The 55,741-nt window shown below is 71.5% G+C and carries 56 protein-coding genes, 1 pseudogene and 1 riboswitch (1 of these 58 cut by a window edge); of the genes and pseudogenes, 35 read left to right on the forward strand and 22 right to left on the reverse strand.

Annotated elements, in window-relative coordinates; translation table 11 throughout:
- Positions 1–244: 244 nt before the first annotated feature.
- The 10 genes from O5O46_RS21370 to O5O46_RS21415 all read left to right on the forward strand — a co-directional run bounded on the left by O5O46_RS21370 (position 245) and on the right by O5O46_RS21415 (position 10,531).
- Positions 245–853: a CDP-alcohol phosphatidyltransferase family protein gene (locus O5O46_RS21370; protein WP_269857129.1), complete on the forward strand. Its 609-nt coding sequence runs from the start codon at positions 245–247 to the stop codon at positions 851–853.
- Positions 854–1,003: 150 nt separating this feature from the next.
- The gene (locus tag O5O46_RS21375; protein WP_269857130.1) at positions 1,004–3,499 is read left to right on the forward strand and encodes a mannose-1-phosphate guanyltransferase; all 2,496 of its coding nucleotides are present in this window, start codon (positions 1,004–1,006) and stop codon (positions 3,497–3,499) included.
- Between the two features lie 156 nt (positions 3,500–3,655).
- Positions 3,656–4,588, forward strand: a complete 933-nt coding sequence (locus tag O5O46_RS21380) for a DUF881 domain-containing protein (protein ID WP_269857347.1) — start codon at positions 3,656–3,658, stop codon at positions 4,586–4,588.
- Entirely contained in the window at positions 4,585–4,917 is a 333-nt protein-coding gene (locus tag O5O46_RS21385; protein WP_255932469.1) for a small basic family protein, read from the forward strand. The genes O5O46_RS21380 and O5O46_RS21385 overlap by 4 nt, the downstream gene beginning before the upstream one ends.
- A gap of 7 nt (positions 4,918–4,924) precedes the next feature.
- A complete protein-coding gene (locus O5O46_RS21390; protein WP_269857131.1) occupies positions 4,925–5,803 on the forward strand; it encodes a DUF881 domain-containing protein in 879 nt (292 codons plus the stop codon).
- A gap of 82 nt (positions 5,804–5,885) precedes the next feature.
- Entirely contained in the window at positions 5,886–6,842 is a 957-nt protein-coding gene (locus O5O46_RS21395; RefSeq protein WP_443072596.1) for an FHA domain-containing protein, read from the forward strand.
- Between the two features lie 26 nt (positions 6,843–6,868).
- The gene (gene ftsR, locus O5O46_RS21400) at positions 6,869–7,606 is read left to right on the forward strand and encodes a transcriptional regulator FtsR (RefSeq protein ID WP_269857133.1); all 738 of its coding nucleotides are present in this window, start codon (positions 6,869–6,871) and stop codon (positions 7,604–7,606) included.
- A gap of 148 nt (positions 7,607–7,754) precedes the next feature.
- On the forward strand, positions 7,755–8,228 hold the full coding sequence (locus O5O46_RS21405) for a bifunctional nuclease family protein (protein WP_255924243.1): 474 nt from the start codon (positions 7,755–7,757) through the stop codon (positions 8,226–8,228).
- Between the two features lie 296 nt (positions 8,229–8,524).
- Positions 8,525–9,076, forward strand: coding sequence for a MerR family transcriptional regulator (locus tag O5O46_RS21410; RefSeq protein WP_443072597.1), 552 nt, complete (start codon positions 8,525–8,527; stop codon positions 9,074–9,076).
- Positions 9,077–9,151: 75 nt separating this feature from the next.
- On the forward strand, positions 9,152–10,531 hold the full coding sequence (locus O5O46_RS21415; RefSeq protein ID WP_269857135.1) for a DNA polymerase IV: 1,380 nt from the start codon (positions 9,152–9,154) through the stop codon (positions 10,529–10,531).
- Between the two features lie 4 nt (positions 10,532–10,535).
- Here the strand turns inward: O5O46_RS21415 and O5O46_RS21420 are convergent, their stop codons facing one another.
- A complete protein-coding gene (locus tag O5O46_RS21420; protein ID WP_269857136.1) occupies positions 10,536–10,922 on the reverse strand; it encodes a PRC-barrel domain-containing protein in 387 nt (128 codons plus the stop codon).
- A gap of 217 nt (positions 10,923–11,139) precedes the next feature.
- Positions 11,140–11,243: riboswitch (glycine riboswitch) on the forward strand.
- Between the two features lie 198 nt (positions 11,244–11,441).
- Here O5O46_RS21420 and gcvP point away from each other — a divergent pair.
- Positions 11,442–14,330, forward strand: coding sequence for an aminomethyl-transferring glycine dehydrogenase (gcvP, locus tag O5O46_RS21425; protein WP_269857137.1), 2,889 nt, complete (start codon positions 11,442–11,444; stop codon positions 14,328–14,330).
- Positions 14,331–14,390: 60 nt separating this feature from the next.
- Here gcvP and O5O46_RS21430 read toward each other — a convergent pair whose 3' ends face one another.
- The gene (locus O5O46_RS21430; protein WP_269857138.1) at positions 14,391–14,597 is read right to left on the reverse strand and encodes a DUF5999 family protein; all 207 of its coding nucleotides are present in this window, start codon (positions 14,595–14,597) and stop codon (positions 14,391–14,393) included.
- A 333-nt stretch (positions 14,598–14,930) separates the two neighbouring features.
- Entirely contained in the window at positions 14,931–15,515 is a 585-nt protein-coding gene (locus O5O46_RS21435; RefSeq protein ID WP_269857139.1) for a hypothetical protein, read from the reverse strand.
- 567 nt (positions 15,516–16,082) lie between these two features.
- On the opposite strand from O5O46_RS21435, the gene O5O46_RS21440 reads away from it, so the two are divergent.
- On the forward strand, positions 16,083–17,585 hold the full coding sequence (locus O5O46_RS21440; protein WP_269857140.1) for a glutamate--cysteine ligase: 1,503 nt from the start codon (positions 16,083–16,085) through the stop codon (positions 17,583–17,585).
- A gap of 122 nt (positions 17,586–17,707) precedes the next feature.
- Positions 17,708–18,499 (forward strand): CPBP family intramembrane glutamic endopeptidase, encoded by a 792-nt coding sequence (locus O5O46_RS21445; protein WP_269857141.1) that lies wholly within the window; start codon positions 17,708–17,710, stop codon positions 18,497–18,499.
- Between the two features lie 34 nt (positions 18,500–18,533).
- Here O5O46_RS21445 and O5O46_RS21450 read toward each other — a convergent pair whose 3' ends face one another.
- Positions 18,534–19,349, reverse strand: a complete 816-nt coding sequence (locus O5O46_RS21450; RefSeq protein ID WP_269857142.1) for a PhzF family phenazine biosynthesis protein — start codon at positions 19,347–19,349, stop codon at positions 18,534–18,536.
- Between the two features lie 189 nt (positions 19,350–19,538).
- Between O5O46_RS21450 and O5O46_RS21455 the strand changes: the two genes are divergently transcribed.
- Complete coding sequence (locus O5O46_RS21455) at positions 19,539–20,165, forward strand: PadR family transcriptional regulator (RefSeq protein WP_269857143.1); 627 nt, start codon at positions 19,539–19,541, stop codon at positions 20,163–20,165.
- A gap of 73 nt (positions 20,166–20,238) precedes the next feature.
- Here O5O46_RS21455 and O5O46_RS21460 read toward each other — a convergent pair whose 3' ends face one another.
- Entirely contained in the window at positions 20,239–20,667 is a 429-nt protein-coding gene (locus O5O46_RS21460; protein WP_269857144.1) for a type II toxin-antitoxin system Rv0910 family toxin, read from the reverse strand.
- 163 nt (positions 20,668–20,830) lie between these two features.
- On the opposite strand from O5O46_RS21460, the gene O5O46_RS21465 reads away from it, so the two are divergent.
- The 4 genes from O5O46_RS21465 to O5O46_RS21480 all read left to right on the forward strand — a co-directional run bounded on the left by O5O46_RS21465 (position 20,831) and on the right by O5O46_RS21480 (position 24,428).
- A complete protein-coding gene (locus O5O46_RS21465; RefSeq protein ID WP_269857145.1) occupies positions 20,831–21,517 on the forward strand; it encodes a pyridoxine/pyridoxamine 5'-phosphate oxidase in 687 nt (228 codons plus the stop codon).
- A gap of 164 nt (positions 21,518–21,681) precedes the next feature.
- Positions 21,682–22,248 carry a Clp protease N-terminal domain-containing protein gene (locus tag O5O46_RS21470; RefSeq protein WP_269857146.1) on the forward strand — a complete coding sequence of 189 codons (567 nt, stop codon included), beginning with the start codon at positions 21,682–21,684 and terminating at the stop codon, positions 22,246–22,248.
- A gap of 12 nt (positions 22,249–22,260) precedes the next feature.
- Entirely contained in the window at positions 22,261–23,256 is a 996-nt protein-coding gene (locus tag O5O46_RS21475; RefSeq protein WP_269857147.1) for an EamA family transporter, read from the forward strand.
- Between the two features lie 170 nt (positions 23,257–23,426).
- Entirely contained in the window at positions 23,427–24,428 is a 1,002-nt protein-coding gene (locus tag O5O46_RS21480; protein ID WP_269857348.1) for a DMT family transporter, read from the forward strand.
- Here the strand turns inward: O5O46_RS21480 and O5O46_RS21485 are convergent.
- Together O5O46_RS21485 and O5O46_RS21490 are read right to left on the reverse strand one after the other, a co-directional pair.
- Positions 24,418–25,068, reverse strand: coding sequence for an FMN-binding negative transcriptional regulator (locus O5O46_RS21485; protein ID WP_269857148.1), 651 nt, complete (start codon positions 25,066–25,068; stop codon positions 24,418–24,420). The two genes, O5O46_RS21480 and O5O46_RS21485, sit on opposite strands and share 11 nt — an antisense overlap.
- The gene (locus tag O5O46_RS21490) at positions 25,062–25,736 is read right to left on the reverse strand and encodes a pyridoxamine 5'-phosphate oxidase family protein (RefSeq protein ID WP_269857149.1); all 675 of its coding nucleotides are present in this window, start codon (positions 25,734–25,736) and stop codon (positions 25,062–25,064) included. Before O5O46_RS21490 ends, O5O46_RS21485 begins: the two co-directional genes overlap by 7 nt.
- A gap of 35 nt (positions 25,737–25,771) precedes the next feature.
- Here O5O46_RS21490 and O5O46_RS21495 point away from each other — a divergent pair, with 35 nt between their 5' ends.
- Entirely contained in the window at positions 25,772–27,103 is a 1,332-nt protein-coding gene (locus O5O46_RS21495; protein ID WP_269857150.1) for an aminotransferase class I/II-fold pyridoxal phosphate-dependent enzyme, read from the forward strand.
- Between the two features lie 11 nt (positions 27,104–27,114).
- Here O5O46_RS21495 and O5O46_RS21500 read toward each other — a convergent pair whose 3' ends face one another.
- Positions 27,115–28,083: a DMT family transporter gene (locus O5O46_RS21500; protein ID WP_269857151.1), complete on the reverse strand. Its 969-nt coding sequence runs from the start codon at positions 28,081–28,083 to the stop codon at positions 27,115–27,117.
- 75 nt (positions 28,084–28,158) lie between these two features.
- Here O5O46_RS21500 and O5O46_RS21505 point away from each other — a divergent pair, with 75 nt between their 5' ends.
- Positions 28,159–29,058: a LysR family transcriptional regulator gene (locus tag O5O46_RS21505; RefSeq protein ID WP_269857152.1), complete on the forward strand. Its 900-nt coding sequence runs from the start codon at positions 28,159–28,161 to the stop codon at positions 29,056–29,058.
- A 198-nt stretch (positions 29,059–29,256) separates the two neighbouring features.
- Here O5O46_RS21505 and O5O46_RS21510 read toward each other — a convergent pair whose 3' ends face one another.
- Complete coding sequence (locus O5O46_RS21510) at positions 29,257–29,715, reverse strand: pyridoxamine 5'-phosphate oxidase family protein (RefSeq protein WP_269857153.1); 459 nt, start codon at positions 29,713–29,715, stop codon at positions 29,257–29,259.
- 71 nt (positions 29,716–29,786) lie between these two features.
- Between O5O46_RS21510 and O5O46_RS21515 the strand changes: the two genes are divergently transcribed.
- Positions 29,787–30,431, forward strand: a complete 645-nt coding sequence (locus tag O5O46_RS21515; protein ID WP_269857154.1) for an isochorismatase family protein — start codon at positions 29,787–29,789, stop codon at positions 30,429–30,431.
- Here the strand turns inward: O5O46_RS21515 and O5O46_RS21520 are convergent.
- Together O5O46_RS21520 and O5O46_RS21525 are read right to left on the reverse strand one after the other, a co-directional pair.
- Positions 30,414–30,914 carry a Rieske (2Fe-2S) protein gene (locus O5O46_RS21520; RefSeq protein WP_269857155.1) on the reverse strand — a complete coding sequence of 167 codons (501 nt, stop codon included), beginning with the start codon at positions 30,912–30,914 and terminating at the stop codon, positions 30,414–30,416. The two genes, O5O46_RS21515 and O5O46_RS21520, sit on opposite strands and share 18 nt — an antisense overlap.
- 92 nt (positions 30,915–31,006) lie before the next feature.
- Entirely contained in the window at positions 31,007–33,100 is a 2,094-nt protein-coding gene (locus O5O46_RS21525) for a prolyl oligopeptidase family serine peptidase (protein WP_269857156.1), read from the reverse strand.
- Positions 33,101–33,183: 83 nt separating this feature from the next.
- Here O5O46_RS21525 and O5O46_RS21530 point away from each other — a divergent pair, with 83 nt between their 5' ends.
- From O5O46_RS21530 to O5O46_RS21550, 5 genes are all read left to right on the forward strand, one after another.
- The gene (locus tag O5O46_RS21530) at positions 33,184–34,032 is read left to right on the forward strand and encodes a HipA family kinase (protein ID WP_269857157.1); all 849 of its coding nucleotides are present in this window, start codon (positions 33,184–33,186) and stop codon (positions 34,030–34,032) included.
- Positions 34,029–34,412: a DUF3037 domain-containing protein gene (locus O5O46_RS21535; RefSeq protein WP_269857158.1), complete on the forward strand. Its 384-nt coding sequence runs from the start codon at positions 34,029–34,031 to the stop codon at positions 34,410–34,412. Before O5O46_RS21530 ends, O5O46_RS21535 begins: the two co-directional genes overlap by 4 nt.
- Before the next feature lie 145 nt (positions 34,413–34,557).
- Positions 34,558–35,337: a 3-oxoacyl-ACP reductase FabG gene (gene fabG, locus O5O46_RS21540; RefSeq protein WP_269857159.1), complete on the forward strand. Its 780-nt coding sequence runs from the start codon at positions 34,558–34,560 to the stop codon at positions 35,335–35,337.
- A gap of 45 nt (positions 35,338–35,382) precedes the next feature.
- On the forward strand, positions 35,383–36,141 hold the full coding sequence (locus tag O5O46_RS21545; RefSeq protein WP_269857160.1) for an SDR family oxidoreductase: 759 nt from the start codon (positions 35,383–35,385) through the stop codon (positions 36,139–36,141).
- Positions 36,142–36,288: 147 nt separating this feature from the next.
- Positions 36,289–36,969, forward strand: coding sequence for a uracil-DNA glycosylase (locus tag O5O46_RS21550; protein ID WP_269857349.1), 681 nt, complete (start codon positions 36,289–36,291; stop codon positions 36,967–36,969).
- 41 nt (positions 36,970–37,010) lie between these two features.
- Here the strand turns inward: O5O46_RS21550 and O5O46_RS21555 are convergent, their stop codons facing one another.
- Complete coding sequence (locus O5O46_RS21555; protein WP_269857161.1) at positions 37,011–37,412, reverse strand: DUF3224 domain-containing protein; 402 nt, start codon at positions 37,410–37,412, stop codon at positions 37,011–37,013.
- A 173-nt stretch (positions 37,413–37,585) separates the two neighbouring features.
- Between O5O46_RS21555 and O5O46_RS21560 the strand changes: the two genes are divergently transcribed.
- On the forward strand, positions 37,586–38,059 hold the full coding sequence (locus O5O46_RS21560) for a hypothetical protein (protein WP_269857162.1): 474 nt from the start codon (positions 37,586–37,588) through the stop codon (positions 38,057–38,059).
- Positions 38,060–38,066: 7 nt separating this feature from the next.
- Here the strand turns inward: O5O46_RS21560 and O5O46_RS21565 are convergent, their stop codons facing one another.
- Entirely contained in the window at positions 38,067–38,642 is a 576-nt protein-coding gene (locus tag O5O46_RS21565; RefSeq protein WP_269857163.1) for a hypothetical protein, read from the reverse strand.
- 117 nt (positions 38,643–38,759) lie between these two features.
- A complete protein-coding gene (locus tag O5O46_RS21570; RefSeq protein ID WP_269857164.1) occupies positions 38,760–39,266 on the reverse strand; it encodes a DinB family protein in 507 nt (168 codons plus the stop codon).
- Between the two features lie 160 nt (positions 39,267–39,426).
- On the opposite strand from O5O46_RS21570, the gene O5O46_RS21575 reads away from it, so the two are divergent.
- Entirely contained in the window at positions 39,427–40,353 is a 927-nt protein-coding gene (locus tag O5O46_RS21575; RefSeq protein ID WP_269857165.1) for a Gfo/Idh/MocA family protein, read from the forward strand.
- Here the strand turns inward: O5O46_RS21575 and lnt are convergent.
- A complete protein-coding gene (gene lnt, locus O5O46_RS21580) occupies positions 40,325–41,845 on the reverse strand; it encodes an apolipoprotein N-acyltransferase (protein ID WP_269857350.1) in 1,521 nt (506 codons plus the stop codon). The genes O5O46_RS21575 and lnt overlap by 29 nt on opposite strands.
- Before the next feature lie 161 nt (positions 41,846–42,006).
- Positions 42,007–43,281, reverse strand: coding sequence for a cation:proton antiporter (locus O5O46_RS21585; protein ID WP_333482416.1), 1,275 nt, complete (start codon positions 43,279–43,281; stop codon positions 42,007–42,009).
- A gap of 248 nt (positions 43,282–43,529) precedes the next feature.
- Here O5O46_RS21585 and O5O46_RS21590 point away from each other — a divergent pair, with 248 nt between their 5' ends.
- The 3 genes from O5O46_RS21590 to O5O46_RS21600 are packed head-to-tail and all read left to right on the forward strand — an operon-like array spanning position 43,530 to position 47,150.
- On the forward strand, positions 43,530–46,037 hold the full coding sequence (locus tag O5O46_RS21590; RefSeq protein WP_443072598.1) for an ATP-binding protein: 2,508 nt from the start codon (positions 43,530–43,532) through the stop codon (positions 46,035–46,037).
- On the forward strand, positions 46,034–46,720 hold the full coding sequence (locus O5O46_RS21595) for a response regulator (protein WP_269857167.1): 687 nt from the start codon (positions 46,034–46,036) through the stop codon (positions 46,718–46,720). The genes O5O46_RS21590 and O5O46_RS21595 overlap by 4 nt, the downstream gene beginning before the upstream one ends.
- 22 nt (positions 46,721–46,742) lie before the next feature.
- Positions 46,743–47,150 carry a DUF3592 domain-containing protein gene (locus tag O5O46_RS21600; RefSeq protein ID WP_269857168.1) on the forward strand — a complete coding sequence of 136 codons (408 nt, stop codon included), beginning with the start codon at positions 46,743–46,745 and terminating at the stop codon, positions 47,148–47,150.
- Between the two features lie 57 nt (positions 47,151–47,207).
- On the opposite strand, the gene O5O46_RS21605 is transcribed toward O5O46_RS21600, so the two are convergent.
- The 5 genes from O5O46_RS21605 to O5O46_RS21625 are packed head-to-tail and all read right to left on the reverse strand — an operon-like array spanning position 47,208 to position 51,766.
- Positions 47,208–47,864 (reverse strand): HAD family hydrolase, encoded by a 657-nt coding sequence (locus O5O46_RS21605; RefSeq protein WP_269857169.1) that lies wholly within the window; start codon positions 47,862–47,864, stop codon positions 47,208–47,210.
- Complete coding sequence (locus O5O46_RS21610; RefSeq protein WP_269857170.1) at positions 47,861–48,898, reverse strand: ABC transporter ATP-binding protein; 1,038 nt, start codon at positions 48,896–48,898, stop codon at positions 47,861–47,863. Before O5O46_RS21610 ends, O5O46_RS21605 begins: the two co-directional genes overlap by 4 nt.
- Positions 48,895–49,773: an ABC transporter permease gene (locus tag O5O46_RS21615; RefSeq protein ID WP_269857171.1), complete on the reverse strand. Its 879-nt coding sequence runs from the start codon at positions 49,771–49,773 to the stop codon at positions 48,895–48,897. The genes O5O46_RS21610 and O5O46_RS21615 overlap by 4 nt, the downstream gene beginning before the upstream one ends.
- Positions 49,761–50,618: an ABC transporter permease gene (locus O5O46_RS21620; RefSeq protein WP_269857172.1), complete on the reverse strand. Its 858-nt coding sequence runs from the start codon at positions 50,616–50,618 to the stop codon at positions 49,761–49,763. The genes O5O46_RS21615 and O5O46_RS21620 overlap by 13 nt, the downstream gene beginning before the upstream one ends.
- Positions 50,618–51,766, reverse strand: a complete 1,149-nt coding sequence (locus tag O5O46_RS21625) for an ABC transporter substrate-binding protein (RefSeq protein ID WP_269857173.1) — start codon at positions 51,764–51,766, stop codon at positions 50,618–50,620. The genes O5O46_RS21620 and O5O46_RS21625 overlap by 1 nt, the downstream gene beginning before the upstream one ends.
- 212 nt (positions 51,767–51,978) lie before the next feature.
- Here O5O46_RS21625 and O5O46_RS21630 point away from each other — a divergent pair, with 212 nt between their 5' ends.
- Entirely contained in the window at positions 51,979–52,734 is a 756-nt protein-coding gene (locus O5O46_RS21630; RefSeq protein WP_269857174.1) for a GntR family transcriptional regulator, read from the forward strand.
- A 7-nt stretch (positions 52,735–52,741) separates the two neighbouring features.
- On the opposite strand, the gene O5O46_RS21635 is transcribed toward O5O46_RS21630, so the two are convergent.
- Positions 52,742–53,563, reverse strand: a complete 822-nt coding sequence (locus tag O5O46_RS21635) for a hypothetical protein (protein WP_269857175.1) — start codon at positions 53,561–53,563, stop codon at positions 52,742–52,744.
- Positions 53,564–53,747: 184 nt separating this feature from the next.
- Between O5O46_RS21635 and O5O46_RS21640 the strand changes: the two genes are divergently transcribed.
- The 3 genes and pseudogenes from O5O46_RS21640 to pcaG form a co-directional block, all read left to right on the forward strand.
- Complete coding sequence (locus O5O46_RS21640; RefSeq protein ID WP_269857176.1) at positions 53,748–54,944, forward strand: thiolase family protein; 1,197 nt, start codon at positions 53,748–53,750, stop codon at positions 54,942–54,944.
- Between the two features lie 25 nt (positions 54,945–54,969).
- Positions 54,970–55,623 (forward strand): protocatechuate 3,4-dioxygenase subunit beta, encoded by a 654-nt coding sequence (pcaH, locus tag O5O46_RS21645; protein WP_269857177.1) that lies wholly within the window; start codon positions 54,970–54,972, stop codon positions 55,621–55,623.
- Positions 55,620–55,741 (forward strand): annotated as a pseudogene (gene pcaG, locus O5O46_RS21650) (protocatechuate 3,4-dioxygenase subunit alpha) (it continues 438 nt past the right edge of the window). Before pcaH ends, pcaG begins: the two are co-directional and overlap by 4 nt.

Consider the following 55,741-nt stretch of genomic DNA (forward strand, 5'->3'; position numbering starts at 1 on the left):
CATTGCAAAAAGGGGCCTCTTCCCGGACCGTTTGGTCGGGGAAGAGGCCCCTTTCGCGTTCCCGGAGCCGCGCGGAGTGCCGCCGACGTGCCCCCTATGCGCTGGGCACGCTCGTGCCCCGGTAAGGTCAAGACACATCGTCGTTACGTTCGTTCACACGGCCTGCGTCACCCGCATGGTCCAGACGGCGAGCGCCACTTACCGCTACTGACCGGTACCGGACTTACAACAGGAGGCACTGCGGGTGGAGGTCCAGGAGACACGGGTGCAGACTGACCGGGTCCTCACCATCCCCAACATCCTCAGCATGGCGCGTCTCGTCGGTGTGCCGGTTTTCCTGTGGCTGATTCTCTGGCCGACGTTCGGCGGACCGAACTGTGATGGTTGGGCCCTGCTGGTACTGGCACTGAGCGGAGTCAGCGACTACCTGGACGGCAAACTCGCCCGGCGGTGGAACCAGATCAGCAGTCTCGGCCGCATCCTCGACCCTGCGGCCGACCGGCTCTATGTTCTGTCCACCCTTGTCGGCCTCACCTGGCGGGAGATCCTGCCCTGGTGGCTGACCGGTGCCCTGGTCGCCCGCGAGCTGATGCTGGGTGTGGCGGTACTGGTGCTGCGCAGGCACGGATACGGTCCGCCGCAGGTGAACTTTCTGGGGAAAGCGGCAACTTTCAACCTCATGTACGCCTTTCCGCTACTGCTGCTGAGCGAGGGCAACGGGTGGTTGCACACGCTCGCTGCTATTTTCGGATGGGCGTTCGCCGGATGGGGTACAACGCTGTACTGGTGGGCAGGAATCCTCTACGTGGTTCAGGTCCGCCGACTCGTCAGGGCGGACGCCACGGCCGACTGAGCCCGCGCACCCGGCGCACACGAGGCCGGGTGCGCGAGCGCCGGGCCAGTGCTCGAGCGCCGGGTCAACGCTGGAAAGCGCTGGATCCACGGGGATCTGGACGGGTGAAGTCGGCGAGATTGCCGTCTCTTCGAGGAGGACGCTTCCGACATGAAGGCCGTCGTGATGGCCGGTGGCGAGGGTACCCGCCTTCGCCCGATGACCTCCAGCATGCCCAAGCCACTCCTGCCGGTGGTGAACCGGCCGATCATGGAGCATGTGCTGCGGCTGCTCAAGCGGCACGGTCTGAACGAGACCGTGGTTACGGTGCAATTCCTGGCGTCGCTGGTCAAGAACTACTTCGGTGACGGCGAGGAACTGGGCATGGACCTCACCTATGCCCATGAGGAGAAGCCGCTCGGCACCGCAGGGAGTGTCAAGAACGCGGAGGAAGCACTCAAGGACGACGCGTTCCTGGTCATCTCGGGGGACGCCCTGACCGATTTCGACCTGACCGAACTCATCAACTTTCATCGGGAAAAGGGCGCGCTTGTCACCGTGTGCCTCACCCGGGTGCCGAACCCACTGGAATTCGGCATCACGATTGTGGACGAGGAGGGCAAGGTCGAGCGCTTCCTGGAGAAGCCGACCTGGGGACAGGTCTTCTCCGACACCGTGAACACCGGCATCTACGTGATGGAGCCGGAGGTGTTCGACTACGTCGAGCCGGACGTTCCGGTCGACTGGTCGGGGGATGTCTTCCCGCAGTTGATGAAGGAAGGCAAACCCATTTACGGCTATATCGCCGAGGGCTACTGGGAGGACGTCGGCACCCACGAGAGCTACGTCAAGGCCCAGGCGGACGTCCTGGAAGGCCGGGTGGACGTCGAGATCGAAGGGTTCGAGATCTCCCCTGGAGTATGGGCCGCCGAAGGCGCCGAGGTGCATCCCGACTCCGTACTGCGCGGCCCGCTCTACATCGGCGACTACGCGAAGGTGGAAGCGGGCGCGGAAATCCGCGAGCACACGGTGATCGGGTCGAACGTCGTGGTGAAGACCGGTGCCTTCCTGCACAAGGCGGTGGTGCACGACAACGTGTACATCGGCCCGCAGACGAATTTGCGCGGCTGTGTCATCGGCAAGAACACCGATGTGATGCGTGCTGCGCGCATCGATGACGGGGCGGTGATCGGTGACGAGTGCCTGATCGGCGAGGAGTCGATCATCGCGGGCAATGTCCGGGTGTACCCCTTCAAGACCATCGAGGCGGGCGCGTTCGTCAACACGTCGGTCATCTGGGAGTCCCGCGGTCAGGCGCACCTGTTCGGGGCGCGCGGCGTCTCCGGGATCCTGAACGTGGAGATCACCCCGGAGTTGGCGGTACGGCTGGCGGGCGCCTACGCCACCACCCTCAAGAAGGGCTCCACGGTCACCACAGCCCGTGACCACTCCCGTGGCGCGCGGGCGCTGAAACGTGCCGTCATCTCCGCGTTGCAGGCCAGCGCCATCGACGTACGCGACCTGGAGAACGTGCCGATGCCGGTGGCCCGGCAGCAGACCGCGCGCGGTAGCGCGGGCGGGGTGATGATCCGTACCACCCCCGGGGTGCCGGACTCGGTCGACATCATGTTCTTCGACGAGCGGGGCGCCGACCTCTCCCAGGCCGGGCAGCGCAAGCTCGACCGGGTGTTCGCGCGCCAGGAGTACCGTCGGGCGTTCCCCGGTGAGATCGGCGATCTGACCTTCCCGTCCAGCGTCTTCGACTCGTACACCGGTGCGCTGCTGAGGGCGGTGGACACCACCGGCGTGCGCGAGGCCGGGCTGAAGGTCGTGGTGGACGCCGCGAACGGCAGCGCCGGGATCGTGCTGCCCAACCTGCTCGGCCGGCTCGGTGTCGACGCACTGACCATCAACCCGGGCCTGGACGAGGCCCGGCCGACCGAGACCGCGGACGAGCGCAGGTCGGGGCTGATCCGCCTGGGCGAGATCGTCGCCTCGGCCAGGGCCGCGTTCGGAGTGCGCTTCGACCCGGTCGGCGAGCGGATCTCCCTGGTGGACGAGCGCGGCAGGATCGTGGAGGACGACCGCGCTCTGCTGGTCATGCTGGACCTCGTCGCGGCGGAGCGGCGCAGCGGGCGGGTGGCGCTGCCGGTGACCACCACTCGGATCGCGGAGCAGGTCGCCGCCTACCACGGCACGCAGGTGGAGTGGACCACCACCTCGCCTGACGACCTGACCCGGGTCTGCCGGATGGAGTCCACGATCTTCGGCGGTGATGGGCGCGGGGGTCTGATCATCCCGGAGTTCAGCAGTGTCTTCGACGGCGCCGCCGCCTTCGTACGGCTGGTCGGCCTGGTCGCCCGCACCCAGCTCACGCTCAGCCAGATCGACGCGCGGATTCCGCGGGCGCATGTGCTCAAGCGGGACCTGGCCACGCCTTGGGCGGTCAAGGGAATGGTCATGCGGCGGGTCGTGGAGGAGGCGGGCGATCGCTTTGTCGACACGACCGACGGTGTGCGGGTGGTGGAGCCGGACGGCCGCTGGGTACTGGTGCTGCCCGACCCGGCGGAGGCGGTGACCCGGCTGTGGGCGGAGGGACCGGATGACGCCTCCGCCCAGGCGCTGCTGGACGAGTGGTCCGCCGTCGTGGAGAGCGCCGGTCACTGATTTCCGGACGTATGCGCGTCGCCGTTCCCTCGGGGCGGCGACGCGTGCCGTACGTGCGGGTCTCATCGCCGCGCGTGTGCGCCACGGGAGCTGACGCGGAGTTGAACGGCGCGTCGTACGGGGGCCGTTCGAGAAGTGTCGGTGCGACGTGCGACGATGTGCGGCATGCCGCAGCAGCCCCCCGTTCGGAGCACCTCGACGCCGCCACCGCGCCGTGACGCCTCCATGTCGCTGCTGACCAACATCATGGAGCACAGCCTGGACGACGGCTACGCGGAGGCCGCCGCCCGCCGTGGCGAGACCGGGCGCTCCCGGCTGCCGAGCACCACCCGCGCCCGGGCCGTTTTCGCCGGCGGGCTGGTGGTCGTCGCCCTGGTGATCACGCTCGGCGCCGCCCAGGCGCAGTACTCCGCGCCCACGCTGGCCAGGGAGCGCCAGGAGCTGATCGACCGGATCAGCGCCGAGACCCGTAGCACCGACCGGTTGCAGAAGGACGTGAACACCCTGCGCGGCCAGGTCGAGTCACAGCAGCGGCACGCGCTGCCCCGGCACGGCAGGGACGACGCGGACCTGATGAGTCTGCTCTCCGGTGCGACGGCGGTCAGCGGACCCGGTGTCCAACTGGTAGTGGACGACGCCAAGGAAGCCTCCGGAGGCACCGGTTCCGGGCCGCGGGAGACCAGCGGTTTCTCCGACACCGGCCGGGTGCGCGACCGTGACCTCCAGCGCGTGGTCAACGGACTGTGGCAGTCCGGTGCCGAGGCGGTCTCCATCAACGGGCAGCGGCTGACCGCGTTGTCCGCGATCCGGGCCGCGGGTGAGGCGATACTGGTCGACAACAAGCCGCTGGTGCCCCCGTACACCGTGCTCGCGATCGGTGACGGACCGCGACTGAGCACATCCTTCCAGGGCAGTGCGGACGGCCAGTACCTGCGTGTGTTGCAGCAGAACTATGGCATCCGTACCAGCATTTCGGTGAAGGACGAGGTGCGGCTGCCCGCCGCCCCGAGCGTGGCGGTGCGCATCGCCACGCCGGTCGCGGGTAGTGGCGGCTCGGGTACCGCGCAGACAGGGAAGGTCAAGAAGTGATCGCCGTATTGGGGCTCGTCGTCGGAGTCGTGGTCGGGCTGGTGCTGCGGCCCGTTGTGCCATCGGCGGTGGAGCCCTATCTGCCGATCGCCGTGGTCGCGGCGCTGGACGCGGTGTTCGGCGGGGTGCGCGCGATGCTCGACGGGATCTTCGACGACAAGGTCTTCGTGGTGTCGTTTCTGTCGAACGTCGTGGTCGCCGCGCTGATCGTCTTCCTCGGCGACAAGCTCGGCGTCGGCGCCCAGTTGTCGACCGGCGTGGTCGTGGTGCTCGGCATCCGCATCTTCTCCAACGCGGCGGCCATCCGCCGCCATGTGTTCCGGGCGTGAGGCGGCGATGAGCGACAACGAGCGGCCGGAGGAGCAGCCGGAGCGCCAGCCGCTGCCCCCGGAGTCGGCGTCCGAGGGCAAGCCGACGCCCGGTCCGGAAGCGGAACCGGAACCTGAGGTCAGGTCAGAGCCGGACCCGGAGAGGGAGACCGGGACCACCGGACGACCCACTGGTATGCAACGGCTGGTCAACGGGCTGTGGCCGCCGCGCTTCACCCGGGCCCAACTCATCTTCGCCCTGCTGCTGTTCGCGCTGGGCCTGGGGTTCGCCATCCAGGTCCGCACCGCCAGTGACAACGGTGTGCTGCGCGGCGCCCGTCAGGAGGACCTGGTGCGGATCCTGTCCGAACTGGACGCCAGGACCCAGCGGCTGGAGGACGAGAAGCGCGGTCTGGACAACCAGCGCACCGAGTTGCAGAGCAGTTCGAACCAGGCCGCCGAGGCACAGAAGCAGACCCAGCAGAAGGCGCAGCAACTCGGCGTGCTGGCGGGCACGGTGGCCGCCCAGGGCCCCGGGATCACGCTGACGATCCGCCCGTCCGGTGGTGCCGTCTCGGCGGACGAACTGCTGGACACGTTGCAGGAACTGCGGGCCGCGGGTGCGGAGGCGGTGCAGATCAACGACGTACGGGCGGTGGCGGGCACGTACTTCACGGACGTCGGGGGCGGCGTGTCGGTCGACGGGCACCAGCTGTCGCCACCGTACGTGTTCAAGGTCATCGGCAACCCGCCTGACCTGCAACCGGCGTTGAACATCCCCGGCGGCGTGGTCCAGACCTTGCAGAAGGAGCAGGCTACGGTATCCGTTGTACCGTCGCAGAAGATCGTCGTGGACGCCTTGCGATCGGTGAAACAGCCTGACTACGCTCGGTCGTCAGGCCAGTGAGGCGGGGGGACATGGAGCGTAGCTGGGGAGGGGTTGACGGCGCGAGGGGGCGGCGTACCGAAGGGGCGGTACGTGGTGGAAACTGTGGAGTGACCTGGTTCGTTGTCCGGATGACCGGAGCGGCCGGTCGGTGTTGCGAGGGTTCGTCCTGCCCCACGGGCGGGTCTGTTTCTTTCAAGGGGAATCGCCCGTGAAGTTGTTTGAGAAGTTGTTCGGCAGGCGCGCACGTCAGGCGGGTGACCCGGCTACGGCGCGTCACCGGGCACCACGGCAGGCGCAGGGTGAGGGGACGGGCCAGGAGCGTCCGCTTTTCCGGGATGAGTCGGTTGCTCCGGGTGGCGACATTTCGGGTGGCCATGGGCCGGTATCTGTTGACCCTGCCGCGTCGGGCCGCATAGGTTTCCAGGAACCATCGACCTCAGGTACGGGTGGAGGGTTTTCCTCCGACCCGTATGCGTCGAACGTTCCCGCGGGCCAGCCGCGGCAGGAGGCTCAGCCCATGGCGTCCTTGCCGGTGTGTGTGAGGTGCGGACACCAGAACGCGGAAGCGAGCCGCTTCTGCTCCAACTGCGGTGCGCCGCTGCGCGGTGGTGCCGCCGCGGAGCGCTCCTCCGAGACCACCTCCACCATCTCGATCTCCGGCCTGGAGGCCTACGAGGCCGAGGTGACCGGTCAGACGGCGCTGCCGTGGCTGACCCCGGAGGCGCAGGCCGCGGTGGAGGCGCTGCCGCTCGGTTCGGCGCTGCTGGTGGTCAAGCGCGGCCCGAACTCCGGCAGCCGGTTCCTGCTGGACAGCGAGGTCACCACGGCCGGACGGCACCCGCAGAGCGACATCTTCCTGGACGACGTGACGGTGTCTCGGCGGCACGTCGAGTTCCGCAGGGGTGCCGACGGCGGGTTCAGCGTGGCCGACGTCGGCAGCCTCAACGGGACGTACGTGAACCGTGAGCCGATCGACTCCGTTGCACTCAACAACGGAGACGAAGTGCAGATCGGCAAGTACCGGCTGGTCTTCTACACGAGCCAGCGGAGCTACTGACCCGCACACCCGCAAGGGGAAGGTTCATGCTGCGTACACCGCCGGGCGGTGCCGGAAACGGCACCGCCGCCACGGACGGGCGGCTGATGAGCATCGGAGCGGTGCTCGCGCTGCTGCGTGACGAGTTTCCCGAGGTCACCATCTCGAAGATCCGCTTCCTGGAAGCGGAGGGCCTGGTGGAGCCGCAGCGCACCCCTTCCGGGTACCGGAAGTTCGGGGTGCGCGATGTGGAACGGCTGGCTCAGGTGCTGCGGCTGCAGCGGGACCACTACCTGCCGCTGAAAGTGATCAGGGAGTACCTCGACGCGCTGGACGCGGGCGAGCAGGTCGCCCTGCCGGGCCCGGCCGAGCCGGTGGACCTGCTGGACGCGGGTACGGAGCCGCACAGCGGCGGTGGGTCCCGGATCGCCCGGGAGGAGCTGCTGGCCGCCTCCGGCGTCGGCGAGGAGGAGCTGAACGGCTGGGAGTCGTACGGCCTGATCGAGCCGGACGCGGACGGCGTGTACGACGCCGAGGCGGCAGCTATCGCCAAGCTCATCCGCGACCTCGGTGACTTCGGGTTGGAGCCGCGTCATCTGCGGGCGGTCAAGGCCGCCGCGGACCGCCAGGTCAGCCTGGTGGAGCAGGTGGTCGCGCCGTTGCGTCGGCACCGGAACCCGCAGACCAGGGCGCATGCCGAGGCGACGGCGCGGGAGCTGGCCGCCCTGTCGGTACGGCTGCACGCCGCACTCGTCCAGTCGGCGCTGCGGGTGCGGCAGATCTGAACGGGATCTGGCAGCCGCGGTTGACTCGGCGGTAACCATGTATGACCTGGTCACTGGCGAAATGTTTCGGCCAGCGGGTGGGCCGGGGGTCCCGAGGGGCGGGACGCCCGACTACCCAAAGTCTTCGGTAACGGCCTAGGGTTGCTGTGTGAATGAGCTCGACGTCGTGGGTGTCCGGGTGGAAATGCCCTCCAACCAACCGATCGTGCTGCTGCGCGAAGTGGGCGGCGACCGGTACCTGCCCATCTGGATCGGACCGGGGGAGGCGACCGCGATCGCCTTCGCCCAGCAGGGCATGACGCCCGCGCGCCCGCTGACCCACGACCTCTTCAAGGACGTTCTCGACGCGGTGGGCCAGCAGCTCACCGAGGTACGGATCACGGACCTGAGGGAGGGCGTGTTCTACGCGGAGCTGGTGTTCGCCAGCGGGGTCGAGGTGAGCGCACGGCCGTCGGACGCCATAGCGCTCGCGCTGCGCACCGGAACGCCGATCTTCGGCAGTGACGGTGTCCTGGACGACGCGGGGATCGCCATCCCCGACGAGCAGGAGGACGAGGTCGAGAAGTTCCGGGAGTTCCTCGACCAGATCTCTCCGGAGGACTTCGGCACCAGCAATCAGTGACCCGGCCGAGGCCGTTCAGCGCATTCGGCTAGCCTTTCCCGCCGAGAGGGCACGCGAAACCACTCTTGGGGTGGAAACCACTCGGCGTGCCGAGTGTGGCGATCGTTGACGCACTCCGAGTGACTCCCTACCGTCGAGTGGGAAAGTCCTGGAGGGTGCAATGCCGTGTCCCCCGCGGATCCGTGGCGGGCAGGGTCGCGTACCTGTGTGCTCCGGGATGTGAAGGGACGGAGGTCGGCGTGAGAAGCACCGGCGACGGGGCGGCCGCGGGCGGTGCGTTTCCGGTCCACGGGGCCGTGTCCCGTACCCCGCACCGCATGGCGGACGAGGGTGTCACGGGGGCGGAGCGCGAGGCCGAGAGCGTCGGCTACCGAGGCCCGACGGCCTGCGCGGCGGCCGGGATCACCTACCGGCAGTTGGACTACTGGGCCCGCACCGGCCTGGTCGAGCCCAGTATCCGGCCCGCGTACGGGTCCGGAACCCAGCGACTTTACAGCTTCCGCGACGTCGTCGTCCTCAAAATCGTCAAGCGGCTGTTGGACACCGGCGTCGCTCTGCAGAACATCCGTACCGCGGTGCGCTATCTGAGCACCTGGGCCGAGGCGGACGCGGTGCGCACCACGCTGATGTGCGACGGGGCCACGGTCTACGAGTGCACCTCGCCGGACGAGGTGGTGAGCCTGCTTCAGGGCGGCCAGGGCGTCTTCGGTATCGCGGTGGGCGTGGTCTGGCGGGACGTGGAGAGCAGCCTCGCCCAGCTGCACGGCGAGCGGGTGGACACCGGAGAGACGCTGGTCGGGCACAACCCCGGGGACGAACTGGCCCGCCGCCGCAACCGCGCGGGCTGACCGCCGAAGCGGCCATTCCCGCCTGCCGTACACATGTACGGCGGTTGTCGGTGTCATGCGGCAGCATCAGTGGCTGTGAGGAACACACCGACGATCCTGCATCTCGACATGGATGCCTTCTTCGCCGCGGTGGAGCAGGCAGCCAAGCCGAGCCTGCGTGGAAAGCCGGTGGTGGTCGGCGGCCTTGGGCCGCGCGGTGTGGTCTCCACGGCCTCGTACGAGGCGCGGGTCTACGGTGTGCACTCCGCGATGGCCATGGCGCAGGCCAGGCGGCTGTGCCCGAACGCGGCCTATCTGACACCCAGATTCGGGCTGTACCGCCAGGTGAGTGACACGGTCATGGCCCTGCTGCACGAGCTGTCGCCGCTGGTGGAGCCGCTGAGCCTGGACGAGGCGTTCGTCGACCTGGCCGCCGGTGAGTGCGGCGAGCGGCTGCGCGCGCTGCCGGAGTCCGAGCTGCCGACCAGGGTGCGCCAGGTCGCCGAGCGGCTGCGGGCGGACATCACGGCGGCCACCCGGCTGACCGCCTCGGTCGGGCTGGCCAGCTCCAAGCTGCTGGCCAAGATCGGTTCCGACGCCGCCAAGCCCAACGGCCTGGTGGTCATCGAACCGGGCACGGAGCAGGACTTCCTCGGCCCGAAGACGGTTCGCACCCTGTGGGGCGTCGGCCCGGCCACCGCCGAGCACCTGCGGAGGGCGGGGATCACCACGGTCGCCGATGTCGCCGAGGCGGGCGAGGCCGAGTTGGTCCGGCTGCTCGGCAAGGCGCACGGCGCCTCGCTGTACGCCATGGCCACCGGGCAGGACGACCGGCCGGTGGTGGCCGACCGGGACGTGAAGTCGATCTCGGTGGAGGACACCTTCGACGTGGACCTCACCGACCGGGCCCGGGTGCGGGCCGAGGTGGGCAGGCTGGCGGACCGCTGTGTCCAACGGCTGCGCTCCGCGGGCCGATCCGGCCGTACCGTCGTCCTCAAGGTGCGCCGCTACGACTTCACCACGCTCACCCGCTCCGAGACCCTGCGCGCGCCCACCGACGATCCGCTGGTGGTCAGGGAGACCGCCGGACGGCTGATCGAGGCGGTGGACACCACCGGAGGGGTCCGGCTGCTCGGCGTCGGAGTTGCGGGCCTCGCGGACTTCACCCAGGAGGACCTCTTCGCCCAGGTCCAGGAGGACGGCCGGGCCGAGCCGGAGTCCGCCGACACCGCCCCGGCACGTCCGGAGCCGGTCCCCGGGCCGGTCGCGCGCCACTGGAGACCGGGCCAGGACGTGACACACGCCGAGCACGGCCCCGGGTGGGTGCAGGGCAGCGGGGTGGGCCGGGTCACCGTCCGCTTCGAGGTGCCGGGCGGTGAGCCGGGCCGGGTGCGCACCTTCGCGGTGGACGATCCGCTGCTGGCGCCCGCCGAGCCGCTGCCGCTGGTGCCCGCGCCCGCGGCGGATCCGCCGTAAGCGGTCAGTCCTGGGCGTCCTCGCCCGCGATGCGGCCGAAGTCGGTGTCGGCGGGCGGCTTCGCCTCGGGCCCCGGAGGCGGCACCTCCAGGCCGTAGTGGTGGTAGAGCTGGAGTTCCTGCTCGGGGGAGAGATGGCGTCCGACGCCGAAGTCCGGGGCGTCCTTGACCAGGGCCTTGTCGAACGGCACCAGCAGCGAATCGCCCTCCAGTTCGCTGGGCTCCAACGGCACGAACGCGTCGCGCCCGAACAGCCCGGTGCGCACCGCGGCCCACTCCGGCTCGCCCGTCGCGTCGTCGAGATACACCTCGTCCACCGTGCCGATCTTCACGCCGTTTCGGTCGAACGCCTTGCGGCCGATCAGGCTCCGCGGATCGATATCGGTCTGCACGATCCCTCCATGTGGTCGAAGGGGCCCCTCCCACGCCCGCGAGGCGATGGGCGGGGATACCACCCACGCCCTCAAGGCGGTGGGGGAAGTCCACCACCTTCACGAAAAGCCACATTCCGGGGCGTGTCGAATCGAGAGGGCGGTCAAGTCCGATCGAAGGACCATTCGAGGACCATCGGTTTGCGACGACTGCGCTGGTAGGGTTGCAAGTGGCCGCTGACCCTGTGCGGGAGAGTCCTGACGACACCGGAAACCGTCGCCAGGCGCCGAAGGAGCAAACCCTCCCCGGAATCTCTCAGGCATCCGTACCGCGCGGACGAGGTCACTCTGGAAAGCAGGGCGGGCTGACTCGGTGCCTGATCGGGCCGGGGCGGTTTCCGTCCTCACCGACGGTGAAAGCCGCGCCGCCTCGGCGGTCGCGGTGAAGCTCTCAGGTCGATGACAGAGGGGGAGGCCGACAGGGCACCGCGCCGAGGTGCCCCTCGCTAGGTCGCACACCGACCAGGAGGCCTCCCAGAGATGACCGCCCACCGCATCCCCCTCGCCGAGCTGGAGCGCGACACGCCGTTCGAGCGGCGTCACGTCGGCCCGGACGCCGGCGCCCAGGCCAAGATGCTCGCCCAGGTCGGCTACGGCTCGCTGGACGAGCTGACCGCGGCAGCCGTGCCCGACACCATCAAGAGCCTTGAGGCGCTGCGCCTGCCGGACGCCCGTACCGAGGTCGAGGTACTGGCCGAGCTGCGCTCCCTCGCCAACCGCAACCAGGTGCTGGCCCCGATGATCGGCCTGGGCTACTACGGCACCTTCACCCCGCCGGTGATCCTGCGCAACGTGCTGGAGAACCCGGCCTGGTACACCGCGTACACCCCGTACCAGCCGGAGATCTCGCAGGGCCGCCTGGAGGCGCTGCTCAACTTCCAGACCCTCGTCGCCGATCTGACCGGACTGCCCACCTCCGGTGCCTCGCTGCTGGACGAGGGCACCGCCGCCGCCGAGGCGATGGCGCTGGCCCGGCGGGTCGGCAAGGTCAAGGACGGTGTCTTCCTGGTCGACGCCGACTGCTTCCCGCAGACCACCGCGGTGATCCAGACCCGCGCGGAGCCGACCGGGGTCGAGGTCGTCGTCGCCGACCTGTCCGCCGGCATCCCCGACGGGATCGCCGAGCGCGGGGTGTTCGGCGTGCTGCTCCAGTACCCGGGCGCCTCCGGCGCGGTACGCGATCTGCGGCCGGTCATCGAGCGGGCGCACGAGCTCGGCGCGATCGTCACCGTCGCCGCCGATCTGCTGGCGCTCACCCTGCTCACCTCGCCAGGTGAGCTGGGCGCCGACATCGCGGTGGGCACCAGCCAGCGGTTCGGGGTGCCCATGGGCTTCGGCGGACCGCACGCCGGATACATGGCGGTGCGCGAGCAGTACGCCCGCAGCCTGCCCGGCCGCCTGGTCGGCGTCTCGGTGGACGCGGACGGCAACAAGGCGTACCGGCTGGCGCTGCAGACCCGTGAGCAGCACATCCGCCGGGAGAAGGCGACCAGCAACATCTGCACCGCACAGGTGCTGCTCGCCGTGATGGCCGGGATGTACGCGGTCTACCACGGCCCCGAGGGCCTGGCGGCGATCGGCCGCCGGGTGCACCGCCAGGCCGCGGTGCTCGCCGAGGGGCTGCGCGCGGGCGGCGTCGAGGTGCTGCACGGCAGGTTCTTCGACACCGTCACCGCCCGGGTTCCCGGCCGCGCCGCCGATGTGGTGGCCGCCGCCCGCCGGGCCGGGATCAACCTGCGGCAGGTGGACGCCGACCTGGTCGGCGTCGCCTGCGACGAGACCACCGACCGGGCCCAACTGGCCGCCGTCTGGGACGCGTTCGGCGTGGCGGGGAACGACATCGACGCGCTGGACGGGGCCACCCCGGACGCGCTGCCGAACGGCCTGCTGCGCGAGGTCGACTACCTGACCCACCCGGTCTTCCACCAGCACCGCTCCGAGACGGCGATGCTGCGCTACCTGCGCCGCCTCGCCGACCGCGACTACGCGCTGGACCGCGGCATGATCCCGCTGGGCTCCTGCACGATGAAGCTCAACGCGACCACCGAGATGGAGCCGGTCACCTGGCCGGAGTTCGGCGCGCTGCACCCGTTCGCCCCCATCGAGCAGGCGGAAGGCTATGTCACGCTCATCCGCGAGTTGGAGGAGCGGCTGGCCGAGATCACCGGCTACGACAGGGTGAGCATCCAGCCCAACGCCGGTTCGCAGGGCGAACTTGCCGGTCTGCTCGCGGTGCGCGCGTATCACCGCGCCAACGGCGACACCCAGCGCACGGTCTGTCTGATCCCGTCCTCCGCCCATGGCACCAACGCGGCCAGTGCCGTGATGGCCGGGATGAGGGTCGTGGTGGTCAAGACCAGCACGGACGGCGATGTGGACCTGGACGATCTGCATGCCAAGATCGATCAGTACCGCTCGGAACTGGCCGTTCTGATGGTCACCTACCCCTCCACACATGGGGTGTTCGAGGACAACATCGCCGATGTCTGCGCCACCGTGCACGAGGCGGGCGGCCAGGTCTACGTCGACGGCGCCAACCTGAACGCGCTCGTCGGGCTCGCCCAGCCGGGCAAGTTCGGTGCCGACGTCTCGCACCTGAACCTGCACAAGACCTTCTGCATCCCGCACGGCGGTGGCGGCCCCGGCGTCGGCCCGGTGGCGGTGCGCGCGCACCTGGCCCCCTACCTGCCGAACCACCCGCTCCAGCCAACCGCCGGTCCGGCCACCGGAGTCGGTCCGATCTCGGCGGCGCCATGGGGTTCGGCGGGCATCCTGCCGATCTCGTGGGCGTACGTACGACTGATGGGCGGTGCGGGGCTGCGCCGGGCCACCCAGGTCGCGGTGCTCAGCGCCAACTACGTGGCCAAACGGCTGGCCCCGTACTTCCCGGTGCTGTACACCGGGCCCGGCGGGCTGGTCGCCCACGAGTGCATCATCGACCTGCGGCCGATCACCAAGGCGACCGGGGTGACCGTGGACGACATCGCCAAGCGGCTGATCGACTACGGGTTCCACGCGCCGACCATGTCGTTCCCGGTGGCGGGAACGCTGATGATCGAGCCGACCGAGAGCGAGGACCTGGCGGAACTCGACCGGTTCTGCGCGGCGATGATCGCAATTCGCGGTGAGGTCGACCGAGTTGGCTCCGGGCAGTGGCCCGCGGACGACAACCCGCTGCGCAACGCGCCGCACACCGCGGCCACGCTCACCCGCGCCTGGAACCACCCGTACAGCCGCGAGGAGGCCGTCTTCCCGGCCGGGGTCTCGGCGGCCGACAAGTACTGGCCGCCGGTACGGCGGATCGACGGCGCGTACGGCGACCGCAACCTGGTCTGCTCGTGCCCGCCGCTGGACGAGTACGACGCCTGATCGAAGACCGTGGGATCAGGGCGGCGGCGATCCGCCGCCCTGGTTCGCGGCGCGGTGTGATCAGGCCGCGGTGGCGATGTTCCCGGCGTCCAGTGGCCGGTGCGGAGCGATGATCTGTCCGTCCGGCAGCAGCTCACCGGTGTCCTCGAAGAGCAGGACGCCGTTGCACAGCAGGCTCCAACCCTGTTCCGGGTGATGGGCCACAGGGTGTGCGGCCTCGCGGTCGGCGGAGTCTGCGGACGGGCACTGAGGCTGGTGCTGGCACATTGACGTGGTCTTTCGCTGCGATTGGTTTGCTGTGCGGCTGGATCGGTGGTCTACCGTGCTCATGGCCGCCCCCCGTTTCGATTCGGTCGGGTCCAGTCTTGCCCTACGGGCCTGGTTCCGCAGGGATTTCGGCTCAGCTCTCCTCAACAGTTGGGGACGCGTCACCCGCCCGGGCGGTTGCCGCTGGATCCACCGCCGCCGGGACGGCCCGCGTCAGTGGATACGTTACGGCGCACGTTCCGGTTCAGCGCGCCACCGGAACGCGCCACCCGCAGCGACAGTGCGCCCCCGGCGCTCTGGCCGGGGGCGCACGGGTTCGCGCCGCGCGTTCCGCTACACCCCGCTGCCGAGCAGCGGCACCGGACTGAGCCGGTGGGTGAGCACCGGCACCAGGTCCGCCACACGGTACGGCCGGTGCGCCGCGATGCCCGGCGGTGCCGGAGCCAGCGGAATCAGCACGTCCGCCGGGGCGGGCTGGGCGTCGTCACCGTCCGCGAGGTCGCCGTGCAGCCACAGGCAGAGCATGTACAGGCCGGGGATGGACAGCAGCCGCGGCTGGTACGCGGACGGCAGCAACTCCGCCTGCCGTAGCGCGTGCTCGGTGGAGGCGAGGTAGGGCCCCTCGCAGAAGTGCGCGAACGCCCAGCCGTCCGGGGTGATCATGGTCTCGGCCGCAGCCACCACCCGGTCGCCGCCGCGGACGAGGAACCGCCACCCGGTCAGCCTGGCCCGTGGCATCCCGTCGCTCGCCGCTACCGGGTTCAGCAGATGGACCGCAAGCGGGTGCTCGGGCACCAGCGGACCGGCGGAGGCGCGCAGGGCGGGCGTGCTGGCGGCGCGGACAGCCACCGGGGAAGCAAGGGCCGCGAGAACGCTGCGCAGAGCGGGCGCGGGGGCCGGGGGGACATGCAGCGGCATTGTGGGTCGCCTCTCGCTGGAGACAGGGTGGTGCAGGACGCGGTGCGTACGGCTCTGTGTACGTTGTGAAGCTGCTGTACTACAGGGTGTTACGAGACGCTGTCGGCCGGGCACCCCGCCCGTTGGGCGCGCGGGATGTCCGGTTCCGGCGGTGGCATGCAGAGTTCTTCCCGGGGCCTGGGTGTGCGCGGGGGCGCACCCGGCGGGTCGTGGAGTCTCTGCCTGTGCGCGAAGTTTATACGAAACGTGTTCGCCCGGCGATTCGGCTACCGGGTTGCGGTAGTAGTGGCAAGGCTGTATCAAGCCGTTCGATCGCGCTATTCAGAACCATTCTCGAGCAGCATAGCGGCGATACGCTGGCACAACAACGGCTGCGCGGATGGCCGGTTCCCGCGCATGATTTTTCGGGTCGGTCGTGCCAGTTGGGCTGGACGGATTCGTATGCCAACGGAATGTGCCGGAACGGCCGAACCGAGCGCCCCGCGTCCACCGGGCGCACGCTGGGCGTTATGGATCCGCTGTGCGGGGCATCATCGGTGCACGGCCCATACGAGGAGGGACCCTGCGATGGGAGAAAAGGTCGTGGCCAGCGGGTTCGACCTGTCCGATCGACAGCGGTACCGGCGCAAGCTGCAGCAGTGTCTGGCGGGTCTGGAGCGACTCCTGGAGGAGAGGCGTTTCGACCGGCCCCGCAACCTGATGGGGCTGGAGATCGAATTGAATCTCGCGGATTCCGACGGACTGCCCCGCATGATGAACGAAGAGGTCCTGGAACGCATCGCCAGCCGGGATTTCCAGACGGAACTCGCGCAGTTCAACATCGAAGTGAACATCGCCCCGCACCGGCTCTCGGGGCGGGTCCTCGATCAACTTGCGGAAGAACTGCGGATAGGCCTTGGATATGCCGACCGCAAAGCCGCGGAAGTCGGCGCGAGTATCGTCATGATCGGAATTCTGCCGACCCTCAGCGCACAGGACCTGGTACAGGCGAACCTCTCCCGGGTCGACCGCTACCGGCTGCTCAACGACCGCATCCTGGCGGCCCGGGGCGAGGACCTCACCCTGGACATCGAGGGCGTCGAGCACCTCACGTCCACCTCCGGCTCCATCGCCCCGGAGGCGGCGGCCACCTCGATGCAGATGCACCTCCAGGTGACGCCCGGCCGCTTCGCCGCCGTGTGGAACGCGGCGCAGGCGGCGGTCGGCCCGCAGATCGCCCTGGGCGCCAACTCGCCCTTCCTGTTCGGCCGCGAGCTGTGGCGGGAGACCCGCCCGGTGCTGTTCCAGCAGGCCACCGACACGCGCCCGCAGGAGCTGATCGCGCAGGGCGTGCGCCCGCTGACGTGGTTCGGCGAAAGGTGGATCACCAGCGCCTACGACCTGTTCGCGGAGAACGTGCGCTACTTCCCCTCCCTGCTGCCCATCTGCGATGACGAGGACCCGCTACGGGTGCTGGACGAGGGCGGCATACCGCGGCTGAAGGAACTGCAACTGCACAACGGCACCATCTACCGCTGGAACCGGCCGGTCTACGCGGTCGTCGACGGCGTACCGCATCTGCGGGTGGAGAACCGGGTGATGCCCGCCGGTCCCACCGTGACAGACGTGGTGGCCAACGCCGCGTTCTACTACGGCCTGATCCGCGCTCTCGCGGAGTCCTCGCGTCCGGTGTGGACCAGGCTGCCGTTCTCGGCCGCCGCCGAGAACTTCGAGACCGCCTGCCGCCAGGGCATCGAGGCGGAGCTGACCTGGCCGCGCCCCGGGCGCGGCGGTCTGACCCGCGTCCCCGCCGTACGGCTGGTACAGGACGAACTGCTTCCGCTCGCCTCGGCGGGGCTCGACGCGTGGGGCGTGGCGCCCGCCGACCGGGACCGCTACCTGGGGGTGATCGAGGAGCGCTGCCGCTGCCGGGTCAACGGCGCCTCCTGGCAGGCCGCCGCCTACCACCGCGCACTGGAACGCGGCCTGGACCGGCACAAGGCGCTGGCCGCGATGACCCGCCGCTACAGCGAGCTGATGCGCTCCGGCGACCCGGTGCACAGCTGGCCAGCGGGGCTGCCGCTGAGCTGAGCGCCTATCGTGTGCGAACGGCGGAGTGCCGGCGGATCGCACAGACGGAGGCATGTGTGCACGGAGAGTTTTCCGAGGGCACCGGCGGCACCTCGACGGGGTCCGCCCGCGTTGGGAGTGCTGTGACACCCTCCACCCCGCGCGGAACCCACGGATCCGCCCTCGCCCCGCGCACCCTGCGCAGTGAGACCCTGCTGGTGCTGGCCCTCTCGCTGGGCGCCAGCGCGGTCAGCGCGCTCATCAGCTTCATCGGATCGATCACCAAGCCCGGCGCGCTGCGGAACCAGGCGGCCACCCTGGTCGGCACCCAGGCGCCCGGACGGCCCTGGCTGGACCTGGCGTGGCAGCTGTTCTCGGTGGGGACCGCGCTTGTCCCGGTCGCGCTGGTCGCGCATCTGCTGGCCAGGGAGGGCGTCGGGATGCGGTCGATCGGCTTCGACCTGCGCCGGCCGCGCTTCGACCTGGCGTGGGGCGCGCTCGTCGCGGCGGGCATCGGCGGTACCGGTCTCGCGCTCTACCTGGGCGCGCGGGCGGCCGGCGTCAACCTCACCGTGGTGCCGGAGTCGCTGCCCGATGTGTGGTGGCGGATTCCGGTACTCATCGCGGCGGCGGTGCAGAACGCGGTGGTCGAGGAGGTCATCGTCGTCGGCTATCTGCTGCGCAGGCTGGACCAGTTGGGCTGGCGGTCGGGCGCGGCGCTGGCGGTGAGCGCGGTGCTGCGCGGTTCGTACCACCTCTACCAGGGCATTGGCGGGTTCGTCGGCAACATGGTGATGGGCGTCATCTTCGTGCTGCTGTACCGCCGTTGGGGCCGGGTGGGGCCGCTGGTCGCGGCGCACGCGCTGATCGACACCGTGGCCTTCGTCGGCTACGTGCTGCTGGCGGGCAAGGTGGGCTGGCTGCCGACGAAGTGAGCGTGCCGGGGGCGCGAGGCCCCCGGCACGCGCGTCAGGCCAGCACGTCACCCTCGATGACGGTGACCGCGTGGCCGGTCAGCAGGGTGCGGTCGCCGTGCAGCGCGGTGCGCACCAGGCCGGTACGGGCGGAGGCCTGGAGTCCGGTCAGTTCGGTACGGCCGAGGCGTGCGGACCAGAACGGGGCGAGCGCGGTGTGGGCGCTGCCGGTGACCGGGTCCTCGGGGATGCCCACGGCCGGGCCGAAGAACCGGGAGACGAAGTCGTAGCCGCCGGTCCGGTCCCGCGCGGCGGCGGTGACGATCACACCGCGGTGCGGGAGTCGGCCGATCGCCGCCAGGTCGGGGGACAGCTCGCGCACCGCCGACTCGTCGGGCAGCTCGACCAGCAGATCACCGACGTTCCGCCCGGTGTCGTAGGCCCCGAGCACCGGCGCGCCCAGCGCCTGCGGCAGTGCGCTGGGCGGCTCCACCGGAGCGAGCGGGGCGGTGGGGAAGTCCAGTGTGACCGCGCCGCCGTCGGCGGACGCGGCGCGTAGCACGCCGCTGCGGGTGGTGAAGCGGATCATGCCGGTCGCGGCGCCGGTGCTCAGCAGGGTGTGCGCGGTCGCGAGGGTGGCGTGGCCGCACATGTCGACCTCGGTCACCGGGGTGAACCAGCGCAGCGCCCAGTCCGCCGGTGCGCCGGGCGGCAGCGGATAGGCGAAGGCGGTCTCCGACAGGTTGACCTCGGCGGCCACCTGACGCATGCGGTCCTCGTCCGGGAACCCGTCTGCGTCGAGCAGTACGACACCGGCCGGGTTGCCGGCGAACGGGCGGGCGGTGAAGGCGTCAACGATGCGGATCTTCATGATCGCGACGGTATCCGGCCCGGGCGGCCGCCGGACACGGCCAATTCACGGAAGCCGGCACAAGAGCCTTGCCGAGCGACAGTCACCGATATATCGTTGAACCATCGCGACAGATCAATGAAGGATCTGCGAGCCTCGTGCGCGATCCGCGCACGTCGGCACACCCATCGACATGGAAGGAGCGCGACCATGCGTTCCCACGGATACGGACACGGACACGGACGAGAGTGCCGCGGACCGGGCGGCGAGCGCCTCGCCCAGGGCGCGGAGGGCTTCGAGCAGCGGCGGGCGGCCTTCGGCCCGTTCGGGCCGCCGTTCGGCGGCGGCCCATGGGGGCATGGCCGAGGGCGCGGCGGCCCGCGCGGTCGGGCGCGGCGCGGTGATGTGCGGGCGTCGATCCTGGCGCTGCTCAGGGACCGGCCGATGCACGGCTACGAGATGATCCAGGAGATCGGCGAGCGCAGCGGCGGCGCGTGGAAGCCGAGCCCCGGCTCGGTCTACCCCACGCTGCAACTCCTGGAGGACGAGGGCCTGATCGAGAGCGCGACCGAGGGCGGCAAGAAGCTGTTCACGCTCACCGACGCGGGCCGCGCCGAGGCCGAGGGCGGACCTGACGCGCCCTGGGAGGGGGCCGGACGGGGCGTCGACTGGGAGGCGATGAACGAGATCAGGCAGGCGGGCTTCGGCCTGGTCGAGGCATTCCGCCAGGTCTGGGCGACCGGTACCCCCGCCCAGCGGGAGAAGGCGATGGCGGTCGTCAACGACGCCCGCAAGAAGCTCTACCTGATCCTGGCCGACGAGCCCGCCGACCAGTAGTCGAGGTTCCGCCGGGGTCCGGCACCACCGGTCACCGCCGCGCGGGACAGCGGAACCGGCGGTCCTGGAGGGGCTACTCCACCAGGACCGCCAGTTCGCGCAGGCTCTCGTTCAGAGCGCCGGTCGCCGAGTCCTTGAGCCTGCCCGCCATCAACGACACCGCGGCGCCGGTGAAGCTGCCGTCGACGCGGACCGTCGTCTCGTCGGCGTCAGGGACGAGCTCGTACCGCATGGCGAGGCTGACGCCCATCGGCCCGGTGCCCGTGGTGCACAGCACTCGTTCGGGTATCAACTCGGCCACCGTCCAGGTGACTTCGGCGGGAAAGCCCATCAGCTTCATGTTCTCCACGTACACCGCGCCGACCGCCAGTGGATCCGGGCCGCCCTTGGGGAAGCCGCTGTGCGTGGCGTTCCACCGCCCGTACGCGGCGAAGTCGGTCAGCTGCCGCCAAACGCGTGCTGCCGGAGCCGCGATGCGGGCCTCCGCGGTGACCTCGGCCATGGTGACCACCCTGCGTCCCTCGGGTGCCGCGTGGCATCGCGGCAGCGGTGCCGCGGAACGTAGCCGCTCGGGTGCGAATACTCAATACTGATTGTCCGTCAGAAACGCGTGGTCCGCGGTGTGACAGGATCAAGGTGGCGAACCGGAGTCAGGAGGGCCGAGGGTGGAGTACGAAGCGCTGCGCGAACGGTTGCGCCGCACACCGGCGTTGGCCGCACCGCTCCCCGCGTTCGACCCCCGGCAGGCGCCGCCGGAGCCCGGCCCGCTGTTCGCCGACTGGCTCACCGACGCCCTCGACGACGCCGTACCGGAACCGCATGTGATGACGCTCAGTACGGCCGACGCGGCCGGGCGCCCCTCGTCCCGCGTGCTGATGCTGCGCGGGTTCGAACTCGACGCGGGCGCACTGGACTTCGTCTTCGCCAGCGAGGCCGCCAGCCGCAAGGGCCGGGAGCTGACCGCCAACCCCCACGCGGCGCTGAACTGGTACTGGCCGCGGCACGGCCGCCAGATCCGGGCCACCGGACCGGTCACGGCACTGGACCGGCAGGCCGCGCGCGAGGACTTCCTCGGCCGCAGCGAACCCTCCCGGGCCGCCGGGTTCACCGGCCTGATGAGCGCCGAACTCCCGGACACCGACGCGTATTCGGCTTACCAGCGGGCCCGCGCCCACGCCCGCGAGATCGTCAGCGCGGACCCGCGGGCCGTACCGGACGGTCACACGGTCTATGTGCTGCGCGCCGACGAGGCCGAGTTCTTCCACGGCGACAGCGGCCCCGACCGGTTCCACCGCAGGCTGCGGTACGTGCGCGAGGGCGAGCGGTGGACGCGGCGCATGCTGTGGCCGTGATCGCCGTCGCGGCCCGGCTCGCCGCACCCGTGCCCTGACGGCGGCGCCGGTGAATCTCCTCCCTGAGGAGGAGGCGGCGGTCATTCGTGCCCTTCTTGGGGTGGATGGGCAAATGCCTCCCGGCGTGGATGCTTCGGGCGCTATGTCCTGATGGGGTGAGAGTCGTGCACAGCGACACCCGTCCCGGAGAACCCACCAGCGCCAGAAGCGGACCGCAGTTGAGCGCGGAACTGCTGTCGGTGGTCTCCAGCGCGCGTCGGCGTGCCTCCCGGGACGGGGACCGCCAGGTAGACACGGCCCATCTGCTGCACTCCCTGCTGGAGTCCGACCCGAGGGCGCGCGAGGCGCTCGCCGCCGGCAGCGCCGACGGCACCGCGCGGGTCGCCCGGGTGCTGGCGTACCTGGTGCAGCGCACCATCGGTTACGGCATGCAGTGGCGCGGCACCGTCGAGGACTCCGGCGCCCTGCCGGTCCTGGCCAGGGACGTCGCGCCAGGCTGCAGCCCGTCCGCCGTCGTCGCGCTGGACGAGGCCGGGCACCACGCGACGGCGCGCGGCGCTGCCGCCGCCGACGGCGTGGACCTGCTGGCCGCCCTCGCCGCCGACCCCGAGTGCCGGGCCGTGGAGGTGCTGCGGGCCGCCGGGTTCGACCCCGCCCGGCTGGCCGCCACCCTGCCCCGGCACGGCACCGCGCTGGAGCACCTGGGTGAGGGGCCGACCCTGGCGGGCTGACATGATGACCCGATGGAAGGGATATCGGGGACGACGGCGCGCAGATCCGGCCTGCTGCCCGCGCTGACCTCGGCCGTCGCGTTCGGCGGTTCGGGCGTCGCGGCCAAGCCGCTGATCGAGGCCGGGCTGGCCCCGCTGCACGTGGTGTGGCTCCGGGCCGCCGGTGCCGCGGTGGTCATGCTCCCGGTGGCGCTGCGCCACCGGGACGTGCTGCGCCGCCGCCCCGGATTGCTCGTCGGTTACGGCCTGTTGGCCGTCGCCGGGGTACAGGCCTGCTACTTCGCCGCGCTCTCCCGGATTCCGGTAGGGGTCGCACTGCTCGTGGAGTACCTGGCGCCCGCGCTGGTGCTGGGCTGGGTGCGGTTCGTCCAGCGGCGGTCGGTGAGCAGGTCGGCGGCGATCGGCGTGGTACTGGCCGTGCTGGGCCTGGGCGCGGTGGTCGAGGTGTGGCACGGGCTGAGCTTCGACCCGCTCGGACTGCTGCTCGCGCTCGGCGCCGCGTGCTGCCAGGTGGGCTACTTCATCCTCTCCGACCACGGCAGCGAAGGGGACGACCCGGTCGACCCGCTGGCGGTCATCGCCTACGGGTTGCTGATCGGCGCCGTGCTGCTCACCGTGGTCGCCAGGCCCTGGGAGATGCACTGGCGGGTGCTGGCCAGCCAGGCGGCGCTCGGCGACAAGTCGGTGCCCGCGATCCTGCTGCTGGCGTGGCTGGTGCTGGTCGCCACCGTGGTCGCCTATCTGACCGGAGTGCTGTCCATCCGCCGGCTGTCCCCGCAGGTCGCGGGCGTGGTGGCCTGCCTGGAGGCGGTGATCGCGACGGTACTGGCCTGGTTCCTGCTCGGCGAGAAGCTGGGTGGTTGGCAACTGGCCGGTGGCGCCGCGGTGTTGGCCGGTGCGTTCATCGCCCAGACGGCCACACCGAAGGCCGCGACCGATGCCGTCGCCGGATCGCTGGCGGATCCGGCCCAGGACAAGGGGTTGTCCGACACCACGAGCCACGCCTAGGGTGGCGATCATGCACCAGACAGTTCTCCCGCCTCCCGCCGCCTAGCGCGGGTGGCGAAGCCACGGAAGACCGGCTCGGGGTCACGGACCTGACCGAGCGGGTCGTCGCCGCCCGCACCCGGGATCACGCGACCACCTGACTCTTCCGTTGGAGAACGCCCGTGTCACGCATGTCCGGCCGGACTGCCGGCCGTCCCCTGCCCGTCGGGCGGGGCCTGCTCTACGTCGCCTTCGCCGCCACCGCCTGGGGAACCGCGGGCGCGGCGGCCGCCCTGCTCTACCGGGTCGGCGACTTCGGCCCCATCACCCTGTCCTTCTGGCGCTACGTCGGCGGCCTGGCGCTGCTGCTCCCGGTGCGGGCCATCGGCCGCCGTGGTCGTCCGGCGGCCGGCCCGGTCGCCGAGCCGCGCCGCAGGGTTGTCCGCCGCATCCTGGTCACCGGTGTCGGGCTGACCGTCTTCCAGAGCGCGTACTTCGCCTCCGTCCAGTCCACCGGACTCGCCGTCGGCACGGTGGTCACGCTGGGCGCGAGCCCCGTACTGGTCGCGCTCGGCGCCCGGCTCACCATGGGCGAACGGCTCGGCAGGGCCGGGGCGTTGGCGGTGCTCGGCGCCTTCGCGGGGCTGGCCGTGCTGCTGCTCGCCGACGACGGCGGCGCATCCGGCGCGGTGCGTCCGGCGGGCGTGGGCTGGGCGCTGCTGTCGGCCGCGGGCTACGCCTGCATCACGCTCCACACCCGTTGGACCGCCAGGCGGGGCGGCGGCACCGATCCACTGACGACCACGATGTGGGCGTTCGCCGTCGGCGCCGTCTGCCTGCTGCCGCTCGCGGCCATGGACGGCCTGTGGCCGCAGGTGCACGACGTCGGCCGCGCGCTGTCACTGCTCGGCTATCTCGCCTCGGTGCCCACGGCACTCGCCTACGCGCTGTACTTCGCGGGCGCGGCGGTGGTGCGGGCGGCCACCGCCTCGGTATTCACCCTGATCGAACCGGTGGCCGCCGGAGTGCTCGCCGTCGTACTGCTCGGTGAACGCCTCACGGTGTCAACGGTGTCGGGCACCGTGATCCTGATCGGCGCGGTGACCGCCCTGGCCATAGCCGAAACCCGAGGCGCCCGCACCGAGTGGGCGGTACACCGGGCCGCCCGCGAGGAGGAGGCGGTCAGCTCCTAGCCTCCGGGGGCGCCGCGAGGCGGCGCAGCTGGTGTTCGCGGGCCGCCGCGTCATGGCCGGTGGCCCGCCGCGCCAGCAGACCGGTGACCCGCTGCTGCATGGCACGCGGCTTGTTGCCGCCGTACTTGAACTTGGCCCGGACATCGGCGACTTCGAGCCGCAGCCCGCGGATCCCGGGCAGCATCCGGCCGAACGGCGGCTGTCCCGGCGCGACCTCGGCGTAGTCGCCGTCCGGCTGGAAGTGCGCCAACTGCCGGTGCAGCAGCTCGGCCTTCAGTTGTGCGTCGTCCACGATGTGGGCGACGCACAGCAGCTGTACGGCCGCGTAGAAGCTGGTGGGGGTGCCGTGCTCGGGCGGCGCGCCGTCCGGGGCGTGCCAGGGGCCGGGGACGAACACGTAGTCGTCGACCACGCTCAGCGTGACGCGCGGGGCGGCCTCCAGCGCGGCCCAGATCGGATTGGGCCGGGCCAGATGCGTGACGACCTCGGCACGCTCGGGGTCGTAGGCGAAGTGCAGCGGCTGGACGAACGGCGGCTCGCCGTCGAGACCGTTGACCGCGAGCTGGCCGAAGTCGTGGGTGCCGAGCCAGTGCCGCCACTCGTCGTCGCCGAGGGCCGCGTCCCAGGGGTGGATCAGCATCGACTCTCCTGGCGGGCTCCGAGGTACGTGGGCACGGCGATCGACGGGTCCAGGTCATCGGCCGGGATCGGCGGCCCGTAGCCACGGGTGACCGGCAGGACACCGCTCCAGTGCGGCAGTTCCAGGTCCGCGTCGTCGTCGTTGGGACCGCCGGTGCGGATCTTGGCCGAGACCTCGGCCAGGTCCAGGCGGATGACGGCGGTGGCGGCCAGCTCCCTGGCGTTGGCGCGCCGCGAGTCGTCGGCGCGGCCCGGCACGATGTGGTCGACCAGCGCGTCCAGCGCCTCGGCGCGCTCGGCCGGGTCGGTCACCTGGTGGGCGATGCCGTGCACCACCACCGATCGGTAGTTGATCGAGTGGTGGAACGCCGAGCGGGCCAGCACGATCCCGTCCACATGCGTGACCGTGAGGCAGACCGGCAGACCCCCGTCCTGCCGGGCGCCGCGCAGCGCGGGGGAGCCGGTGGAACCGTGTGCGTAGAGACGCTCACCGACCCGCGCGTAGAGGGTGGGCAGCACCACGGGCGCGCCGTCGCGCACGAAGCCCAGGTGGCAGATGTAGCCCTCGTCCAGTATCGAGTGCACGGTCTCCCGGTCCCAGGAACCGCGCTCCGGTGAGCGGGTGGGCACCGTGCGCTCGGTGCGCGGGTACGAGGTGGTGGCCGCCATCGCATCCTCCTTTGCACTAGTGCATAATGTAGTTTGTGCTAGGAGAGTATCGGATCACTGGGCGGCGCGCTACGGAGATCGCCGCCGACGTCGAACGTGCCATCGGCGACGGGGAGTTGCAGCCCGGCCAGGCGCTGCCGCCGCTGCGGGAACTCGCCGGGCGGTTGAGGGTGAACCCGAACACGGTCGCCGCCGCGTACCGGCTGCTGCGCGACCGGGGGGTCATCGAGACCGCGGGCCGGCGCGGCAGCCGGGTACGGCACCGCCCGGCCAGCACACCACGCGAGGAACTCGGCGTGGTGGTGCCGCCCGGCGCCCGCGACCTGTCCAGCGGCAACCCCGACCCGGCGCTGCTGCCCCCGCTGGACGACGCGCTCGCCGCCGCGGCGAAGGCGAACGCCGAGCATCCCATGCTGTACGGAATGCCGGGCGTCAACCCGGAGTTGGCAGCGCTCGCCCGTGCCGGATTCGACACCGACGGTGTGCCGGACGGTCCGGTCACCGTCACCTCCGGCTCCCTCGACGCCATCGAGCGGGTACTGGGAGCCCATCTACGGCCCGGTGACGCGGTCGCGGTCGAGGACCCCGGCTGGGGCGGCCTGCTCGACCTGATCCCGGCGCTCGGACTGCGGACCGTACCGGTGGCCGTGGACGACGACGGACCGCTGCCTGGCGGTGTGGAGCGGGCGCTGCGCTCCGGCGCCCGGGCGCTGATCGTCACCGACCGGGCGCAGAACCCCACCGGCGCGGCCGTCACCGAGACCCGTGCCCACGCACTGCGGGAGGTCCTCGCCGCCCATCCCGACGTACTGCTCATCGAGGACGACCACGGCCACGCCATCGTCGACCTGCCGCTGCATCCGCTGGGCGGCAGCACCCGGCACTGGGTCGTCGTCCGGTCCGCCGCCAAGGCGTACGGCCCCGATCTGCGGATCGCCGTGCTCACCGGCGACCCGACCACCGTCGACCGGGTGCAGGGCAGGTACCGGCTCGCCGCGGGCTGGGTCAGCCAGCTGCTGCAGAGCGCCCTGCTGCACCTGTGGCGGACCGGCGCGGTGGACCCCGCGGCGGTCGCGGCCTCGTACGGACGGCGGCGGGACGCGCTGGTCGCCGCGCTGGCCGAACGAGGGGTGGCCAGCCATGGGCGCAGCGGAATGAACGTGTGGGTCCCGGTGCCCGACGAGACGGGGGCGATGCTGCGGCTCCAGCAGAGCGGCTGGGTGGCCGCTCCGGGCGCCCGGCACCGACTGGCCTCCCGGCCGGGGGTACGGGTGACGGTCTCACCGCTGGCCCTGGGCGAGGTCGACGCCGTGGCCGAGGCGGTGGCGCTGGCGGCGCGGCCCGGCGGGGGACTGCGGTACGGGTGACGGTGTGCCGCTCAGCGTGACCGGGTCTGGGTCAGGGCCGCGCCCATCAGCACGATCACCGCGCCCACCGGCTCGTTCCACGTGAGGTGTTCGCCCAGCACGAAGACACCGGCCGTCGTGGCGACCACGGGGACCAGATAGGTGACCATGGTCGCGATGGTCGGGCCGGCCTCCTGCACGAGCCCGTACTGCACCAGGAACGCCAGGCCGGTGCCCAGCGCGCCGAGCGCCACCACCGAGAGCACCGAGGCGATCGGGAACGAGCTGGGCGGCGAGGTGAACAGCGGTGTGACCACGGCCAGTTGGAGGGTGCCCAGGGCCAGCTGCCCGGCGGACAGTGACAGACTGGACTCGCCGGTGTTGGCGAGCGTACGGCGCACGTAGATCCAGCCGACCGCGTAGCTGGCCGAGGCGATCAGCGCGAGCGAGGTGCCCAGCGGGTCCTGCCCGGAGAAGCCCTGCCACGCGCCGAGCACCGTCAGCACGCCGGCGAAGCCCAGCCCGACCCCGGCCAAGCGGCGCCGGGTCGGCCGGTCCTCGGCGAGCGCGACCACCGACAGCAGCATGCTGAACAGGGGGGTGGTGGCGTTGCAGATGCCCGCCAGGGTCGACGGAATGGTCAACTCCGCGTAGGCGAACAGGGAGAACGGCAGGGCGTTGAGCAGGAAGGCGGCCACCAGCAGATGGCCCCACACCCGCCCGGCGCGCGGCAGCCGCTGGCGCTTGACGGCCAGCACGGTGACCAGCACCGCCGTTCCGAAGACCATCCGGCCCAGGGTGACCTGGAGCGGGGCGAACGCCTCCGTGCCCACCTTGATGAACAGGAAGCTGAACCCCCAGATGAGCGCCAGCGCGAGGAACCGGATCCGCCAGTCCACCGCACGGCGGCGCGGGGCGGGGTCACTCACAGGGGAGGCGGCGGTGGGGGAGCCGGAAGCGGGCGAGGCGGAGGTGGCGGCGGAACTCGTGGTGGCGCTCATGGCAAGCAGGATGCCGGGAGGTCATCTCTTAGGACAAGTGAGTTTTCGTGAGAATGATGGCGTAGTGTTTCTTATATGTTGAGTCTGGAGCGCCTGCGTATCCTGCACGCCATCGACGCCTACGGGTCGGTCAGCGCCGCGGCCGACGTGCTGCATGTGACCACGTCCGCGATCTCCCAGCAGATGGGCAAGTTGGAGCGGGAGACCGGTCAGCAACTGCTCGCCAAGAACGGCCGCGGGGTGCGGCTGACCGATGCGGGACGGCTGCTGTCCGGTCACGCCGACCGCATCCTGTCCATGGTCGAGCTGGCCCACTCCGACCTTGAGGCGCACCGCGGGGCGCCGGTCGGGACGCTGGCCATCGGGGCCTTCCCGACCGCGGCGCGCGGACTGTTCCCTCGGGTGCTGGCCGCGCTGCGGGACGAGCATCCGCAACTGCGCCCCTATCTGGAGGAGATGGAGCCCCGGGAGGCGGTGCCGCGGCTGATGCGCGGTGACATCGACCTGGCGGTGGTGCTCGACTGGTACAACAAGCCCCTTCCGCTGCCGGACGGGCTGGCCAAGGCCGAACTGCTCGACGACGTCGCCGATGTGGCGGTGCCCAGTGGGCATCCGCTGGCCGGGCGGGAGTGGTGCGACCTGGAGGACTTCGCCGGTGACGACTGGATCGGCTGGCCGCCCGGTGAGTTCTGCCACGAGTGGTTGGTGTTCACCCTGCGGGGCAAGGGGCTTGAGCCGCGCATCGCGCACGCGGCTGAGGAGCACCACACCCAACTGGCGCTGGTGGCCGCCGGTTTGGGGGTCGCGATCACCCCGCGTCTGGGGCGTGGCCCGGTCCCGGAGGGCGTCAGTATCGTGCCGGTCCGGCACACCATGCGCCGCCACGTCTACGCGGCCTGGCGCGCCGACGCGGACCGCCGCCCTTCCATCAGGGCGGCGGTGGACGCCCTCCGCCGAGCAGGCGCCGAGCGGTAGCACTTCGGGCGGAAGGTGTCGGGGTGTGACCGGTCCCACGCGGGGGTTGGGGGTGCCCAGAACCACCCCGCTGCGACGGCGAGCAGATCGGACGGCGGGCTCGGCGACCGTATGGCCGCGCTGCGCGACGGCCGGATCGCGCGAACGGCGACGCCCAACAACCCGCACCCCCAGCCGGATTAAATCCGCCCGAAGGGCTTACTGCTTGCGAAAGTCCCATGAAACGATGTGTTCCGGTGCAAGCCGGAGCCATCCATGGCGGCCGTCGTGCGGCATGCGTGCAAGGCCGAAGTGCCTCCCGGCGAACAGCCCTTCCGGAACAGCGAGTTCCGCGCACGGCGCCCCCGTGCGCGGTGCCTCGCCGACGAACTCGACGGTGCCGCAGAGTTCGACACCCCGCAGTTCCCCGTACTCCTCGCCGTCGTCCACGATCACCGCGATCCGCGGGTCGGCCAGCAGGTGGGCCCAACGGCGGCTGCGCACAAGGGAGTACAGCCACAGCGCGGCGCCGTCCCAGGCGAACCAGAGCGCGCTGACATGCGGCGTGCCGTCCGCCGAGACGGTGGCCACCCGGCAGGTGCGCTGTCCGGCGAGGTAACTGTCCAGTTCCCGCGGCGACATCATGATCCTGCGGCCGCGCCGCTGTGCGGTGCTCATCGGCGCCTTCCCCTCACCCCGAAACCTGACGTAGCGTCAGGATAACGGTAGGTCGGGCCGGGAGGAACGCCATGGCGGAACGGGAACCACTGGCCGCGCTGGTCGAACCCGCGCACACCGCGCTGCTCACCGTCGAATGCCAGCGCGGCGTCGTGGGGCCCGGCAGCGCACTGCCGGAGCTGGCCGTCGCCGTACGCGCCGACGGCACGCTCGCCCGGGTCGCAGCCCTGGCGGACGCCGCCCGCGCCGCAGGGGTGGCCGTGCTGCACGCGGTCGCAGAGCGTCGCCCGGACGGCCTCGGCGCCAGCCGCAACGCACCGCTGTTCCGGGCGGCCGAACGCCGCCCGGTGCGGCAACTGGCCGGAACGCCCGCCACCGAACTCGCCGACGAGATCGCCGTCGCCGCCTGCGACCTCGTCGTCCGCAGGCTGCACGGCCTGTCGCCGCTGGCCGGAACCGAGGTCGACGCGCTGCTGCGCAACCTCGGCGTCCGAACCGTCGTCATCACCGGGGTGTCGCTCAACATCGCGGTGCCCAACGCCGTGTTCGACGCCGTCAATCGCGGCTACACGGCCGTGGTGCCCGCCGACGCCGTCGCCGGGGTGCCCGCCGACTACGCGGCCGCTGTGCTCCGGCACACCCTGGCGCTGGTCGCGACGGTCACCACGACCGAGGCCCTGCTCGCCAGTTGGCGCGGGTCAGGCCAGCTTCACTGAACCGCCCTCGACGGTGATCTTGGTGGGCGCCAGCGGCTGGGTGGCCGGACCCTCGGCCACGCTGCCGTCCGCGATATGGAACTTGCTGCCGTGGCACGGGCAGTCGATGGTGCCGTTCTTCACCTGGTTGACTGTGCAGCCCTGGTGGGTGCAGACCGCGGTGAACGCCTTGTACGTACCGGCGGTCGGCTGGGTCACCACCACCTGCTTGTCCGGGAACACCTTCCCACCGCCCTGCGGTATCTCCGAGGTCTTCGCCAGCATGGTGCCGCCGCCGTTGCCACCCGCCGGTGCGGACGAGGAACCCGCTGCCGACGAGGAGCCGGACGCCTGGCTGCTGCTGTCCTGGGAGGGCGTGGAGGAGGCCGAGTTGTTGGACCCGCCGCACGCCGCCAGTGCGGCGCCGAGGCCGACGGCCCCGGCCGCCGCGACCACGGTGCGGCGGGAGGTTGATACCGGGGAGCCGGAAGTCTGGTGCTCCATGGGTCACGTCCTTCGATGAGGTTGTCGCCAAGTGCGTCGGGCGGCGCGCCGTTCCGACGCCCCTTCCCATACGGCTCGCGGGCCACTCGCGTTCAACGGCCCGCGCCATCCGTGCGGCCGAGCGCGTCGCGCAGGAAGTCCCGCTGGAACAACAGCAGCCGCTCGACGGCCCGCGCGCCCAGCACCGCGTGCGATACACCGGACAGCGGAAGTACGGTGTGCGGCCGCCCGGCGGCCAGCAGCGCGGCGGACATCCGCAGGGTGTGGGCGGCGGTCACGTTGTCGTCGGCGAGTCCGTGCACCAGCAGCAGCGGGCGGCGCAGCCGCGGCGCGTCGGCGATCAGCGAGCAGCGGTCGTAGTTCTCCGGCTGCTCGTCCGGGTGGCCGAGGAACCGCTCCTCCCAGTGGGTGTCGTACAGCCGCTGGTCGAACGGCGCGGCGCCGGCCACCGCCGCGTGGAAGACGTCCGGCCGCCGCAGCACAGCCGCCGCGGCGAGATAACCGCCGTACGACCAGCCGCGGATCGCGGTGCGCGTCAGGTCGAGGTCCCGGCAGTGCTCGGCGGCCCCGAGCACCGCGGTGACCTGGTCCTCAAGAGCCGCGCTGAGCTTGTCACCGTGGAACGCCTTCTCCCAGAGCGGCCCGCGCCCGGGCGTGCCGCGCCCGTCCGCGACGACCACCGCGAATCCGGACTCGGCGAACCACTGCGCCTCGCACAGCCACCAGTCGCGGGTGGCCACGGCGAGCTGCATGCCGTGCCCGGCGTACGGGCACAGCAGCACCGGAAGCCGGGTGCCCGGCGCGTACCAGGACGGCAGCAGCAGCGCGGTGCGGATGCCCCGTTCCCCGGTGCGCAGCCAGCTGATCCGGGGCGTGACCACCGGCCGTTCGGCGAACGAGGCGACAGCGCCGACCGGTTGGCCGTCGCGCAGCACGGTGAACGCGCGGCCGTCCGCCGTGCGGCTGTCCAGCACGACGGTCCGGCCGCCCAACGCGGCGGTGTGCACTCCTGGTTCGGTGCTCAGCCGCGTCAGGCCCTCCTCGGGATCACGGGACCAGACGTGCACCTCGGTGGGCTCCTCGCTCGTGGTGAACAGCACCCGTTCACCACTGACGCCCAGCACCTCGCGCAGTTGCCGTCCGGGGGGCGTGACCGCGCCGTCACCGATCGACAGCCGCCGGGTGTCGTCCCGCTCGTCCGGGCGCACCAGGCGGCCGGACGCGGTGCGCGCCGGGGTGCCGGGCACCAACTGCACCCAGGCGGGGTCGTGTTGCTCGTGTGCCAGCGCGGTCGCACCGGTTTCCGGATCCACTTCGAGCACCCGTACCGTGCGCTGGTCCCGGCTCTGCACGGTGACCAGCGGGCCGTGCGCGTCCCACACGGCGGCGGCGACGTACTCGAAAGCCGCCCGGTCCCAGGCCACTTCGGTCCGGCCGCCGGCCAGGTCCACGATGTGCAGGGTCACTTCGGCGTTGGCGGTGCCAGCCACCGGATACGCCATGGAACGCGGCGCACGGTCGGGGTGGGCCGGATCGGATATCCACCATCGCTGCACGGCGGATTCATCGACCCTGGCGACCAGCAGCCGGGAGCCGTCCGGCGCCCACCAGTAACCACGTGACCGCCCCATGGACTCAGCCGCCGCGTGCTCGGCCAGGCCATAGCCGATGTGCGGTCCCTCGGCCCGCGCCAGCATCCGGTTCGTACCGCCGTCCAGCTCCACGACGTACATCGCACCGCCGCACACATAGGCGATGCGCGCGCCGGTCGGATCCGGCCGCGGATCGACCAGCGGCCCGACCGTGCGCACCGGACGCGGTGTGCCGTGAGCGGTGTCCACCGTCCACAGCCGTCCGCCCAGCGCGAAGGCGACGGTGCGCACGGCCGTGTCCGTGGCGTAGCCGACGATGCCCACGGCGCGCTCCCTGGCCCGCTCGCGACGGGTCAGCTCCTCGGGTGGCAGCTCCGCGTCACCCGCGTCCAGCTCGGCGGGATCCGCCAGCAGGTGTTCCGTGCCGTCCTGGTACATCCACAGGCAGCAGACCGGGTCATCTCCCGCCCGGCTGCGCAGGAACAACACCCGCTCCCCGTCGGGTGACACGGTGAACGCGCGGGGCGCGCCATAGGTGAAGCGTCCGGTACGGGCCAACTGGCTGGGAAACTCCGCGGAGTCGAAGGCAACCATGAGCGGACCATGGCAGAACGGCCGTCGCCGGGCACCCCATATATCCGTCGAAGGCATGCCCTTGTGCCCAGTAACCTGGCGGAATGCTTCCTGAAGTGACCGCGATCCGCTATGTCACGCCCTTGCGTGAGGGCGGATCGGTGCCCGGAATCGTCGAGGCCGACGATCTGGGTACATATGTGGCGAAGTTCATCGGTGCGGCGCAGGGCCGCAAGGCGCTGGTCGCCGAGGTCGTCTGCGGTGAACTCGCCCGGCGGCTGGAACTGCGGGTGCCCGAGCTGGTACGGCTGAACTTCGACCCGGTCATCGCGCTGGGTGAACCCGACACCGAGGTACAGGACCTGCTCAAGGCCAGCGGCGGGCTGAACCTCGGCATGGACTTCCTGCCCGGCTCCGTCGGCTTCGACCCCATCGCCTTCGAGGTGGACGCGAGCCAGGCCGCACGGGTCATCTGGTTCGACGCGCTGGTGAACAACGTCGACCGCTCCTGGCGCAACCCCAACATGCTGATCTGGCACCGCGAACTGTGGCTGATCGACCACGGCGCCGCCCTGATCTGGCACCACAACTGGAAGGGCGCGCAGGCCTCCGCCGCCAAGCCGTACGACGCCACCGACCACGCGCTCGCCCGCTTCGTCACCGCCGCCGAACTGGCCGCGGCCGCCGCGGAACTCGCACCGCGGATCACCGAGGCGCTGCTGCGCGAGGTCACCTCGCTGATCCCGCAGGAGTGGCTGCTGGACGAACCGGGGTTCGGCACGCCCGACGCGGTGCGCAGCGCCTACGCCGACGTGCTGGGCGACCGGGCCGCCACCATCCACGACCGGATCCAGCTGTCCGCGCCGCCGAAGAAGGCCGAAGCCCCACCGGAGTGGCTGCGCACCTGGGTCGAGGGCAAGGCCGCCGGATCGCGGCAGGAGGACGGCCGATGACCGCCCGTGACGTCTTCGAGTACGCGCTGGTCCGCGTCGTCCCGCGAGTCGAACGCGGTGAGCAGATCAACGCCGGTGTCCTGGTGTACTGCAGGGCCCGGTCCTTCATCTCCGCCCGCATCCACCTGGACGAGGCACGGCTGCGCTGTCTCGACCCGGACGCCGACGTGGCCGCCGTGCGCTCCGCGCTGCGCGCCGTCGAGTGCGTCTGCGCGGGCGGGGAGCTGGCCGGGCAGGCGGCGGGCGACGACCCCGGCCGCCGGTTCCGCTGGCTGACCGCGCCGCGCAGCACCGTCGTCCAGCCCGGCCCCATCCACACCGGCCTGACCGCGGACCCGGCCGCCGACGCGGACCGGCTGCTCGACCTGCTGGTGCGCTGAGCCGACGGCCCGGTCGGCCCGTGCCCTGAGCCACATCTGGCGCCGGGCCGTTGACAGTGGGTCACCACCCTCCTACGGTTTCGTGCACGGGACGTACTAAGCGGTCGCTCACATGTGGCACCGCACCTTAGGGCGAGGAGAGCAGATGTCCACCAGCGAGCAGCCCCTGTCCGCCGAGCAACGCGTCGCGATCGTCACCGGTGCCGCCCGCGGCATCGGCGCGGCCACCGCCGTGCGGCTGGCCGCCGAGGGCCGCGCGGTCGCGGTGCTGGACCTGGACGAGGCGGCGTGCAAGGACACCGTCGAGAAGATCACCGCGGCGGGCGGAAGAGCCATCGCCGTGGGCGCCGACGTCTCCGACGAAGCACAGGTGGAGGCCGCCGTCACCAAGGTCGCCGAGGAACTCGGCGCGCCCACGATCCTGGTGAACAACGCCGGTGTGCTGCGCGACAACCTCCTGTTCAAGATGAGCGCGTCGGACTGGGACACCGTGATGAACGTGCACCTGCGCGGCGCTTTCCTGATGACGCGCGCCGTGCAGAAGCACATGGTGGACGCCAAGTTCGGCCGGGTCGTCAACCTCTCGTCCAGCTCCGCCCAGGGCAACCGCGGCCAGGTCAACTACTCGACGGCCAAGGCCGGACTCCAGGGCTTCACCAAGACCCTGGCCATCGAACTCGGCAAGTTCGGCGTGACCGCCAACGCCGTGGCGCCCGGCTTCATCGCCACCGACATGACCGCCGCCACCGCCGCCCGCGTCGGCATGGACTTCGAGGACTTCCAGAAGGCCGCCGCCAGCCAGATCCCGGTCCAGCGGGTCGGCCAGCCCGAGGACATCGCCAACGCCATCGCGTTCTTCACCAGCGACCAGGCCGGATTCGTCTCCGGCCAGGTGCTCTACGTCGCCGGCGGCCCGCTCGACTGACAACGGCGCACACACAGCAGACGCGAGGGAAAGGCACCCAGCACCATGACCACTCAGCCAGACAGCGGCCGGGTCGCGATCGTCACCGGCGCCAGCCGCGGTATCGGCTACGGCGTCGCCGAGGCACTCGTCGCCCGCGGCGACCGGGTGTGCGTCACCGGACGGAACGAGGACGCCCTCAAGGAGGCCGTCGACCGACTCGGCGCCGACCGGGCGATCGGCGTCGCGGGCAAGGCACACGACGAGGCCCACCAAGCGGAAGCCGTGGCCCGCACCATGGAGGCCTTCGGCCGGGTCGACTTCCTGGTCAACAACGCCGGAACCAACCCGGTGTTCGGGCCCATCGCCGAACTCGACCTCGCGGTGGCCCGCAAGGTCTACGAGACCAACGTCATCTCCGCGCTCGGCTTCGCCCAGCAGACCTGGAAGGCCTGGCAGAAGGAGCACGGCGGCGCCATCGTCAACATCGCCTCGGTCGCCGGACTCGCCCCGTCGCCGTTCATCGGGGCCTACGGCATGAGCAAGGCGGCGCTGATCAACCTCACGCTGCAGCTCGCCTCCGAACTGGCACCGGGCGTACGGGTCAACGCCATCGCCCCGGCCGTCGTCAAGACCAAGTTCGCCGCGACCCTCTACGAGGGTCGCGAGGAGGAGGCCGCGGCCGGATACCCGCTCAAGCGGCTCGGCGTACCGGAGGACATCGCGGGCGCCGCCGCGTTCCTCCTCTCCGACCAGGCCGGCTGGGTCACCGGCCAGACGCTGGTGGTGGACGGCGGCCTGTTCCTCCAGGCCGGAGTGGCCTGAGCGGCCGCCACCTGGGCGGGTGAGGGGGCGGTGCGCCGGGTACCGCCCCCTCACCGTTGGGGGCGCGGCGGCGCCGTTGTCAGTGGGTGCCGGTACGTTCTGTGGTGAGTAACGGAACACGCACCGGAGGTCCTTGACGTGCCCAGCATGCTGCCCGAGTCCTGGCAGGCCGTCCTCGGCGAGGAGTTGGACAAGCCCTACTTCCAGGAGCTCACCGAGTACGTCGAGAAGGAGCGCGCCCAGCACAACGTGTTCCCACCTCGCGACGAGGTCTTCGCCGCCCTGGAGGCGACGCCGTACGAGCAGGTCAAGGTGTTGATCCTGGGGCAGGACCCGTACCACGGCGCGGGCCAGGCGCACGGGATGTGCTTCTCGGTGCGGCCCGGGGTGAAGACCCCGCCGTCGCTGCGGAACATCTTCAAGGAGATGCAGGCCGAACTGGGGCATCCGGTACCGGACAACGGATACTTGATGCCCTGGGCACGCCAGGGCGTACTGCTGCTCAACGCGGTGCTGACGGTACGCGAGGGCGAGGCCAACGCGCACAAGGGCAAGGGCTGGGAGAAGTTCACCGACGCCGTGATCAAGGCCGTCGCCGAGCGTCCCGACCCGGCGGTGTTCGTACTGTGGGGCAACTACGCCAAGAAGAAGCTGCCGTTGATCGACACCGAGCGGCACGTGGTGGTGCAGGGCGCGCATCCGTCGCCGCTGTCGGCCAAGAAGTTCTTCGGCAGCCGCCCGTTCACCCAGATCGACGAGGCCGTGGCGGCCCAGGGCCACCCGCCGATCGACTGGCGGCTCCCTGACCTCGGCGTGCCCGCCAAGTAGCCGCACCGCCCAGGGGCTGGTGCCCGGCGCGGTGCCAGGCGTCAGCCCAGGCCGTAGTCGAGGGCGTAGGTGGTGCTGGGCTCGCCGTGCCGGGCGATGAAGCTGCCGCCCCCCGTGATCCCGGCCAGCTCGCCGCTGCCGGAACCGGGGACCACCGTCAGGGCGCAGTGCACGGCGTCGCCCGCGAACCGCCCCCGGTGCTCGATCACGAAGGAGCCCCGGCGGCCCTCCACCGAACCGGTCAGATGCTCGTAGCCGCAGAACACGCCCTCGGTCGGCCCGGTGTAGGCGAGCGCGTACTCGACCACCCCGGACGCCTCCAGGGCGCCGGTGAAGGTGTTGGCCACCGAGGCCCGGCCGAGCCGGGCACCGCCTTCGGCCTCCGCCGAGGTGTCCTCCGCCCATCCGGAGAAGGTGAAGGTGCCGGTCACATGCCGCTTCATGGCTGCGCTCCTCGCTGTCGGCGCGACGGAATTGCGCGCTCCGGTCCGACCGCGCAATTCCACGATGCCCCGTTCACCGCCTCAGCGGTCTCGCCCTTCACGGTGATTGTCAGACCCTCCCGCTAGCGTCGTAACCACGACACACAGCGACCGCGCGACCACGGGAGGCGACGATGCCGGACGAGATGACCACCCGCATCGGGCAAGTGATCATGCTGCTGCACGGGGGCGACCGCGAGGAGGCGCGCAGTCGCTTCGCCACGCTGTGGCAGGAGATCGCCGAGGACGGATCACCGCTGCACCGCTGCACCCTCGCCCACTACATGGCGGACACCCAGGACGATCCGGAGGACGAACTGGCCTGGGACCTGCGGGCGTTGGGCGCCGCCAACGAGATCGACCGGGACGATGTCGCATGGCACGGCCATGTGCTCTCGATCCGCGGCTTCTACCCGTCGCTGTATCTCAACCTGGCCTCGGACTACCACAAGCTGGGCAGGAACGACATAGCGCGTGACTACCTCGGCAGAGCGTGGCAGACCTCCGACGCGCTCTCCGACGACGCCTACGGGGACGGGATCCGGGCCGCGCTCGACCGGTTGGAGCTGCGGTTGGCCGGGGCCGCCGGACCGGACCATCCGCGTTAGTCCGGCGTCATCTGCCGTAGGTCTGGCGGCAGATGCGGTCCGCTGGGCTGTCCGTCGCCCAGCGGCCGTAGGTCTCGCCGAGCCCGCAGACACCGCCGCTCCCGGCGGGTTGCCTCACCGGCGGCGGCGCCGGTGCCGGCTCGTCGTGATGCGTCGGCGGCGGGGGAGGCGGCGCCGGTCGCGGGTGCGGCCGCGGCGCGGCACGCGGCGGCACGGGGGGTGGCGGGAGAGCGGGGGCCGGGGGAGGAGACCCCAAGTCTCCCGCGGGCGCCCCCGGTTGCCCCCCGCCCGGTGGCTCGGCCATGGCGGCGCCACCAGCCCCGTCACCGGCCCGGCCGTTGGGCGCCGTGGTCGGTGTGGCGGAGGCGGGGTGGGCGGGAGGGGAGGGGGAGGGGGAAGCCCCCGGCGTCGGCTCGGTGGTGGTCAGTTCCTCGCGGGCGGGCTGTGGTGCGATCCGCATCATCGCCGGTAGCCGCGGCGCCGCCGGACGGCCCGGCGGGTCGGGCCGTTCGGAGACGTTGACGCAGCCGGTGAGCAGGGCGGCCGCCGCCGCGATGACGACCATTGCGGGAAATCGGCGCACCTGCCCAACTCTGGCCCGTGTCACGGTGGTTGGCCATTCCCCGCAGGGGTGATCGGCGCCCCGCGCCGCGTACACGGCCGCGCGGGCATCGTGGGCCGCGCGGCGGTGGTGGCCGCCCTACTCCCCGGTGACGCCGTCGATGCGCTCGCGGATCAGATCGGCGTGCCCGTTGTGCCGGGCGTACTCCTCGATCATGTGCACATAGATCCAGCGCAGCGAGTACGTGCCGCCGCCCCGGCGGGTCCCGGTGTCGTCCAGCGAGTGCGCCGCCGCCAGTCGCCTGGCGCGGTCGATCTGCTCCCGCCAGGTGGCGAAGGCCTCCTCGGTGTCCGCGCTGTCGAGGTCGTGGAACTCGCCGTCCCGGTCCTCGTCGGAGTAGTAGAGCGGCTTGGCGTCCTCCGCGCCCAGCACGTTGCGGAACCAGCCGCACTCCACCTCGGCCAGGTGCCGCACCAGGCCGAGCAGCGTCAGTTCCGACGGCGGAACGGTGGCGGTGCGCAACTGCTCGTCGGACAGTCCCTCGCACTTCATCGCCAGGGTCGCCCGGTGGTAGTCCAGCATCGCCTCCAAGGTGGTGCGCTCGTCCGCGGTGGTGGGCGTATCGGTTCGCTCTATCGCTGTCATGGCCGTCATCATGGCGCGGCCGACGGCCAGGCTTCCTGTTATTTTCCGCGGCGCGCCGCGGTCGGCTCCGCCCGCCGCCCCTGCCCCGTACCGCCGCCGGGCAGGGCACATATGCTGCTCAGAAGGGAAGATCCGTACCGCCGGACACGGGAGACGATCAGTGGCACCAACAGGCAGGCCGCTCAAGGTCGGCGTCATCGGCCTCGGTGACATAGCGCAGAAGGCCTATCTGCCGGTTCTCACCGCACTGCCCGGCGTCGACCCCCACCTGCACACCCGTAGCCGTGCCACGCTCGACCGGATCGGCGACAGCCACCGCATCCGGGTGGACCACCGGTACACCGATCTGCGCGCACTCATCGACCAGGGCCTCGACGCCGCCTTCGTACACGCCCCCACCGCGGTGCACGCCGAGATCGCCGGGGCGCTGGTCGACGCCGGGGTGCCGGTCTACGTCGACAAGCCGCTGGCCGACGACTACGCGGGCGCCGAAGCGCTGGTGCGCCGTGCGGAGCAGCGCGGGGTGAGCCTGATGACCGGCTTCAACCGCCGCTACGCGCCCGGTTACACGCAGTGCCTCGACCATCCGCGCGACCTGATCGTCCTGCAGAAGAACCGGGTCGGACTCGCCGCGCCGGCACGGGAGTTCGTCTTCGACGACTTCATCCACGTCGTCGACACCCTGCGCTTCCTCGCCCCCGGCACGATCGAGCAGATCGACATCCGCACCCGGTCCGAAGGCGGTCTGCTGCACCATGTGGTGCTGCAGCTGTCCGGCGACGGTTTCACCGCGCTGGGCATCATGAACCGGATGAGCGGCTCCAGCGAGGAGGTCCTGGAGGTGATGGGCCAGGACAGCAAGCGCCAGGTGATCAATCTCGCGGAGATCATCGACCACAAGGGGCAGCCCAGCCTGCGCAGGCGCGGTGACTGGGTACCGGTGGCCCGTCAGCGCGGCATCGAGCAGATCACCCTCGCCTTCCTGGACTCGGTGCGCACCGGCAGGGTGCTCAGCGCCCAGGGTGACCTGCTGACCCACGAGTTGTGCGAGCGTATCGTCACCGCCGCCCTGCAGCAGTCCTCCTGACCGCCCGGTACCCCTCGTAGCAGCCGCTCAGCACCAGCAGGCCGATCGACAGCTCGATCACCCAGTCGCCCAACCGGTCGTACGGGCTGCGGCCGTTGGACAGCGGAACCGTGTAGACGTGGGCGGCGCTGCTCGACGTGCTGAGCCGGGGGCCGACCTCGGCGCCGCGGGCGTCGTAGACCGCGCTGATGCCGGTGAGCGTGGCGTGCACCATGGGCCGCCAGGTCTCCGCCGCGCGCAGCGCCGCCAGCGAGGCGTGCTGGGCCGGTGCCCAACTGTGCTGGAACGTCGAGGTGGAGGACTGCGCCACCAGCAACTGGGCGCCCATGTCGGCCAGATGGCGACTCATGTCGGGGAAGGCCGTCTCGAAGCAGATCAGCGGGCCGATATGGAGCGCACCGACGTCCATCACCACCTGGTGGGTGCCGCGGTGCCGGTTGACGCTGGCCGCCTTGCCGACCTTGGTGGCCCAGCCGAGCACGGAGCGCAGCGGGATGTACTCGCCGAACGGCACCAGCCGCATCTTGTCGTAGCTCTGCCCGGTCGGGCCGCCGGGACCCACCAGTACGGACGTCTTGTAGATGCCGCGGCCGTCGGCGCGCTGCGCGTCCACGTTGACCAGCAGGTCGGCGCCGACCCGCTGGGACAGCGCGGCCAGTCGTGCGCTCAGCGCCGGGTGCGCGGTCAGGTCGAAGCCGACGCTGCTCTCCCCCCACACCACGAGATCGGGATGCGTTCCGGCCAGTTGGGCGGTAAGTTGCGCGCTGCGGTCGAACCGGTCCATGGGGTTCTCGATCACCCCCGGTTGCACCACCGCTACCCGTACGGCACCGGTGCGCGGTGCCGCGGGCACCCAGAACCACACCGCCGTACCGGCGAGCGCCACGGCCAGCAGCGCCGCCACCGCCGCGTGGCGCGCCGGGGGCACCGCGACCAGCACCGCGACCGCGGTGTTCACCGCCACCAGCAGGAAGCTCAGCAGCCACACTCCGCCCACGGAGGCGAGCCGCAGCGCGGCCGGTACCTGCCACTGGCTGGCTCCCAGCAGCCCCCATGGACCGCCGAGGTACTGCCAGGAGCGGACGATCTCGGCCAGCAGCCACGCCGACGGCAGCAGCACCAGCGCCGCCAGTACGCTCCCGAGCCCGGGTGTCCCGCCGAGCAGCCGCTGCGTAAGCCAGCCCCAGGGCAGCCACATCAGCCCGAGCAGCGCGGCGATCACCACGATGAACGCGCTGAGGCTGGGCAGCAGCCAGTGGTGCACGGCGATCATGAATCCGGTTCCGCCCAGCCAGCCGTCCAGCGCTCCGCGGCGCCTGGTGGGCGCCGAGCGGGCCAGCAGCGTGAGCGGTACCAGGGCGACATAGGCCAGCCACCACAGGGCGGGCGCCGGGAAGGCGAAGGCGGGCAGTGCTCCGGCGGCGACGGCGGCGGCCCCGCGCCACCAGGGCGAGGCGAGCGAGGGCCGGTGGCGGGCGTCCCGGGGCGGCATGTCCTGGCGCCGCGTCGCGCCGGGGCTGCGGCGGCGGGGCTTGGTGAGCTTCGGGACGGTGGTCACCTTCGTAGACTCCCCAGGTCAGCTAGGCGGCAACCGGACGGCGGCGGTACGGATCGGGGAGTGCCGGGCCGGGTCGACGGCTGCCGGGGTCGGGGTCAGCCCTCGCCCAGTCGGGCTTCCTCCAGGTCGAGGCGGCGCTGGACGCGCCGCCGGGTGGTGTCGCTGATCCGGTTGATGTCGTACAGCCGCCGCAACTCGGCGGTCTCGACCGCTATGACGTCGATACGCAACTGACGATACGCGTCCGCCGTCGTGCGGTCCTGCTCCTCCTCGCCGAGCCGCTCGCGGGCGTGCTCCACCTGGGAGCGCAGGGTGCGGCGCAGCCGCTCCACCACCACCTCGGGGGCCGCCTCCAACTCGGCGATCTGCTCCAGGTGCCGCAGCCCGGCGCTGACCACCAGGTGCTGGGCCTCCGCCTCCTCCCGCCGGGTGTGCTCGGGCTCCATGGCGATCCCGGAGCGCCGCACGAGCGGGGCGAGGGTGAAACCCTGGGTGATCAGCGTGATCACCATCACCGAGGTGGCCAGCACCAGCACCAGGGGCCGGTGCGCAAGCGCGGCCCCGTGCGCGGCAGTCAGCGGAATCGACAGGGCGGCGGCCAGCGGCACCACGCCCCGTGCCCCCGCCCAGGAGGCGACCGCCGCCACCCGTGCCGAGCCGCCGTTCGTATCGCTGTGCTTGCGGTGCAGTACGGCCGACAGCGGGAACACCCACAGCATCCGCACCGTCATCAAGGTGAACGCCACCGCCACCGCCTGAACCGGCCACCAGCGGTCGGCGCCGCTCAAATCCCTTATCAGGCTGGACAGTTCCAGCCCTATCAGGCTGAACACCACGCTCTCCAGCAGGAACACCACCGTGCCGTAGACCGCGTGCAGCTGAAGCCTTATCGGCGCTGTCGTCAGCCGGTGCCCGCCGCTGCCCAGCAGCACTCCGCACACCACCACCGCCGTCACGCCGGAGGTGTGCGCCGCCTCGGCGAGCACGTACGCCGAGTACGGGGTCACCAGCGCTACCACCGTCTCCAGCACCGGCTCCTCGGTGCGCCGCCGGATCATCGCCATCGCGCCCGCCACCGCCGCCCCGAGCACCGCTCCGCCGCCGGCGAGCATCGCGAACTGGCCTGAGGCCACCCGCCAGGTCACCGTGCCGGAGGCCACCGCCACGGAGACCGCGACCCGGAACAGCACGAGGGAGGTCGCGTCGTTGAACAGGCTCTCCGCCTGCACCAGCACCTGCACCCGCGGCGGCAGCGACAGCCGGCGCCCCAAGGCGGTCACCGCCACCGGGTCGGTACTGGCCAGCACCGTGCCCAGGACGAACGCCATCGACATCGGCAGCGGGGTGAACGCCGCCGCGACCGCGCCCACCGCGGCGGCGGAGAAGCGCTCCGCCCCTCACCCTATCGGCCGTATCGCGTCAAGGCGCCGTCAAGGAGTCACGTCATCGTGTAAGGACCCCGCTAACGGCAACGGTGAGGGACGTACCCGGGCAGCACGCTACGAACGACGGGGCAGCACCCTGTGAGTGCCAGCGGAACCGGCCCTCCCGCGCGGCACGACGACTGACGGCACAAGGGCGGCACGACGCCTGACAACACAAGGAGGGGCTCCCGGTGGTGCACAGCGCCGTCCCACCCGGCAAGCTGAAGGTCTTCCTCGGTGCGGCGCCCGGAGTGGGCAAGACGTACCGGATGCTGGACGAGGGACGGCGCCGCGCCGGACGCGGCAAGGACGTGGTGGTGGCGCTCGCCGAATGCCACCGCCGTCCGCACACCGAGAAGATGCTGGACGGCCTGGAAGTCATACCCCGGGCCCAACGCGCCTACCGGGGCGCCGACTTCACCGAGCTGGACCTGGCCGCCGTGCTGGAGCGCCGCCCCGAGGTCGCCCTGATCGACGAGATCGCGCACACCAACGTGCCCGGCGGGCGCAACGCCAAACGCTGGCAGGACATCGAGGAACTGCTGGCCGCCGGGATCGACGTGGTCACCACGATCAACATCCAGCATCTGGAGTCGCTCAACGACGTCGTGCAGAAGATCACCGGCGTGCCGCAGCGGGAGACCGTGCCCGACGAGATCGTCCGCCGCGCCGAACAGATCGAACTGGTGGACATGCCCGCCGAGGCGCTGCGCCGCCGCATGGCGCACGGCAACATCTATCCGCCCGAGAAGATCGACGCCGCGCTCTCGCACTACTTCCGGATCGGCAATCTGACCGCGCTGCGCGAGCTGGCGCTGCTGTGGGTCGCCGGACGGGTCGACGAGGCGCTGCAGAAGTACCGCTACGAGCACCGCATCGGCAAGGTGTGGGAGACACGGGAGCGAGTGGTCGTCGCGCTCACAGGCGGCTCTGAAGGAGAAACGCTTATTCGCAGGGCCGCCCGGATCGCCACGCGCTCCTCCGGCGGTGACCTGCTGGCCGTTCACGTGGTGCGCAGCAACGGCCTCACCGACTCCTCACCGGCCGCGCTGGCCCGGCAGCGGCAGTTGGTGGAGAGCCTCGGCGGCACCTTCCACTCGGTCGTCGGCGACCATGTGCCCACCGCGCTGCTGGAGTTCGCCCGCGCGGAGAACGCCACCCAGCTCGTCGTCGGCACCAGTCGCCGCAGTCGGCTGCGCCGCCTGCTGGCCGAACAGGGTGTGGGCGAGACCACCGTGGAACTGTCCGGCGACATCGATGTCCACATGGTCACCCATGAACGGGCCGGCGGCGGACGGGTGTTGCCGCTCCACGGGAACTCGCTGCCGGTCACCCGGCGGGTGGCAGGACCGGTCGCCGGGATCGTCCTGCCGGTGCTGCTGACCGTGCTGCTGCGCACCGCCTCGCACCCGCTGCACCTCAACCTCACCAGTCAGACGCTGCTGTTCCTGACCACCGTGGTCGCGGTGGCGTGCATCGGCGGGGTGGTCTCCGCGGTGCTCGCCTCGATCAGCGCCTCGCTGCTGCTGAACTACTACTTCATCCCGCCCGTCGGCGAGTTCACCATCGCCGAGCCCAACAACATCCTGGGGCTGGCCGCGTTCACCGTGGTCGCGGTGATCGTCGCCGCCATCGTGGACCGCTCGCTGCGGCTGTCCCGGCGCGCGGCCAACGCCACCGCCGAGGCGGAGACGCTCTCCTCGCTCGCCGGGCACATCCTCCGCGGCGACCAGGCCGTCTCCGCGCTGCTCAACCTGACCCGGGAGACCTTCGGTATGGCCTCAGCCGTCCTGGTGCGGCGCTCCGGCGACGAGCCCACGTGCCCGAGCGGCGAGGCCGACCTGAGCATCCCGATCGGTCCGGACAGCCTGCTGCTGCTCAAGGGACGCGCCCTGGCCGCTTCCGAGCGCCGTGTGCTGACCGCCTTCGCCGCCCATCTGGCGGCGGCGCTCGAGCGGGCCCGGCTGGCAGAGGCCGCCGCCGAGGTCGAGCCGGTCAAGGCCGCCGACCGGATGCGCACCGCGCTGCTGGCCGCGGTGAGCCACGATCTGCGTACCCCACTGGCCAGCGGCTGGGCCGCGGTCAGCGGGCTGCGCAGCCGGGACGTGGACTTCAGCGACGAGGACCGCGAGGAACTGCTGGCCACCGCCGAGGAGTCGCTGGCCAAGCTCAACCGGCTGGTGGACAACCTGCTCGACATGAGCAGGCTCCAGGCCGGGGCGCTCACCCTGCGGCTGCGGCCGACCGCGCCCGCGGAGGTGCTGCCGCTGGCCCTGGACACCCTGCCGGAAAGTTCGGTTCCGGTGCTCGCCCCGGGACTTGAGGAGGCGGCCGACGTGCTCGCCGATCCGCCGCTTCTGGAACGGGTGCTGGCCAATCTGGTGGCCAACGCGGTACGCCACTCGCCGTCCGGCAAGCCGGTGTCGGTCAGCGCCAGCGCGCTGGGGCCCTGGGTGGAGATACGGGTGGTGGACCGCGGCCCCGGCCTCCAACCGGCCGAACGAGAGCGGGCGTTCGAGCCGTTCCAGCGCATGGGCGACACCGACAACAGCGCTGGTCTCGGCCTGGGCCTGGCGCTTTCCCGGGGCCTGACCGAGGCGATGGGCGGCACGCTGACGCCGGAGGAGACCCCTGGCGGCGGGCTGACCATGGTGGTCTCGCTGCCCGCCGTGCACCCGGTGCGGGACGAGGTCATGGCATGAGGCGCGTCCTGATCGTCGACGACGAGCCGCAGATGCTGCGCGCCCTCGGCATCAACCTCAAGGCCCGGCACTACGCGGTGGCCACCGCGCCGGACGGCACCACCGCGCTGCGCCTGGCCTCGCGCTGCCCACCGGACGCGGTCGTCCTCGACCTGGGCCTGCCCGACGTGGACGGTGTCGAGGTGATCGAGGGCCTGCGGGCCTGGAGTTCCGCGCCGATCATCGTGCTGTCCGGACGCAGCGGACCGGCGGTCACCGTCGAGGCGCTGGACGCGGGCGCCGACGACTACCTGACGAAACCGTTCTCCATGGATGAGCTGCTGGCCAGGCTGCGCGCCGTGCTGCGCCGCCCGGCCACCGCGCCACTACGGCGGCAGACGGTGGAGGTGGCCGACTTCACCGTCGACCTCGACTCCTACACCGCCGTGCCGAACTCGGGGGAGGGCGAGCCGCTGCACTTCACGCCGACCGAGTGGCGGTTGTTGGTGCCGCTGCTGCGCAATCCGGGCAGACTGTTGACCGGTGCCCAGCTGCTGCGCGACGTCTGGGGTCCCGGGCGTGAGGACCGCACGAACTACCTGCGGATCTACATGTCGGCGCTGCGCCGCAAACTGGAGCCGGACCCGTCCCGCCCCCGGCATCTGATCACCGAGCCGGGGATGGGCTACCGCTTCGACCCTTGAGAGCGAACCGTTGGAGGCAGGCGTGGTGGTGGCGGTGTTCGCCGGAATCACGGGCGTCTGCGGGGTGCTTGCCGCGCTGGCCGGAGCGGCTGGACTGCGCGAGGTCCGCCGGGTTCGCCGGTTCGGCGAGGTGGCCAGGGCGCTGGTCAAGCGCGCGCCTGGGGATGTCTCCGGTGAACCCTGGCCGCCGCGACCGTCGTTGCAGTTCGCCACCTCCGACGGGCGGGTGGTGGAGATCGTCAGTCCCGTGCCGCCCAGTCGGCGGTTGCGTCTGCTTGACGGGGAAACCGTGCTGGTTTCCTACGATCCCGCTGATCCGCGTAGCGTCGTTGTGCACCGGCGGGAGCGGGTGGGGCTGGAGTACGGGTTCATTGCCGCGGGCAGCGTTCTTGTGTTGGTATGCGGGGTGCTGCTCGTCGTTGTCGGCTGACACGGTGCTTCCCCTCCGCCCACCACCCGTATGCCTTCCCCCCCGCCTTCTACGCCCTTATCGCGGGCTCGGGATGAGCGAACGCAGCAGCTCCGGCCCCGCCCCTTCCAGGGACGGCAACACCGTGCGGCCCGGCGCCTCCGGAATCGGTACCGCCGACGGTACGGCCAGTACCTGGCAGCCCGCCGCCTCCGCTGAGGCCACGCCGGTCGGCGTGTCCTCCACGGCCACGCAGTGCGCCGGGTCCACGCCGAGTTGTCGGGCCGCGGCCAGGTACGGGTCGGGCGCGGGCTTGGTGCGCGGGGTGTCGTCCGCCGAGACCGTCACCGCGAACCGGTCACGGCCCAGTACCCGCAGCACCATGTCCACCACCCGGCGCGGCGAGGCCGACACCAGGGCGGTGGTCAGCCGCTGCGCCCGTAGCGCGTCCAGCAGCGCCAGCGCGCCGGGGCGCGGCCGGATGTCGCGCTCGACCAGCTCGGCGAACCGGCCGTCCAACTCCGCGGCCAGCGCGGCGCGTTCGCGGTCGGTGCCGGTGACGCGCAGCAGGTGGTCCGCGGTGTGTTCCACCGGGCGGCCCAGCACATCCGGCAGGTCCCGCCCGGACAGCCGGTAGCCGAGGTCGGACGCGGTGTCGGCGACCGCCTGCCACCACACGTCCTCGGTGTCCACCAGCGTGCCGTCCATGTCGAAGAGAACCGCTGCCAGGGTCATGCGGCGCGCGCCTCCACCAGTACCGGCCGCTCGGGCAGCGTCACGGTCGCCGAGGCGCCCGCCGCCAGGCCGGACGCACGGTGGCTGGGGATGTCGGCCTTGACCGTGGTGCCGTCGGCCAGCGCCACCGTCAGCCGGGTGACCGCGCCGTGGAAGGCGGTGGCGGTAACCCGCGCGGAACCGTCCTCGTCGGCGGTGGCGTCCACCGCCTCGGGGCGTACCAGCACGTCGACCGCGCCCGCCGTGCCCGCGTCGCCGCGCACCGGCAGCCGCTGGCCGAGCACCTCCACACTGCCGTCGCCCGACGCGCGCCCCGGCAGCCGGTTCATGGTGCCGACGAACTCCGCGACGAACGGCGTCGACGGGGTGTCGTACAACTCGGCAGGGCCGGCGCACTGTTCGAGGCGGCCGTCCCGCATCACCGCGACGCGGTCGGCGGTGGACAGCGCCTCCTCCTGGTCGTGGGTGACGAACACCGTGGTGATCGCCAGCTCCTGCTGCAACCGCCTGATCTCCTCGCGCAGTTGCACCCGGACCTTGGCGTCCAGCGCGGACAGCGGCTCGTCCAGCAGCAGCACCTTCGGGCGCAGCGCCAGCGCCCTGGCCAGCGCCACCCGCTGCTGCTGGCCGCCGGACATCTGGTGCGGATAGCGGTCGGCGTGCTGCGGCAGTCCGACCAGCTCCAGCAACTCGGCGGCCCTGGAGCGGCGTTCGGCCGCGCCGACCTTGCGCATCCGCAGCCCGAAGGCCACGTTGTCGGCGGCGGTCAGATGCGGGAAGAGGCTGTACGCCTGGAACACCATCCCGGCGTCGCGGCGGTGCGCCGGAACGTCGCTGATGTCCTCACCGTCCACCAGCACCTGCCCGGAGTCCGGCTTCTCGAAGCCCGCCAGCATCCGCAGCGCGGTGGTCTTGCCGCACCCGGACGGGCCGAGCAGCGCCAGCAACTCCCCCTGGTGGGCGGTGAGATCGAGCCCATCAAGGGCCTTGGTGGCACCGAACGACTTGTGCAGCGCCCGGAATTCGACGGTCATGATGCCGACTCCTGTGGAACGAGCGCCGGGGCGGCCTTGGCAAGCGCCCGGCGGGGGATACGGGTACGGGGGCGGCCCGCGGCGGCGAACACCAGCAGCAGCGCCCAGGTCAGCAGCAGGCTCAACACCGAGACCGCGACCGACAGTTGGGCCTGGCTGCCGCCGATGCCCACGATCCACACCGCGAACGGCCGGAAGCCCAGCAGGGCGCCGACGGTGTACTCGCCGAGCACCAGCGCCAGGGTGAGGAAGCCGGCGTTCATCAGCGCACCGCGCAGATTCGGCAGTACCGCCTGGAACACCGCCCGCACCGGGCTCGCGCCACAGCTGCGGGCCGCCTCCATCAGCGTACGCACGTCCACCGCGCGCATCCCGGCGTCCAGCGCCCGATAGGCCAGCGGCAGCGACATCACGGTGTAGGCCAGCACCAGCACCACCGGGAAGTCGGCGTTCTGTACCGCAACGAAGGTCTGGAACAGCGGTGTGCGGGACAGGTACTGCGGACCCCAGCGCAGCACACCGCTGTATCCGGCGACCAGCGCCACCGAAGGCACCACCAGCGGCAGCGAGCAGACCACCTCCAGCAGCGGCCGCAGCCGGGGCGCGCCGAGTCGCGCCGCGAGCAGCGCCGGGACCAGCAGACCGAGCACGAGCACGATGGTCGCGGCGGCCAACTCCAGGGTGAGCAGCAGGCTGCCGGTGAAACCGCTGGCGCCGAGGATGCCGGTGTAGGCGCTCAGGGTGAAGCCCTGACCGGGCACGTCCACGGTGAACAGCACGGAACAGGCCAGCGGCACAAGGAAGTACAGCCCGGCGACGGCCGCGACCGCGCCGCGCCACCAGCGGATCCCTCGCCGGTTCGTCAGGCGAGCCATCGGGCACTCCTTCGCTGTAGGGGTACGTAGACCGCCATCACCGCGCCCGCGACCACCACCATGTCGATGCTGAGCGCGAGCGCCACATTGCCCTGGCCCACCAGGACGTTGCCGGACAGCGCGTCGGCGATCTGCGAGGTCAGCAGCGGCACCGAACTGCCCACCATCGCGGCAGCGGTGGCGTAGGCGGCGAAGGCGCTGCCGAACAGCAGCACATAGCCGCCGAGCAGCGACGGAGCGAGCACCGGCAGTGCCACGTGCCGCCAGTACTGCCAGGCGGTGGCCCCGTTGTTGCGGGCCGCCTCCCGCCAGCCGGCGCGCAGTCCCTCCAGCGCCGGGGCGATGGTCAGCACCATCAGCGGCAGCAGGAAGTACAGGTAGACCACCACCAGGCCCCAGAAGCTATAGAGGCTCCAGCCCTTGGCGGCCAGCCCCAGGTGCGTGGTGAGTACGCCCGCGTTGCCCAGGGTGGCGACGAACGCGAACGCCAGTGGCACACCGCCGAAGTTGGCCAGCACACCGGAGGCCGACATCACGGCGTCGCGCAGCGCCCGGCTGCTGGAGGTCGTCACGGCCTGTGCCAGCGGCACTCCGAGCAGCGTCGCCAGCAGGGCGGACAGCGCGGAGAGCTTGACGCTGCCCCACAGCGCGGTCAGATACGCGCCGTGCACGGAGGTGGTCAGGTTGGACAGCGTCCAGTGCACCCCGCCGGGGGCGTCGGCGCTGGTGGTGAACGCCCCGGTGGCGATGGCGACGGCGGGCAGCCCGAAGGCTACGCCCATGAACAACAGCAGCGGGGCGACGGCGAGCCCGCCGCCCAGCCGCGACTTGACTGCGGAGATCATCAGGAGACCGCCGCAGCCCACTTCTCGGTGACGACCTGCTTCGCCTTGTCGGTCTGGTCCGGGGTCGGGAAGCTCGGGGTGCCGCTGACCGCGGCGAGCTTGGCGGCGGCCGCGGTGTCCAGCGTTCCGGCCTGCTTCATGGCGTCCATCAGGGCCGGGCGGGCGTACCCCTTGAGGAACAGGTTCTGGCCCTCGGCGCTGTACAGGTACTCCTCCCACAGCCGGGCCGCCGCCGGGTGCGGCGCGGAGGCGTTGACGGCCTGCGAGTAGTACTGCGAGTAGCGCCCGTCGGACGGGACGGTGACCTGCCAGTCCACTCCCTTGCCGCGGAACTCGTCCGCGTAACCGGAGTTGAGGTAGTCCCAGTCGACGCTGATCGGGGTCTCACCCTTCTCGATCGTCGCCGGGGTGGCCTGCACCGGGTCGAAGTTGCCAGCCTTCTTCAGCTTGCCGAAGAAGTCGATGCCGGGCTGGATGTTGTCGAACGAGCCGCCGTTGGCCAGTGCCGCCGCGTACACCGCGCCGAACGCGGCACCGGCCTTGGTCGGGTTGCCGTTGAGCGCCACCTGGCCCTTGTACTCGGGCTTGAGCAGGTCGGCGAAGGTCTTCGGGCACTCCTTGACACGCTTGGCGTCGCAGCCGATGGAGATGTAGCCGCCGTAGTCGTTGTACCAGCGGGCCTGGGCGTCCTTCTGCGCGCCGGGGATCTTGTCGAATCCGGCCACCTTGTAGGCGGCGAACAGGCCCTGCTGGGCGCCGCTGAGCGCGAACGACGAGCCGAGGTCCACCACGTCGGGGGCGCGGTCCTGGCCCTTGCGGGAGGTGATCGCGTTCAGCTCGTCCTGGCTGGCGCCCTCGGGGTTCTCGTCCTGGACCTTGATCCCGTACTTCTTGGTGAAGCCGTCGATGACCGCGCCGTAGTTGGCCCAGTCGCGGGGGAGCGCGATGGCGTTGAGCGTGCCCTCCTTCTTCGCGGCGGCGACCAGCGCGTCCATTCCGCCGAAGTCGGCGGCCGAGGTGGCGCTCGCGACGCTCTTGCCGCTCGCCGTGGTGCCGGTGGCGGGAGCGGCGCCGCAGGCGCTGAGGGTGAGTGCCGTCGCGGCCAGGACGCCCGCGGCGCCTATGGCTCGGGTTCTGGGCACGTTCACTTCGGTCTCCTTGCGAGGTTCTGAGAGGCGGCCAGGTTGGCTGTACAACTTGACGCGCCAAGTACGTACGAGCTGGATGGCCGGAAAGTGAACGAGTGGCCGAGATTCGACGAAGGCGACAGGAACGGCCCGGATGCGGCCACAGGTTGCGGTTAGGCTCCCGATCACATACGTGGCACACGCACGGATCGCGTGCAGGGATGTGGACGGGGATGATCGTGGCGGACGGGCGCCAGGCGATGTACCGGAAGGTCGCCGCCGAACTGCGGCAGGGCATATCCGATGGTGCCTACGGCTCCGGCGGCAGACTGCCCGCCGAGGCCGCGCTGGCGGAGGCCTACGGCGTCTCCCGCGGCACCATCCGGCAGGCCCTCGCCCTGCTGCGCGCCGACGGGCTGGTCACCTCCCGGCGCGGCACCCGCCGGGTGGTGCTGGGCACCGCCAGGGTGCAGACGTTCAGCGAGACCGTCAGCTTCACCCGCTGGGCGCGCTCGCTCGGCGAGGAGCCCGGCGGCCGGGTGGTGGACGTGGTACGGCGCCCCGCCGACCCGGTGGAGCGCGAGAAGCTGCGGTTGGCAGAGGGCGAGGAGGTGTGCCTGGTGCTGCGGGTGCGCACCCTGTCCGCCGTGCCGGTGATGGTCGAACGCTCGGTGTATCCACGGCACATCGGGGAGATCGTCGCCGGGCTCGACCCGGCCGCCGTCTCGCACACCGTGCCGCTGGAGGAGCACGGCGTGCGCTTCACCGATGTGCACCACACCATCGATGTGACCTATGCCGACGCGGACGACGCCGCACTGCTCGGCTGCCGCGCCGGTGCGGCGCTGCTGCGCGAACGACGGTGCAGCACCGATCCCACCGGATCTCCCGTGGAGTGGTCCGAGGACCGCTATCTGCCGGGGACGGTGGCGTTCACCGTGCACAACTCCTCGGCGGCCACGGCGCTTTCGCGCCGCACCACTACCTGACGCGGCGTCAACTGTACGGTCGCAGCCATCCGCGGGCCACCTCGGCCAGCGCGTCCGCGATCCGGGCGCGGGCCGCCGGATCGTGCCGCACCGTGAAGCTGCTCTCCACGTGCACGAACGGCACCCCGTGCGCGGCCGCCCGCCTGGCCTGCACGTTCGTCGTGCCCTCCAGGCCGTCGCAGCGCTCCTTCCACACCCGGCACACCCGGAACCCCTGGCCGTCCAGCAGCCGCGCCGCCTTGCGCACCGCGTCCCCCGGCGGTGCCGGGCCCGGTGAGACCACGACGTCATGCCCGGGAGCGCTGGCGTCGGCGAAGCCGTGCACCTGGATCGCGGGCAGCCCGCGCGCCACCAGGGCTTCGCACACCGCGTTGAAGGCCGAGTCCGCCCGGTGCGCCACATCGGCGCAGTCCCCCTCGCCCGCGGTACGTAACGCACCGGCCAGCACCAGCACCCCGCCCGGCGCCCGGTCGAACACCTCGGCCGCCAGCCGCCCGGTGCGCAGATCCGAGCGCGGATGCGGGGCCTGCACGCTCCAGCGCGCGGGCCGGGTCACATCGACGTAGACCCGGCCCCAGCCCCGCCCGGTCCACGACGGTTCGCACAGCTCCGCCAGGTCCCCGCCGGCGCGGCGCAGCGTGCGCAGTGTGTAGCCGATCGTCGCGAGCCGCCCGCGCGCCGCGTCCGGTCGCCCGTCCAGCACCTCCAGCACCCCGGCCGCCAGTGCCTCGCGCTCCGCCCGGTCCGGGACCCGATAGCCGCCCGTCACCGGAAAACCCGTGATGAACGCCCCGATGCGCTGCGCCAGATCGACAGGCTGCGCCGACACGGACTTGCCCTCCTCGCCTCTGCCGCGACCGCCGGAAGACCAACGCCACCGCCACCGGCCCGGTTACGCCCGTGGCGGGGAAGGAGGCGTTGACAGCGCCGACGGCCGGGCACAGACTCGGGCGCGAGCCGCCGCGATCTTCGGTTCGCCGGGTGGACAGGGCAGGGCGCAGGGAAGGACACCGATGAGTACTGGCGTGGCAGCCCGTGATGTGTACATCGCCGACGCGGTGCGCACCCCCATCGGCAAGTACGGCGGCGCGCTCGCCGGAGTACGGCCGGACGACCTCGCCGCGCATGTCGTACGGGCCCTGGTGGACCGCAGCCCCGAGCTGGATCCGGCCAGGATCGACGACGTGGTGCTCGGCAACGCCAACGGCGCCGGCGAGGAGAACCGCGACGTGGCCAGGATGGCCGTGCTGCTCGCCGGGCTGCCGGTCACCGTGCCCGGCTCGACCGTCAACCGGCTGTGCGGATCCGGGCTTGAGGCGGTCATCCAGGCATACCGCGCGGTGGCGCTCGGTGACGCGTCGATCGCCGTCGCGGGCGGTGTGGAGTCGATGAGCCGCGCGCCGTGGGTGGTGCCCAAGCCGGAGCGGGCCTTCCCCACCGGGCACCAGGAGATGTACTCCACCACGCTCGGCTGGCGGATGACCAACCCGCGGATGCCCAAGGAGTGGACGGTCTCCCTCGGCGAGGGCGCCGAACTCGTCGCGGACCGCCACCACATCACCCGCGAGGCACAGGACGCCTTCGCCCTCGCCAGTCATGAGAAGGCCAGCCGGGCCTGGAAGGACGGACTGTACGCACCGGAGGTGGTACCGCTCGACGGCAGCGACCTGCTGCGCGACGAGACCATCCGCGACGCCACCTCGCTGGAGGCGCTGGCCAGGCTGAAGCCGGTGTTCCGTGAGCACGGCACGGTCACCGCGGGCAACGCCTCACCGCTCAACGACGGCGCCGCCGCGCTGCTCATCGTGGACGAGGCGGGGCTGAAGGCGACCGGCCGCGAACCGCTGGCCCGGATCAGCGCCACCGCCGTCACCGGTATCGAGCCGCACCTGTTCGGGCTGGGCCCGGTGGAGGCGGTCAACCGCGCCCTTGAGCGCTCCGGGCGCCGCTTCGCGGACCTGCGGACCTTCGAGCTGAACGAGGCGTTCGCCGCCCAGGCGTTGGGCTGTCTCGCCGAGTGGCCGGAGCTGGACCCGGCCGTGGTCAATCCGCGCGGCGGTGCCATCGCCATCGGCCACCCGCTCGGCGCCTCGGGCGCCCGGCTCGCCGGAGCCGTCGCCCACCAACTCGCCGCCGCGGGCTCGGGTACGGGCCTCGCCGCCCTGTGCATCGGGGTCGGCCAGGGCCTCGCCCTCGTTCTGGAACGCTAGGAGCCCGAACACCAGGAGGTCGCGCATGACAGCGACGGACGGACCAGAACCGTACACCGGCGCCTTATCCCGCCAACCTAGGAACGCCCTGGTCGTGGTGGACGACCCGGACGCCGTGGAGCTGACCGGACCGGTGTTCGGCACCGCCGACGTCACCGAACCCGATGCCGACCTCACCCGGCAGCACCCCGGCCAGCCGCTGGGCGAGCGCATCACCGTCACCGGCCGGGTACAGGACCGCGCCGGCCGCCCGGTGCGCGGCCAACTGGTCGAGATCTGGCAGGCCAACGCCGCTGGACGCTACGCGCACCGCCGTGACCAGCACGACGCCCCGCTGGATCCCAACTTCACCGGCGCCGGACGCTGCCTCACCGACGAGCAGGGCCGCTACCGGTTCACCACGATCCGGCCCGGCGCCTACCCCTGGGGCGGGAACTCCCGCTCCTGGCGGCCCGCGCACATCCACTTCTCCCTGTTCGGCACCGCCTTCACCCAGCGGCTGGTCACCCAGATGTACTTCCCCGGCGACCCACTGCTGCCGCTGGACCCCATCTGGCACGCCGTACGCGACGCGGCCGACCGCCAGCGGCTGGTCGCCGCCTACGACCCCGAACTGTCCGTCCCCGGCCGGTCGTTGGGCTACCGCTGGGACGTCGTCCTGGACGCGGGCCCGCGATGACCGGGCGACGCACACCGCCCCAGACCATCGGCCCCTACTTCGGCTACGCGCTGCCGCGTCCGGACGGCGGCCGGATCGCGCCCACCGGGCACCCGGAGACCATCACCGTGCACGGCCG

This window comes from Streptomyces sp. RPT161 (genome assembly GCF_027533845.1).
GTDB lineage: Bacteria > Actinomycetota > Actinomycetes > Streptomycetales > Streptomycetaceae > Streptantibioticus_A > Streptantibioticus_A silvisoli_A.

Excerpts from the sequence above, each read along its gene's own strand:
- O5O46_RS21475 (WP_269857147.1), top strand. The coding sequence starts at position 22,261 with ATGGAAGGGATATCGGGGACGACGGCGCGCAGATCCGGCCTGCTGCCC.
- O5O46_RS21605 (WP_269857169.1), bottom strand. The coding sequence starts at position 47,864 with ATGACCCTGGCAGCGGTTCTCTTCGACATGGACGGCACGCTGGTGGAC.
- O5O46_RS21535 (WP_269857158.1), top strand. The coding sequence starts at position 34,029 with ATGACCGCCCGTGACGTCTTCGAGTACGCGCTGGTCCGCGTCGTCCCG.
- O5O46_RS21485 (WP_269857148.1), bottom strand. The coding sequence starts at position 25,068 with ATGCTGATCCACCCCTGGGACGCGGCCCTCGGCGACGACGAGTGGCGG.
- O5O46_RS21530 (WP_269857157.1), top strand. The coding sequence starts at position 33,184 with ATGCTTCCTGAAGTGACCGCGATCCGCTATGTCACGCCCTTGCGTGAG.
- O5O46_RS21545 (WP_269857160.1), top strand. The coding sequence starts at position 35,383 with ATGACCACTCAGCCAGACAGCGGCCGGGTCGCGATCGTCACCGGCGCC.
- O5O46_RS21630 (WP_269857174.1), top strand. The coding sequence starts at position 51,979 with ATGATCGTGGCGGACGGGCGCCAGGCGATGTACCGGAAGGTCGCCGCC.
- O5O46_RS21390 (WP_269857131.1), top strand. The coding sequence starts at position 4,925 with ATGAGCGACAACGAGCGGCCGGAGGAGCAGCCGGAGCGCCAGCCGCTG.
- O5O46_RS21480 (WP_269857348.1), top strand. The coding sequence starts at position 23,427 with ATGTCCGGCCGGACTGCCGGCCGTCCCCTGCCCGTCGGGCGGGGCCTG.
- ftsR (WP_269857133.1), top strand. The coding sequence starts at position 6,869 with ATGCTGCGTACACCGCCGGGCGGTGCCGGAAACGGCACCGCCGCCACG.
- O5O46_RS21610 (WP_269857170.1), bottom strand. The coding sequence starts at position 48,898 with ATGACCGTCGAATTCCGGGCGCTGCACAAGTCGTTCGGTGCCACCAAG.
- O5O46_RS21595 (WP_269857167.1), top strand. The coding sequence starts at position 46,034 with ATGAGGCGCGTCCTGATCGTCGACGACGAGCCGCAGATGCTGCGCGCC.
- lnt (WP_269857350.1), bottom strand. The coding sequence starts at position 41,845 with ATGCCGCCCCGGGACGCCCGCCACCGGCCCTCGCTCGCCTCGCCCTGG.
- O5O46_RS21550 (WP_269857349.1), top strand. The coding sequence starts at position 36,289 with ATGCTGCCCGAGTCCTGGCAGGCCGTCCTCGGCGAGGAGTTGGACAAG.
- O5O46_RS21455 (WP_269857143.1), top strand. The coding sequence starts at position 19,539 with ATGCGTTCCCACGGATACGGACACGGACACGGACGAGAGTGCCGCGGA.
- O5O46_RS21505 (WP_269857152.1), top strand. The coding sequence starts at position 28,159 with ATGTTGAGTCTGGAGCGCCTGCGTATCCTGCACGCCATCGACGCCTAC.
- O5O46_RS21435 (WP_269857139.1), bottom strand. The coding sequence starts at position 15,515 with ATGCCGCTGCATGTCCCCCCGGCCCCCGCGCCCGCTCTGCGCAGCGTT.
- O5O46_RS21440 (WP_269857140.1), top strand. The coding sequence starts at position 16,083 with ATGGGAGAAAAGGTCGTGGCCAGCGGGTTCGACCTGTCCGATCGACAG.
- O5O46_RS21555 (WP_269857161.1), bottom strand. The coding sequence starts at position 37,412 with ATGAAGCGGCATGTGACCGGCACCTTCACCTTCTCCGGATGGGCGGAG.
- fabG (WP_269857159.1), top strand. The coding sequence starts at position 34,558 with ATGTCCACCAGCGAGCAGCCCCTGTCCGCCGAGCAACGCGTCGCGATC.
- O5O46_RS21380 (WP_269857347.1), top strand. The coding sequence starts at position 3,656 with ATGTGCGGCATGCCGCAGCAGCCCCCCGTTCGGAGCACCTCGACGCCG.
- O5O46_RS21525 (WP_269857156.1), bottom strand. The coding sequence starts at position 33,100 with ATGGTTGCCTTCGACTCCGCGGAGTTTCCCAGCCAGTTGGCCCGTACC.
- O5O46_RS21450 (WP_269857142.1), bottom strand. The coding sequence starts at position 19,349 with ATGAAGATCCGCATCGTTGACGCCTTCACCGCCCGCCCGTTCGCCGGC.
- O5O46_RS21375 (WP_269857130.1), top strand. The coding sequence starts at position 1,004 with ATGAAGGCCGTCGTGATGGCCGGTGGCGAGGGTACCCGCCTTCGCCCG.
- O5O46_RS21515 (WP_269857154.1), top strand. The coding sequence starts at position 29,787 with ATGGCGGAACGGGAACCACTGGCCGCGCTGGTCGAACCCGCGCACACC.
- gcvP (WP_269857137.1), top strand. The coding sequence starts at position 11,442 with ATGACCGCCCACCGCATCCCCCTCGCCGAGCTGGAGCGCGACACGCCG.
- O5O46_RS21430 (WP_269857138.1), bottom strand. The coding sequence starts at position 14,597 with ATGTGCCAGCACCAGCCTCAGTGCCCGTCCGCAGACTCCGCCGACCGC.
- pcaH (WP_269857177.1), top strand. The coding sequence starts at position 54,970 with ATGACAGCGACGGACGGACCAGAACCGTACACCGGCGCCTTATCCCGC.
- O5O46_RS21620 (WP_269857172.1), bottom strand. The coding sequence starts at position 50,618 with ATGATCTCCGCAGTCAAGTCGCGGCTGGGCGGCGGGCTCGCCGTCGCC.
- O5O46_RS21460 (WP_269857144.1), bottom strand. The coding sequence starts at position 20,667 with ATGGCCGAGGTCACCGCGGAGGCCCGCATCGCGGCTCCGGCAGCACGC.
- O5O46_RS21570 (WP_269857164.1), bottom strand. The coding sequence starts at position 39,266 with ATGACAGCGATAGAGCGAACCGATACGCCCACCACCGCGGACGAGCGC.
- O5O46_RS21500 (WP_269857151.1), bottom strand. The coding sequence starts at position 28,083 with ATGAGCGCCACCACGAGTTCCGCCGCCACCTCCGCCTCGCCCGCTTCC.
- O5O46_RS21490 (WP_269857149.1), bottom strand. The coding sequence starts at position 25,736 with ATGGCGGCCACCACCTCGTACCCGCGCACCGAGCGCACGGTGCCCACC.
- O5O46_RS21560 (WP_269857162.1), top strand. The coding sequence starts at position 37,586 with ATGCCGGACGAGATGACCACCCGCATCGGGCAAGTGATCATGCTGCTG.
- O5O46_RS21520 (WP_269857155.1), bottom strand. The coding sequence starts at position 30,914 with ATGGAGCACCAGACTTCCGGCTCCCCGGTATCAACCTCCCGCCGCACC.
- O5O46_RS21510 (WP_269857153.1), bottom strand. The coding sequence starts at position 29,715 with ATGAGCACCGCACAGCGGCGCGGCCGCAGGATCATGATGTCGCCGCGG.
- O5O46_RS21615 (WP_269857171.1), bottom strand. The coding sequence starts at position 49,773 with ATGGCTCGCCTGACGAACCGGCGAGGGATCCGCTGGTGGCGCGGCGCG.
- O5O46_RS21640 (WP_269857176.1), top strand. The coding sequence starts at position 53,748 with ATGAGTACTGGCGTGGCAGCCCGTGATGTGTACATCGCCGACGCGGTG.